The 57,671-nt window shown below is 41.3% G+C and carries 54 protein-coding genes and 1 other annotated feature (1 of these 55 only partly in view); of the genes, 38 read left to right on the top strand and 16 right to left on the bottom strand.

All coding sequences use genetic code 11. The annotated features are described in order from the left end of the window. A protein-coding gene (locus ACP69X_RS02130; protein WP_426052376.1) for a M3 family oligoendopeptidase crosses the window boundary here: on the top strand, nucleotides 1-366 show its 3' portion. The gene continues 1,428 nt to the left of window position 1, outside the view; 366 of the gene's 1,794 nt are visible here — the last part of the coding sequence; its start codon lies beyond the left edge, outside the window; it ends in the stop codon at nucleotides 364-366. Nucleotides 367-382: 16 nt separating this feature from the next. Here the strand turns inward: ACP69X_RS02130 and ACP69X_RS02125 are convergent, their stop codons facing one another. Next, nucleotides 383-1,117, bottom strand: coding sequence for an alpha/beta family hydrolase (locus ACP69X_RS02125; protein ID WP_041088066.1), 735 nt, complete (start codon nucleotides 1,115-1,117; stop codon nucleotides 383-385). 188 nt (nucleotides 1,118-1,305) lie between these two features. Between ACP69X_RS02125 and ACP69X_RS02120 the strand changes: the two genes are divergently transcribed. The 5 genes from ACP69X_RS02120 (at nucleotide 1,306) to ACP69X_RS02100 (ending at nucleotide 5,856) form a co-directional block, all read left to right on the top strand. Beyond that, nucleotides 1,306-2,154, top strand: a complete 849-nt coding sequence (locus ACP69X_RS02120) for a YitT family protein (RefSeq protein WP_024426245.1) — start codon at nucleotides 1,306-1,308, stop codon at nucleotides 2,152-2,154. 48 nt (nucleotides 2,155-2,202) lie between these two features. Then, on the top strand, nucleotides 2,203-2,529 hold the full coding sequence (gene cccB, locus ACP69X_RS02115) for a cytochrome c551 (RefSeq protein ID WP_041088068.1): 327 nt from the start codon (nucleotides 2,203-2,205) through the stop codon (nucleotides 2,527-2,529). A 384-nt stretch (nucleotides 2,530-2,913) separates the two neighbouring features. Next, entirely contained in the window at nucleotides 2,914-3,600 is a 687-nt protein-coding gene (gene ftsE, locus ACP69X_RS02110; RefSeq protein ID WP_024423601.1) for a cell division ATP-binding protein FtsE, read from the top strand. Beyond that, nucleotides 3,593-4,483 carry a permease-like cell division protein FtsX gene (gene ftsX / locus ACP69X_RS02105; RefSeq protein ID WP_039181755.1) on the top strand — a complete coding sequence of 297 codons (891 nt, stop codon included), beginning with the start codon at nucleotides 3,593-3,595 and terminating at the stop codon, nucleotides 4,481-4,483. The genes ftsE and ftsX overlap by 8 nt, the downstream gene beginning before the upstream one ends. Before the next feature lie 110 nt (nucleotides 4,484-4,593). Continuing rightward, on the top strand, nucleotides 4,594-5,856 hold the full coding sequence (locus ACP69X_RS02100; RefSeq protein WP_305960486.1) for a murein hydrolase activator EnvC family protein: 1,263 nt from the start codon (nucleotides 4,594-4,596) through the stop codon (nucleotides 5,854-5,856). A 49-nt stretch (nucleotides 5,857-5,905) separates the two neighbouring features. Here the strand turns inward: ACP69X_RS02100 and ACP69X_RS02095 are convergent, their stop codons facing one another. Then, nucleotides 5,906-6,646 carry a sulfite exporter TauE/SafE family protein gene (locus ACP69X_RS02095; RefSeq protein ID WP_024423598.1) on the bottom strand — a complete coding sequence of 247 codons (741 nt, stop codon included), beginning with the start codon at nucleotides 6,644-6,646 and terminating at the stop codon, nucleotides 5,906-5,908. A gap of 153 nt (nucleotides 6,647-6,799) precedes the next feature. On the opposite strand from ACP69X_RS02095, the gene ACP69X_RS02090 reads away from it, so the two are divergent. From ACP69X_RS02090 to ACP69X_RS02080, 3 genes are all read left to right on the top strand, one after another. Beyond that, a complete protein-coding gene (locus ACP69X_RS02090) occupies nucleotides 6,800-8,248 on the top strand; it encodes a S41 family peptidase (protein WP_305960485.1) in 1,449 nt (482 codons plus the stop codon). Nucleotides 8,249-8,592: 344 nt separating this feature from the next. Next, nucleotides 8,593-8,946 (top strand): swarming motility protein SwrAA, encoded by a 354-nt coding sequence (locus ACP69X_RS02085; RefSeq protein WP_007500014.1) that lies wholly within the window; start codon nucleotides 8,593-8,595, stop codon nucleotides 8,944-8,946. 68 nt (nucleotides 8,947-9,014) lie between these two features. Beyond that, nucleotides 9,015-10,202 (top strand): PDZ domain-containing protein, encoded by a 1,188-nt coding sequence (locus ACP69X_RS02080; RefSeq protein ID WP_426052375.1) that lies wholly within the window; start codon nucleotides 9,015-9,017, stop codon nucleotides 10,200-10,202. A gap of 10 nt (nucleotides 10,203-10,212) precedes the next feature. Here ACP69X_RS02080 and ACP69X_RS02075 read toward each other — a convergent pair whose 3' ends face one another. Beyond that, nucleotides 10,213-10,578, bottom strand: coding sequence for a winged helix-turn-helix transcriptional regulator (locus tag ACP69X_RS02075; RefSeq protein WP_024423595.1), 366 nt, complete (start codon nucleotides 10,576-10,578; stop codon nucleotides 10,213-10,215). A gap of 228 nt (nucleotides 10,579-10,806) precedes the next feature. On the opposite strand from ACP69X_RS02075, the gene ACP69X_RS02070 reads away from it, so the two are divergent. Continuing rightward, entirely contained in the window at nucleotides 10,807-11,481 is a 675-nt protein-coding gene (locus ACP69X_RS02070; RefSeq protein WP_426052374.1) for an NAD(P)H-dependent oxidoreductase, read from the top strand. An 89-nt stretch (nucleotides 11,482-11,570) separates the two neighbouring features. Next, nucleotides 11,571-11,795, top strand: a binding site (T-box leader). A gap of 75 nt (nucleotides 11,796-11,870) precedes the next feature. Then, complete coding sequence (locus ACP69X_RS02065) at nucleotides 11,871-13,220, top strand: amino acid permease (RefSeq protein ID WP_041088073.1); 1,350 nt, start codon at nucleotides 11,871-11,873, stop codon at nucleotides 13,218-13,220. Between the two features lie 44 nt (nucleotides 13,221-13,264). Here the strand turns inward: ACP69X_RS02065 and ACP69X_RS02060 are convergent, their stop codons facing one another. The 8 genes from ACP69X_RS02060 to ACP69X_RS02025 all read right to left on the bottom strand — a co-directional run bounded on the left by ACP69X_RS02060 (nucleotide 13,265) and on the right by ACP69X_RS02025 (nucleotide 24,513). Then, complete coding sequence (locus tag ACP69X_RS02060) at nucleotides 13,265-14,257, bottom strand: glycosyltransferase family 2 protein (protein WP_039181735.1); 993 nt, start codon at nucleotides 14,255-14,257, stop codon at nucleotides 13,265-13,267. Between the two features lie 31 nt (nucleotides 14,258-14,288). Further along, a complete protein-coding gene (locus ACP69X_RS02055) occupies nucleotides 14,289-16,403 on the bottom strand; it encodes a glycosyltransferase family 39 protein (protein WP_426052373.1) in 2,115 nt (704 codons plus the stop codon). Nucleotides 16,404-16,607: 204 nt separating this feature from the next. Continuing rightward, the gene (locus ACP69X_RS02050; protein WP_426052372.1) at nucleotides 16,608-18,023 is read right to left on the bottom strand and encodes a HAMP domain-containing sensor histidine kinase; all 1,416 of its coding nucleotides are present in this window, start codon (nucleotides 18,021-18,023) and stop codon (nucleotides 16,608-16,610) included. Then, nucleotides 18,020-18,706: a response regulator transcription factor gene (locus ACP69X_RS02045; protein ID WP_073978930.1), complete on the bottom strand. Its 687-nt coding sequence runs from the start codon at nucleotides 18,704-18,706 to the stop codon at nucleotides 18,020-18,022. The genes ACP69X_RS02050 and ACP69X_RS02045 overlap by 4 nt, the downstream gene beginning before the upstream one ends. Further along, nucleotides 18,703-19,686, bottom strand: a complete 984-nt coding sequence (locus ACP69X_RS02040; protein WP_426052371.1) for a YncE family protein — start codon at nucleotides 19,684-19,686, stop codon at nucleotides 18,703-18,705. Before ACP69X_RS02040 ends, ACP69X_RS02045 begins: the two co-directional genes overlap by 4 nt. A 267-nt stretch (nucleotides 19,687-19,953) precedes the next feature. Continuing rightward, nucleotides 19,954-21,288, bottom strand: a complete 1,335-nt coding sequence (locus ACP69X_RS02035; protein WP_411242567.1) for an MFS transporter — start codon at nucleotides 21,286-21,288, stop codon at nucleotides 19,954-19,956. A 40-nt stretch (nucleotides 21,289-21,328) separates the two neighbouring features. Further along, nucleotides 21,329-21,901, bottom strand: a complete 573-nt coding sequence (locus ACP69X_RS02030) for a TetR/AcrR family transcriptional regulator (protein WP_305960587.1) — start codon at nucleotides 21,899-21,901, stop codon at nucleotides 21,329-21,331. A gap of 80 nt (nucleotides 21,902-21,981) precedes the next feature. Further along, nucleotides 21,982-24,513: a PEP/pyruvate-binding domain-containing protein gene (locus ACP69X_RS02025; RefSeq protein ID WP_426052370.1), complete on the bottom strand. Its 2,532-nt coding sequence runs from the start codon at nucleotides 24,511-24,513 to the stop codon at nucleotides 21,982-21,984. Nucleotides 24,514-24,794: 281 nt separating this feature from the next. Here ACP69X_RS02025 and ACP69X_RS02020 point away from each other — a divergent pair, with 281 nt between their 5' ends. The 3 genes from ACP69X_RS02020 (at nucleotide 24,795) to uvrA (ending at nucleotide 30,189) form a co-directional block, all read left to right on the top strand. After that, a complete protein-coding gene (locus ACP69X_RS02020; protein ID WP_025093987.1) occupies nucleotides 24,795-25,040 on the top strand; it encodes a CsbA family protein in 246 nt (81 codons plus the stop codon). Nucleotides 25,041-25,319: 279 nt separating this feature from the next. Next, the gene (gene uvrB, locus ACP69X_RS02015; RefSeq protein ID WP_039181713.1) at nucleotides 25,320-27,305 is read left to right on the top strand and encodes an excinuclease ABC subunit UvrB; all 1,986 of its coding nucleotides are present in this window, start codon (nucleotides 25,320-25,322) and stop codon (nucleotides 27,303-27,305) included. A gap of 7 nt (nucleotides 27,306-27,312) precedes the next feature. Further along, the gene (gene uvrA / locus ACP69X_RS02010; RefSeq protein WP_426052369.1) at nucleotides 27,313-30,189 is read left to right on the top strand and encodes an excinuclease ABC subunit UvrA; all 2,877 of its coding nucleotides are present in this window, start codon (nucleotides 27,313-27,315) and stop codon (nucleotides 30,187-30,189) included. A gap of 31 nt (nucleotides 30,190-30,220) precedes the next feature. Here the strand turns inward: uvrA and ACP69X_RS02005 are convergent, their stop codons facing one another. Further along, a complete protein-coding gene (locus ACP69X_RS02005) occupies nucleotides 30,221-30,451 on the bottom strand; it encodes a hypothetical protein (protein WP_073978935.1) in 231 nt (76 codons plus the stop codon). Between the two features lie 197 nt (nucleotides 30,452-30,648). On the opposite strand from ACP69X_RS02005, the gene ACP69X_RS02000 reads away from it, so the two are divergent. From ACP69X_RS02000 to ACP69X_RS01980, 5 genes are all read left to right on the top strand, one after another. After that, nucleotides 30,649-30,984 carry a hypothetical protein gene (locus tag ACP69X_RS02000; protein ID WP_024427655.1) on the top strand — a complete coding sequence of 112 codons (336 nt, stop codon included), beginning with the start codon at nucleotides 30,649-30,651 and terminating at the stop codon, nucleotides 30,982-30,984. Nucleotides 30,985-30,995: 11 nt separating this feature from the next. Beyond that, nucleotides 30,996-32,087, top strand: a complete 1,092-nt coding sequence (locus ACP69X_RS01995; protein WP_073978936.1) for a DUF4097 family beta strand repeat-containing protein — start codon at nucleotides 30,996-30,998, stop codon at nucleotides 32,085-32,087. Between the two features lie 6 nt (nucleotides 32,088-32,093). Then, nucleotides 32,094-32,288: a PspC domain-containing protein gene (locus ACP69X_RS01990; protein ID WP_024423578.1), complete on the top strand. Its 195-nt coding sequence runs from the start codon at nucleotides 32,094-32,096 to the stop codon at nucleotides 32,286-32,288. Then, entirely contained in the window at nucleotides 32,289-32,675 is a 387-nt protein-coding gene (locus ACP69X_RS01985; RefSeq protein ID WP_024423577.1) for a phage holin family protein, read from the top strand. Nucleotides 32,676-32,769: 94 nt separating this feature from the next. Further along, nucleotides 32,770-36,624 (top strand): metallophosphoesterase, encoded by a 3,855-nt coding sequence (locus ACP69X_RS01980; protein ID WP_426052368.1) that lies wholly within the window; start codon nucleotides 32,770-32,772, stop codon nucleotides 36,622-36,624. 30 nt (nucleotides 36,625-36,654) lie between these two features. On the opposite strand, the gene ACP69X_RS01975 is transcribed toward ACP69X_RS01980, so the two are convergent. Genes ACP69X_RS01975 through nagA form a run of 3 tightly spaced genes read right to left on the bottom strand, consistent with a single transcriptional unit; the run spans nucleotide 36,655 to nucleotide 39,314 of the window. Beyond that, nucleotides 36,655-37,380, bottom strand: coding sequence for a GntR family transcriptional regulator (locus ACP69X_RS01975; protein WP_041088100.1), 726 nt, complete (start codon nucleotides 37,378-37,380; stop codon nucleotides 36,655-36,657). 18 nt (nucleotides 37,381-37,398) lie between these two features. Next, nucleotides 37,399-38,124, bottom strand: a complete 726-nt coding sequence (nagB, locus tag ACP69X_RS01970) for a glucosamine-6-phosphate deaminase (protein ID WP_041088102.1) — start codon at nucleotides 38,122-38,124, stop codon at nucleotides 37,399-37,401. After that, nucleotides 38,124-39,314, bottom strand: coding sequence for an N-acetylglucosamine-6-phosphate deacetylase (gene nagA, locus ACP69X_RS01965; protein ID WP_426052367.1), 1,191 nt, complete (start codon nucleotides 39,312-39,314; stop codon nucleotides 38,124-38,126). Before nagA ends, nagB begins: the two co-directional genes overlap by 1 nt. 177 nt (nucleotides 39,315-39,491) lie before the next feature. Between nagA and hprK the strand changes: the two genes are divergently transcribed. The 8 genes from hprK (at nucleotide 39,492) to ACP69X_RS01925 (ending at nucleotide 45,296) form a co-directional block, all read left to right on the top strand. Next, nucleotides 39,492-40,424 (top strand): HPr(Ser) kinase/phosphatase, encoded by a 933-nt coding sequence (gene hprK, locus ACP69X_RS01960; protein ID WP_024423572.1) that lies wholly within the window; start codon nucleotides 39,492-39,494, stop codon nucleotides 40,422-40,424. Nucleotides 40,425-40,435: 11 nt separating this feature from the next. After that, nucleotides 40,436-41,260 carry a prolipoprotein diacylglyceryl transferase gene (gene lgt, locus ACP69X_RS01955; protein ID WP_039181691.1) on the top strand — a complete coding sequence of 275 codons (825 nt, stop codon included), beginning with the start codon at nucleotides 40,436-40,438 and terminating at the stop codon, nucleotides 41,258-41,260. Between the two features lie 19 nt (nucleotides 41,261-41,279). Then, the gene (locus tag ACP69X_RS01950) at nucleotides 41,280-42,224 is read left to right on the top strand and encodes a nucleoside recognition domain-containing protein (protein ID WP_327842125.1); all 945 of its coding nucleotides are present in this window, start codon (nucleotides 41,280-41,282) and stop codon (nucleotides 42,222-42,224) included. After that, complete coding sequence (ppaX, locus tag ACP69X_RS01945; RefSeq protein ID WP_039181686.1) at nucleotides 42,221-42,871, top strand: pyrophosphatase PpaX; 651 nt, start codon at nucleotides 42,221-42,223, stop codon at nucleotides 42,869-42,871. Before ACP69X_RS01950 ends, ppaX begins: the two co-directional genes overlap by 4 nt. A gap of 1 nt (nucleotide 42,872) precedes the next feature. Next, the gene (locus tag ACP69X_RS01940) at nucleotides 42,873-43,391 is read left to right on the top strand and encodes an acyltransferase (RefSeq protein ID WP_039181684.1); all 519 of its coding nucleotides are present in this window, start codon (nucleotides 42,873-42,875) and stop codon (nucleotides 43,389-43,391) included. 69 nt (nucleotides 43,392-43,460) lie between these two features. Further along, nucleotides 43,461-43,889, top strand: coding sequence for an Rrf2 family transcriptional regulator (locus ACP69X_RS01935; protein WP_024423567.1), 429 nt, complete (start codon nucleotides 43,461-43,463; stop codon nucleotides 43,887-43,889). A gap of 87 nt (nucleotides 43,890-43,976) precedes the next feature. Beyond that, nucleotides 43,977-44,618: an NAD(P)-dependent oxidoreductase gene (locus ACP69X_RS01930; protein WP_426052366.1), complete on the top strand. Its 642-nt coding sequence runs from the start codon at nucleotides 43,977-43,979 to the stop codon at nucleotides 44,616-44,618. 45 nt (nucleotides 44,619-44,663) lie between these two features. Then, nucleotides 44,664-45,296, top strand: a complete 633-nt coding sequence (locus tag ACP69X_RS01925) for a DsbA family protein (protein WP_426052365.1) — start codon at nucleotides 44,664-44,666, stop codon at nucleotides 45,294-45,296. A 40-nt stretch (nucleotides 45,297-45,336) separates the two neighbouring features. Here ACP69X_RS01925 and ACP69X_RS01920 read toward each other — a convergent pair whose 3' ends face one another. Continuing rightward, a complete protein-coding gene (locus ACP69X_RS01920; protein ID WP_197202589.1) occupies nucleotides 45,337-46,128 on the bottom strand; it encodes a C39 family peptidase in 792 nt (263 codons plus the stop codon). 233 nt (nucleotides 46,129-46,361) lie between these two features. On the opposite strand from ACP69X_RS01920, the gene ACP69X_RS01915 reads away from it, so the two are divergent. The 11 genes from ACP69X_RS01915 (at nucleotide 46,362) to trxB (ending at nucleotide 57,332) form a co-directional block, all read left to right on the top strand. After that, nucleotides 46,362-47,537, top strand: coding sequence for an ATP phosphoribosyltransferase regulatory subunit (locus tag ACP69X_RS01915; protein WP_058837568.1), 1,176 nt, complete (start codon nucleotides 46,362-46,364; stop codon nucleotides 47,535-47,537). Beyond that, nucleotides 47,530-48,177 (top strand): ATP phosphoribosyltransferase, encoded by a 648-nt coding sequence (hisG, locus tag ACP69X_RS01910; protein WP_058837569.1) that lies wholly within the window; start codon nucleotides 47,530-47,532, stop codon nucleotides 48,175-48,177. Before ACP69X_RS01915 ends, hisG begins: the two co-directional genes overlap by 8 nt. Continuing rightward, complete coding sequence (gene hisD, locus ACP69X_RS01905) at nucleotides 48,174-49,460, top strand: histidinol dehydrogenase (protein ID WP_426052364.1); 1,287 nt, start codon at nucleotides 48,174-48,176, stop codon at nucleotides 49,458-49,460. The genes hisG and hisD overlap by 4 nt, the downstream gene beginning before the upstream one ends. Next, on the top strand, nucleotides 49,460-50,044 hold the full coding sequence (gene hisB, locus ACP69X_RS01900) for an imidazoleglycerol-phosphate dehydratase HisB (protein WP_024423560.1): 585 nt from the start codon (nucleotides 49,460-49,462) through the stop codon (nucleotides 50,042-50,044). The genes hisD and hisB overlap by 1 nt, the downstream gene beginning before the upstream one ends. Then, the gene (hisH, locus tag ACP69X_RS01895; protein ID WP_064498000.1) at nucleotides 50,044-50,682 is read left to right on the top strand and encodes an imidazole glycerol phosphate synthase subunit HisH; all 639 of its coding nucleotides are present in this window, start codon (nucleotides 50,044-50,046) and stop codon (nucleotides 50,680-50,682) included. The genes hisB and hisH overlap by 1 nt, the downstream gene beginning before the upstream one ends. After that, nucleotides 50,679-51,416, top strand: a complete 738-nt coding sequence (gene hisA, locus ACP69X_RS01890; RefSeq protein WP_059376610.1) for a 1-(5-phosphoribosyl)-5-[(5-phosphoribosylamino)methylideneamino]imidazole-4-carboxamide isomerase — start codon at nucleotides 50,679-50,681, stop codon at nucleotides 51,414-51,416. Before hisH ends, hisA begins: the two co-directional genes overlap by 4 nt. Continuing rightward, nucleotides 51,413-52,171: an imidazole glycerol phosphate synthase subunit HisF gene (gene hisF, locus ACP69X_RS01885; RefSeq protein WP_047201833.1), complete on the top strand. Its 759-nt coding sequence runs from the start codon at nucleotides 51,413-51,415 to the stop codon at nucleotides 52,169-52,171. Before hisA ends, hisF begins: the two co-directional genes overlap by 4 nt. Beyond that, nucleotides 52,168-52,797, top strand: coding sequence for a bifunctional phosphoribosyl-AMP cyclohydrolase/phosphoribosyl-ATP diphosphatase HisIE (gene hisIE / locus ACP69X_RS01880; protein ID WP_058837573.1), 630 nt, complete (start codon nucleotides 52,168-52,170; stop codon nucleotides 52,795-52,797). Before hisF ends, hisIE begins: the two co-directional genes overlap by 4 nt. Before the next feature lie 131 nt (nucleotides 52,798-52,928). Further along, nucleotides 52,929-54,389 carry a tetratricopeptide repeat protein gene (locus tag ACP69X_RS01875; RefSeq protein WP_058837574.1) on the top strand — a complete coding sequence of 487 codons (1,461 nt, stop codon included), beginning with the start codon at nucleotides 52,929-52,931 and terminating at the stop codon, nucleotides 54,387-54,389. A gap of 363 nt (nucleotides 54,390-54,752) precedes the next feature. Next, nucleotides 54,753-56,147, top strand: a complete 1,395-nt coding sequence (locus tag ACP69X_RS01870) for a PcsB-like coiled-coil domain-containing protein (RefSeq protein WP_426052363.1) — start codon at nucleotides 54,753-54,755, stop codon at nucleotides 56,145-56,147. A gap of 234 nt (nucleotides 56,148-56,381) precedes the next feature. Next, nucleotides 56,382-57,332: a thioredoxin-disulfide reductase gene (gene trxB, locus ACP69X_RS01865; protein ID WP_039183330.1), complete on the top strand. Its 951-nt coding sequence runs from the start codon at nucleotides 56,382-56,384 to the stop codon at nucleotides 57,330-57,332. Nucleotides 57,333-57,671: the final 339 nt, after the last annotated feature.

Genomic DNA, 57,671 nt, shown 5'->3' with positions numbered 1-57,671 from the left:
GCTGACCGATTGAATGAATTGATGGTCGAAGCGCAGAAGGAAGCGTTTGGTGACTCATTAGATGAATACCATCCTCATTTCTGGGCGTCTAAGTTGCATTTCCATATCACGAATGTTCCATTTTATAATTTCCCATACACCTTTGGATACATGTTCTCCTTAGGAATTTATGCAAAAGCATTGCAGGCTGGTACATCATTTGAAGAGAAATATATTGCATTATTAAAAGATACTGCTTCAATGACAGTAGAAGATTTAGCCAAAAAGCATCTAGGCGTTGATCTTACCCAAAAAGCATTTTGGGAAGAAGCCATTCGTTTGGCTGTAGCAGATGCTGAAGAATTTTTAGAAGTGACGAAAAAATAAAAATGAAAAGCTCCCGTTATGGGAGCTTTTTTGCTGGCTTCAGCCAATCAAGCATTGCCTGAATGAGATCATTTTGCTGCGATAGGGCTGGAATGTCCGCCGGTTGATCCCCTTTTTGTTTGCCATACATGCCAAATTGCGCATGATTCCCGCCTTTTATTTCATGATAAACGGTTTGAGACGGCAGATTTGCTTTCGATTTCTTGATTTTCTCTTGTGTTGCCAGCCCATCCTTTTCACCTGAAATAGAAAGGATTTTCAATGAAGATTGTTTCAGGTCATCTGATGCTGGATAAGATGCTAGGAAAAAGAGTCCTTCGAGCTTGCTCTGATTTTTTTCTGCAAACATAGCGGCAGCTGCCCCGCCAAGTGAATGTCCGCCAATATACCAGTGTTTGATCGTTTGATGATCTGTGATGATGTCCTGTGCTTTGTTTGGATTGAAGATCGCAAAGGAAAATGGCATGTCAGGGATAAAGACAGAGTAGCCTTTTTTCATGAGCGTATCCCCAATATAGGCATACGCAAGTGGTTCCACCTTTGCCCCAGGATAGAGAATGATGCCAGTATCACTTTTTGGTACTTTAAATGTATAAACATTGTTTTTATGTTCCACTTGCTCCATGTTCAACTGTTTTTTTAATGCTTCTGTTGGTCCATATGTAAAGCGGCTCCATGTATAGAAAGCACCAAAAACTAAGATGATCAGTGCAAGTAATGTCATACCTGTTATCTTCAGTATTTTCTTCATCGCATGCCCTTCTTTCTCATGTACATATTAAATATACCATCATTTAATCCTATGCCAACCGGCAAGTACGCTGATCCGTCTGTGTGATAAAGTATTAATCCATTAGCACTGCATTTGGCTGTTATTTACAATCGTTTTAAGAGGGCTTAAAATAGGTGTGCATTCAGAAGTAACGGAGGAAGAAAGACATGAAGCAGGGACATTCACAATTTTGGATCGAAGTGAAAAATTATTTGTTCATTTTAATCGGATCTGCCATTGTGGCGATTGGATTTAATACGTTATTATTGCCGAATCAGATTGCAGCAGGCGGTGTGAGCGGAATTAGTACCATTATGCAGTCATTCGGCTTTGAAGCAGCGTATGTGCAATGGGGGCTCAATATTCCGCTGTTTATCGCTGGCTTTTATTTATTAGGCGGTACATTTGGAGTGAAAACACTCGTTGGCTCGATTTTTTTACCTTTCATGGTGTTTGTCACAAGACATATTGCACCTGTCACACATGAAGCGCTGCTGGCAGCTATTTTTGGCGGTGTGGTCATTGGGATCGGTATAGGGCTCGTGTTCCTTGGGAATGGGTCAACAGGTGGAACGGCACTCGCTGCCAAAATCATCAATAAGTACACAGGACTGACGCTAGGCACATGCTTAGCGATGATGGATGGCTTAATTGTTCTGGCTGCGATGACGGTCTTTGGAATCGAAGAGGGGCTGTACGCAGTCATTGGTGTGTTTATTTCGAGTAAAACGATTGATGTGGTACAGGCTGGCTTCAGTCATTCGAAAATGGCGATGATCATTACAGGGCATGAAGATGAGGTCAGACAGGCGGTTTTTGATCAAATAGACCGCGGTGTGACAAAGATCTCAGCAGTCGGAGGATATACCGATCATGACCGCCCAATTTTGATGTGTGTCGTTGGGCAGTCACAATTCACAAAGTTGAAACAAGTGGTGAAAGCAATCGATGCATCAGCATTTGTCATTGTAATGGATGCAAAAGAGGTGCTTGGTGAGGGTTTTAAAAGGGCATAAACAAGGATATAATAGCGTTGACCAAATGATTGTAAGGGAGGGAAATAGATGAAAAAAAGCGGATTAACGATGCTATTTGCAGCAATGCTTCTTGTTCTCGCGGCATGTGGAGGAAATTCAAGCAGCGAAAAAGAAGGAAGCAAAAGTGCTTCATCTGTGAGCAGTGGTGAGGAGATCTATCAGCAAAACTGTATTGGCTGTCATGGGAAAGACCTATCTGGCGGAGGCGGACCAAGCCTGAAAGAAGTAGGGAAGAAATATAATGAAAGCCAAATCGCAGATATTGCGCAAAACGGTAAAGGCTCTATGCCAAGCGGAATGGTAGATGAGAAGCAAGCAAAAGAAGTAGCAAAATGGCTTGCAGAGAAAAAATAAAACCTTTGTCTAATCGACAAGGTTTTTTTGTTTTTTTATATGTAGAAAAAGACTTTTGGATAGTATGAAAACGTATTATATTAAATTTCATTTAAAAAAATAAGGGTATAAAGGCACGTTTCTCAGTTTTGGTTGTTCTATTTACCTTTTATTTATAAGTTTTGAAATATAAATGTAATACCATTGCGTCGATTCATGACGTATAATTGGAGTTGTTGAAAATGAGACGATTCAATTTTTTCATCTTTTTGGATGAAAAGGACATAAATTGCTAGTAAGTATCGAAGGGTATGTGCGTAACCATACATAACGTTTTTTGACGAGAAGTGTCAAAACATCATGATAAGCTGTTAGTCAGCGAATAAGAAAAGATTAGGTGATTACATGATTCAAATGAAGGAAGTCTACAAGATCTATCCTAATGGCGTAAAGGCGATCAATGGAATCAATGTCTCTATCCATCCAGGAGAGTTTGTGTATGTTGTTGGCCCCAGTGGTGCTGGTAAATCCACTTTCATCAAAATGATGTATCGTGAAGAGAAGCCAACCAAAGGGCAAATCTTAATTAATAACAAAGATTTAGGTTCAATGAAGGAAAAAGAAATTCCTTACGTAAGAAGAGAAATTGGCGTAGTATTCCAAGATTTCAAGCTACTTCCAACTCTTACTGTGTTTGAGAACGTTGCATTTGCTCTTGAAGTGATTGGTGAACAGCCTCATATCATTAAGAAAAAAGTGCTTGATGTTCTCGATCTGGTCCAGCTAAAGCACAGAGCGCGCCAATTTCCTGACCAGCTGTCCGGCGGTGAACAGCAGCGTGTATCTATCGCTCGGTCGATCGTCAATAGCCCTGAGGTCGTCATTGCAGATGAGCCGACAGGAAACCTTGATCCAGACACTTCATGGGAAATCATGAAGACGCTCGAAGAGATTAATAACCGCGGAACAACAGTGGTTATGGCGACACACAACAAAGAAATTGTAAACACCATGAAGAAACGCGTCATCGCAATCGAAGATGGAATGATTGTGCGTGATGAAGCAAGAGGGGAGTACGGAATTTATGATTAAAACTCTCTCGCGGCATTTACGTGAGAGCTTCCGTTCACTAGGAAGAAACACGTGGATGACTTTTGCATCAATTAGTGCGGTTACTGTCACATTGATTTTAGTTGGGGTTTTCCTTGTGATTATGCTCAACTTGAATAACATGGCATCGAACGCTGAAAAAGAAGTAGAAGTAAAAGTATTAATCGAATTAACGGCGAATCAAAAGCAGCAGGATGAATTAAAAGCAGAAATTGAAAAGATTCCTGAAATCAGTAATGTGAAGTACTCATCTAAGGATGACGAACTGAAAGCTCTGATTAAAAGCTTTGGAGAAAATGGACAATCCATGGGACTTGTTGATCAAGAAAATCCATTAAACGATGCGTTCATTGTGAAAACAACAGATCCTCACGATACACCAAAAGTAGCGAAGAAATTAGAAAACCTAAAGGGTACATATAAAGTAACCTATGGGAAAGAAGAGGTCAGCCGACTCTTTAATGTAGTCGGAGTAGCGCGTAATGTCGGCATTGTGCTCATTATTGGACTGTTATTTACAGCTATGTTCTTAATCTCCAATACGATCAAAATTACGATCTTTGCTAGACGTAAAGAAATTGAGATTATGAAGCTGGTAGGTGCAACGAACTGGTTTATCCGCTGGCCATTCTTCATTGAAGGATTATTGCTTGGTGTATTTGGTTCCATTATACCTATTGCTCTATTGCTCGGCACGTATCAATATGCAGTGGGCTGGGTCGCACCGAGAGTACAAGGCTCATTTATTTCAATGCTTCCATACAACCCGTTTGTCTATCAAGTATCACTGATCCTGCTAGTGATCGGTGCAATCATTGGGGTATGGGGAAGCTTAACGTCTATCCGTAAATTCTTAAAAGTATAAATATATTTTGATGGCAGCATTCGAGGTTTCTATAGAAGATGTGACCGGTTGATCCGATTCATCCGGTCGGCTCTTCATGTCGACAGTTGTCATGGGAGGGGAATATCGTTTTGAAAAGAAAGCTGATGATGGCTGGAATGGCAGCGTTTATTGGAACAACGTGGCTATACATTCCAGGGAACGAGAATCGTGCATTCGCATACGAAGACCTAGATCAAAAGCGTCAACAAATCGAAGAGAAAACATCGAAGACTGAATCAAACTTGAAGAAGAAAAAGTCAGAGCTGGCAAAGCTTGAAAAGAAAGAATCAAAGCTCAAGAAAGAAATTGAACAAATTGACCAAAAGGTAAGTACTGCAACTGAAAAAGTCGCTGAAAAAGAGAAAGAAGTTAAAAAAACGAAGCAAGAGATCAAGAAGCTAAAAAAAGACATTCAAGTTATCAATGAGCGAATTGAAAAAAGAAAAGCCATTTTCAAAGACCGAATTCGTTCTATGCAAAAAAGCGGCGGTACGATCAACTATTTAGATGTGCTGCTAGGTGCTCGCAGCTTTAGTGATTTTGTCGGTCGTGTTGGGGCTGTCACAACGATTGTCGAAGCCGACAAAGACATGATTACAGAACATGAAAATGATTTAAAGCTGGTGGAGCAAAAAGAAGCAGAGCTAAATAATCAGCTAAGTGGACTTGAAACATCTCTGAAAGAGCTAGAGGCACTGAAAAAAGATTTATCTAAGAAGCATAAAGAAAAAGAACATATTTTAGGTGATGTGACAGATAAAAAAAATCATGCACATGATGAACTAGGCAAGCTTGAGAATGAACAAGAAATTCTTGCGAACCAAAAAGCGGCTGTGAAGTCTGAGGAAGCACACCGTCAAAAGGAAGAAGAGGCGAAAGCAAAACAAGCAGCTGAAAAAAATGAACCTGCACCTCGTAGCGGCGGCTCAGATCAAGTATCTGATACACCAGCAAGCAGCTCAGGCTTTATTAAACCAGCTGCAGGGCGTTTCTCATCTGGCTTTGGCGGACGTTCTGGCGGAAACCACTTCGGATTAGATATTGCAGCAAAAGGCACAGTTCCTGTCTATGCAGCAGCATCTGGAACCGTTACAAACTCAAGCTACTCATCGAGCTACGGAAATGTTGTGTTCATTACGCACAATATCAATGGACAGACATATCAAACTGTATACGCTCACCTGTCTACAAGAAGTGTGTCAACAGGACAGAGAGTTGAACAAGGACAATTCCTTGGCTATATGGGAAATACCGGCCAATCACATGGTCAGCATCTTCATTTTGAAATTCATAAAGGATTATGGAATGGCGCGAAATCAAATGCAGTCAATCCAGCGCAATATATCCGCTAATCAAAAAGCCGATAACATGTCGTTATCGGCTTTTTTGGTCTAGATAGAATTAAAATAATAGCAGTAATCCGGCAATAATAGGTGTTAACAGAACAGCTGATTTCAATAAGAGCTTCGGTGCAAGGCGTGTGAATTTCGCGCCGATAAATGCGCCTAAGACGGTTCCAATTAATATTTGGATCAGCAAGATAAAATCAACATAGCCCTCTGAAATATATCCAATTCCACCGCCGATGGAAATCGGAATAATGACAAGCATTGTCGTGCCAACGGCTTGCCTTATCGACAGCTTCAGTAAAATCAAAAGTCCTACTTGAATAAATGGTGCAGACCCGATACCAAACATGCCTGACAGCATTCCAGACACAAGGCCTAAAATAATGCCTCTTGTCATCAGCTGACGTGAAGAAAGCGGCTGCTGCTCAGCCTCTTCATTAAGAACAAATAGTTTGATCATCATAAAAACAGCGGATAAAAAAAGCATCCCTGCTGTTAAATAGTGCAGACTCTCTTCTGGAATAAAAGGAGCGACCTTAGCCCCAGCAAAAGAAGCAATACAAGCCAGAGCCCCGACAATCAAACCAGATTTCAGCTGAATGTTTCCTTCCCGGTAGTGGCTGTATGCACCTGATAGTGTCGTAAATGCCATAGCGGCTAATGACGTCCCGAGTGCTGTATGGATAGGGATATCAAAAATTAATGTAAGCAATGCGATGACAAATCCGGCCCCGCCTGCTCCTACAAAACCTAATAAAATTCCTAATAAAAGCATCGTCAAGATAATATACATAGCGAAGACTCCTTCTCAATCATAACAAAATAAAAATTACACCTAATAAAATGATTCGTCAAGCCTTCACGGGAGAATGTCTTTACATGAAATCCCTTCTTCTGGCATATAATAACTCAGGTCATCAGGAAGAGTTGAAGAAGGAGGCCAAATATGAAAAAACAAATCGCATCTATTATGGCAAGTGTCGTTCTCTTAATAAGTGCAGGTGTGATGACGCATAAAGAGGGAACTCATGCGGAGTCACCGCAAGCAGCTGCTGCAATGGCTGGACAAGCTCAATCAAGTGATAAGGCGAAAGAGAATGGGATGGAAAAGATCGAGAAAGCCTATGACCTTATTTCGAATGAATATGTAGAGGAAGTGGATCGTCAAAAGCTGCTTGAAGGCGCGATCCAAGGAATGCTTTCAACGTTAAACGATCCATATTCAGTATACATGGACAAGCAAACCGCAAAGCAATTTTCTGATTCGCTTGATTCTTCCTTTGAGGGAATTGGGGCAGAAGTGGGGATGGATGAAGGAAAGATCATTATCGTCTCCGCCTTTAAAAAATCCCCTGCGGCAAAAGCGGGTCTAAAGCCGAAAGATGAAGTCATCAGCATTGACGGTGAGCCGATGAAAGAAAAAAGCTTAAACGATGCTGTACTGAAAATAAGAGGAAAAAAAGGAACGTCTGTCGCCTTAACAATCAAACGAAACGGGATTGAAAAAGAGCTAACGTTCCATATCAAACGAGAAGAAATCCCGCTTGAAACAGTGACTTCTTCTGTAAAAGAGGTCAATGGTCATAAAACAGGCTATATTGCGATCTCCAGCTTCTCTGAAGATACGGCGAAGGATTTCACGTCAAGCCTGAAACAACTCGAGAAAAAGGGCATAGAAGGCCTTGTACTGGATGTGAGAGGAAACCCTGGCGGCTATCTGCAAAGTGTGGAAGATATTTTGAAGCATTTTATTACGAAGGATCAGCCCTATATTCAAATCGCAGAACGGAATGGCGACCGGAAACGATATTTTTCAAAGCTGAAAGAACAAAAGCCTTACCCAGTCAATGTCTTAATTGATAAAGGAAGTGCTTCCGCTTCGGAAATACTTGCTGGAGCCATGAAAGAAGCTGGAAAATATGAAGTCGTCGGTGATGTCTCCTTTGGAAAAGGAACTGTGCAGCAGGCGGTTCCGATGGGAGATGGAAGTAATATTAAATTAACGCTTTATAAATGGCTCACGCCAAAAGGCAATTGGATTCACAAAAAAGGCGTTGTACCGACAATTGCGATTCATCAGCCTGATTACTTTACCGTAGGTCCGCTTCAGCTAAAAGAACCGCTTCAGCTTGATATGAACAATGAAGAAGTGAGACAAGCCCAGACACTGTTAAAGGGATTGTCGTTTGACCCTGGCAGGGTAGATGGATACTTTGATGAAGAAACGAAAAAGGCCGTACTTGCCTTCCAAAGCACATACAATCTTGATAAATCAGGTGTCATTGATTTGAAAACAGCGGAAATGATGAACAAAATGGTGGATGAAGTGAAATCATACGAAAAAAATGACCTTCAATTGCAGACTGCACTAAAAGCACTATATCTTAAAAAATAAAGAGGCGAATAATTGCCTCTTTTTTTTGGTTCATAAGTGTCACGAACATGTAATAATTTATTTATAAAAATAAATTATATCGAGAAATATATTCATTTATTTTACAAAAAACATAACATTCCTTCAATTTTACCCGATAACATATGTATATAAGAGACTTTCTGTTGATTTAAACATGTCATGAAAATGAAACTTTTGAAAGTTGTATGTTACATAAATAATTCTTACAATAAAAAGTAGCACTCATTTTAAATATTTTATTTTTTGCGGATATTCAGCTTGAGCATTAAGCTGTACCGAGGTTTGCGCTTTTCTTAAAAGAACTAGTAAATGGGGGTACACAATTGAAAAGGGCAAGTATTGTGAGAGAGAAAAAATATTACGAGTTGGTAGAGGAACTTAAGAGTCGTACGAAAGATGTGACGTTTTCCGCTACAAAGGCATTAAGTCTGCTCATGCTGTTAAGCAGGTACTTGGTCAATTACACAACGGTAGAATCAGTCGACGAAATCGATGAAGACTGTGCTGAGATATACTTCAATTATTTAATGGATAATCATAAGAGACTTGGTATAAACTTAACCGACATCAAGAGGTCGATGCAGCTGCTCGGCGGCATACTAGATGTAGATGTCAATCATTACTTAAAAGATTTTTCACTGTCGAATGTCACACTTTGGATGAATCAGGAGAAATAAACCTGATGTCAAGCATCGATTTATTTGATAGAATAAGAGAAAATGCTTGACTTGGGCGGTGAACGATAATGAGCTCGGAGTGGATGGGAGCCGGATTAAAAGCGGTCGGTCTGTTTTTAATCCATCCTCTTTTTTATTTCATGATATTAATCAGCCTATTGCATGGCTACATCCGCGTAAAGCGGGAGAGAAAAGCGTTTCAAACAAGAATAGAAGATGTATACGATGAACTTAAATTTACATATTCAAAGGGATGGATTCTAGGGATTTGCCTATCCGTCATTTCAGTAGGCTTAGGGATTGCCCTCCCTCCTGGATTCATCGTGCTGATTGCAGCGATGACCATCGTTTTCTCTTTATTCTTTAAGGCGAGTGCGCTTTCGTCTGCATACACACTCGGTTTCAGTTTTATTGCGGCACTTGGATTGATGCATTTCCAAGTGAGTCATTCTTGGCTGCCGCAGCTCTCAATGATGAATGCATCAGCCGTTGTCATTCTGCTAGGACTTTTATTAATGACCGAGGGGATTCTAGCCTATCGAACGGCGCATTTACGTACATCGCCTGCTATGGTGATGAGTGCGAGAGGACTTTTAATTGGTCAGCAGCGGGCAAACCGTCTGTGGCTTTTACCGCTTGTTTTGCTGATGCCGACAGGTGAATTCACTTCTTCTCTGCCATGGTGGCCGGTACTTCAAGTACATGATCAAAGCTTTTCATTTATTTTGATTCCATATATCATCGGATTCGGTCAGAGAATTCAAGGCTCACTGCCAATTGTTAGTATTCAAATTACGGCACGGCGTATTCTCATGCTCGGACTCGCTGTCGCCTTATTAGGTGCTGCAAGTATTTGGTTTGAACCGATTGCTTGGGGAGCTGTATTGATTGCGGTGATAGGAAGAGCCTTTCTCTCATGGAAGCAGAGGGTCAATGACAATGCCGCCCCGTTCTACTTCTCTAAGCGTAATCAAGGGCTGATGGTCTTGGGGATTATTCCAAATACACCAGCGGCTGATTTAAAGCTTGAGATCGGAGAAGTCATTACAAAAGTGAATGGAATTGAGGTCAAAACCGTTTCGGAATTTTATGAAGCCCTTCAAACCAATCGTGCATTGACAAAGCTCGAGATCATTGGCTTAAATGGTCAGACAAGATTTGAGAAACGTGCTTCTTACGAAGGGGAGCATCATCAGCTTGGCATCCTGTTTGTGAAGGATGATCCACAGCAAGAGCCAACGGCAATTTCATCTTAAAAAAAAGCTGCTAGAGATGGCAGCTTTTTTCTTTTGGGCGCGCTTCTTTCCCATAGGATTCGCCCCATTCACGCATGGCGAAGATGATAGGCTTTAATGTATTTCCGAGAGAAGTGAGTGAATATTCGACACGAGGGGGGACCTCCTCATAGACTTCTCTATGAACAACGCCGTCTTGTTCAAGCTCACGCAATTGCAGTGTGAGGACACGCTGAGAAATTCTTGGCAGCAGCCGGCGCAATTCATTGTAGCGTTTTGGTCCGCAGGTCAAATGATAAAGGATCACTCCTTTCCATTTCCCTCCGATGACACTTGTCGTCACTGAAACGGGACAGCCATGATTGACAATACTGACTGGATTGGATGGTGCACTCATCTTAAGACTCCTTTCTAAGGCAAATTTGGTGATATACGAACAAGATGGTAACTAACGAACAAAAATGTGCGTACTTGAATCGCTCGAAGCTTTTCTTATACCATATAGATATCACATCACACATTCGGGCTGTTTGTTTTCTTATCATAACAATTTCTATATGGGAATGGAAAGAAATTGGATTGACGAAACACACACCCTAATTGGTTAATAGAAAGGATGAATACAATGCGAAACAAAGAACAATTAAAAAAAGAAATCATTGAGGCGTATGAGTTCCGCCATGCAACAAAAGAGTTTGATCCAGCGAAAAAAATATCAGAGGATGATTTTGCGTTTATTTTAGAAACAGGAAGACTTTCCCCAAGCTCTGTAGGGTTTGAGCCTTGGAAGTTCCTCGTTGTTCAAAATGAAGCATTGAGAGAAAAATTAAAAGAATATACATGGGGAGCGCAAAAGCAGCTTCCGACTGCCAGCCATTTTGTGATCATCTTGGCAAGAACAGACGCCCGTTATGATTCAGCATATGCAGAATACATCAACAAGCAAATCAAAGGAATGACAGACGAAACGTTCGAGATGGTGAAGGGACGCTACCAAGAATTCCAAGAGAATGATCTTCATTTGTTAGAAAATGAACGTACGCTCTTTGATTGGGCTTCAAAACAAACGTATATTGCCCTTGGAAACATGATGACAGCCGCTGCACAAATTGGCTTTGATTCATGCCCAGTCGAGGGATTCAGCTACGATGAGATTCATCGCATTTTAGATGAAGAAGGGCTTCTTGAAGATGGTCAGTATGATATTTCTGTCATGGCAGCCTTTGGTTATCGTGTGATCGAGCCGAAGCGCGGCAAAACGCGCCGTCCGATGGATGAAGTAGCTGTTTGGATTCGTTAAAAGAGAATGTCTGAAAAAGGATGTTGACAATTGCGTGGTTAGTCAGTATATTTAAAAAATAAAATCTTTGATGAATATACAAATTGACTATAAACGCTTTGACTTGAGAATAGTAGATGAACATCCGTTTTTTAAGAGAGCTGCGGGTTGGTGCAACGCAGTAAAACGAATCATTGAACTCGCTCAAAGAGCGGTAAGACTGAATGAATAGTAAGTCTTTACGTGTGACCTCCGTTAATGGGTTTTAAGTTGGATTCAGCAATGGCTGAATCAATTAGAGTGGTAACGCGGTTGCAAGGTCAGTCGTCTCTTCAATGAGATGACTGGCCTTTTTATATGCTTTTATCTTATATTTGTCTGAAGATTCAAATTTAAAGGAGCTATAGAAAATGGAAAAGGAACATGTGCAGTTAAAACGAACAATGACGTCAAGGCATATTATGATGCTCGCACTTGGCGGTGCAATTGGTGCTGGTCTGTTTAAAGGAAGCAGCTCTGCTATTGATATCGCAGGTCCTGCTGTCATTTTGGCATATATGATTGGTGGTCTTATTTTATTATTTATTATGCAAGGACTTGCCGAAATGACGGTTGCACGACCTGGCGCAAGAACGTTTCGTGATTTAATTGAACCTGTGTTAGGTAAATATCCAGCTTATTTCTTAGATTGGATATATTGGAAAATGTGGGTGCTGAACATTGCAGCAGAAGCGATCGTATCTGCGATCTTTATTCAGTACTGGTTCCCACAGGTGCCGATTTGGATACTTGTGTTAATCATTTCGCTTGTTGTGACATTGATCAATGTTTGTTCCGTTAAAATGTTTGCTGAGACGGAGTACTGGTTAGCTTCTATTAAAATTGCTGTCATTATTTTATTTATTATCATTGGGTTAACCATGCTTTTTGTCTCATTTGGTCAGCATGCAGCACCGGGATTATCCAACTTAACCGGCCACGGAGGATTTTTCCCGAATGGAACGGGCGGCTTAATTGCGGCCATGCTTGTTGTGGTGTATTCATATGGAGGGACTGAAATGATTGGGGTCACATTAGCAGAAACAAAAAACCCTGAAAAAGTCATCCCAAAGGCCATTCAAAGTACATTTGTACGAATCATCGGTTTCTATGTACTGCCGTTTTTCATCATCGTCAGCTTGATTCCTTGGAATCAAGTAAACAATGAGCAAGTGAGTCCATTCGTCACCGTGTTTGCAACAATTGGCGTGCCATACGCAAGTGATATCATGAACGGTATCATTTTACTAGCGATCTTGTCTTCTATGAACTCTGGACTGTACGCATCCTCAAGGGTACTTTATACGCAAGCGATGGATGGACGTGTATGGAAGGGCTTCTCAAAGCTATCAAAACAGCAGGTGCCTGTTAGAGCAATCCTAGTGTGTACATCTACATTGTATGCCGCTGTATTGATTTCTCTTTTTGTAGGAAGTCAAACCTTTAATTATTTAATGGGATCTTTAAGCTATACGGTCTTATTCATCTGGTTTATTATTGCTGTCGGGCATTTAAAATCTCGAAGTGTAGCAGAACCAGGAGGATATCGCGTGAAGCTGTATCCTTTTACAACATGGTTTTCTGTGATTGCGATCATTGCCATTTTCATCGGCGTTGTGTCAACAACTCCAATTGTCCAAACAATGGTCACAATGGGCATTTATCTGATTATTACTCTTTCTTTCTTCATTAACAGAAAGCGGTTTGAAACACCTGCTTAATACAAAAAGCGTGCGGGACCTTTAAAGAGGTCTCACACGCTTTTTTAATGCTGTTTGTATTGCTTGAAATGAACAGGGGGTTGAACAGGATGTGGCTTTGACTGAAGCCCGTAACTCTCTCTTACGATGTAAAGAGGTCGATCTTTTGCCTCGTCGTAGATTCGGCCGATGTATTCCCCGATCATTCCCAGCATAAAGAGGATAATGCCGCTAAAGAACAGCTGTATGACAATTAATGAACTCCATCCTGTAATGGTGCTGTTTGTAAAAAGCTTTAAGTAAAGTACAAGAAACATTGAAATGAATCCGATAGCGGAAAGGGCAATTCCTGCTATACTCGCTAGCTTCAAAGGTTTATAGGAAAAGGAAGTGATTCCATCCATCGAGAGCTTAAGCATCTTTTTGAGCGGATATTTTGTTTCTCCTGCTAGACGTTCATCTCGAACGTACTCTACTGCAATTTGTTTGAAACCTACCCAACTGACTAGGCCGCGAACAAATGGATTTTTTTCTCGTATTTTTCTCATTTCATGGCACACTCTACGATCCATTAACCTGAAGTCGCCGGTGTCGATTGGGATATCTACTTCGGTGATTTGACGTAAAACGCGATAGAAAAGAGAAGCGGTTTGCTTTTTGAAAAAAGTTTCGCCTTTTCGTTTGGTGCGCACGGCGTATACGACTTCATAGCCTTCTTTCCATTTTGCGATCATCTCTAATATCAATTCAGGCGGATCTTGTAGGTCTGCATCTATCACGATGACAGCTTCTCCCTTTGCATAATCCATCCCAGCTGTAATTGCAATTTGGTGTCCGAAGTTACGTGAGAAATCAATGAGTCTTACCTTCGGATCGTTTTGGGAATACCCTTTAATTAGTTCAGCTGTTCGATCCATACTACCGTCATTGACGAAGAGAAGCTCGTATGCTTCTCCCGTCGAATCCATGACTGTTTTCAGTCGCTGATAGGATTCATGGATCACAAGCTCTTCATTATAGACTGGGACTACAATAGAATATTGTATATTCTTTTCCATCAGTCATCGTTCCTCCCTTTTAATAGATGAATTAATCAATGGATAGTTCATAAAGAGTGCCGCTCTCCATTCCGCCCATTCGTCCATTTGACTGATCATTTTGTTCTGATTGTTGGCTGTCTGTTTGCTGGTTCGTTTTGGATGTAGAGCTGTACTGCCATTTAGAAGCAGATACTTCTTTGCCATTTTTTTGAATCCAAGTTAGAATGTCAGAGCTGCCGCCTCTCATACCAGAAAGATAGAAGTATTTGATTTTGCCGTCTTTGACGAGCTGTTTGAATTCACTAAGCGTGAGAATGTTATCAGATCCACTAAATCCACCTAATGCCATAACAGCTTTTCCTGTTTTAATAATGTAAGGTGAAGCAGTGGTTGCATCTGTTGTTCCGAATAGGAATTCTTCTCCCGTATTGTTTTTCTCAAGATAGCTGATCAACTTTTCATTGACTTGTGAACTCATGCTGCCACTTGAAGTGGCAAGCTGAGGACCAGCCTCTGGAAGCATACTATTTCCTCCATAAAGAAGAGGTGTGCTTGCCCAGTATAGTGGTGCAACCAGCATGCCAAGGATGGCGATGAGAGACACGAATTGTTTTCGTTTTTCTTTTCCTTTTATGAAAAGCAGAGAAAGGATTGTTCCAACACCAATGATACCGACTGAAATGCTTATTCCAAGACCGATCGTGCTTGTAAAAGTGGATAGGATAAAGATTTCAAATGCTGTTGTAACGAATATCGCAATTGGAAGCAGCCATTTTTTAAACCCAGCTCCTGTTTGAAATAAGTGTGTCATCGAAACCCATCCGGCTCCTGCTAATACAGCAATTGGTGGTGCCAGCATGATCAAATAATAATGATGGAAAAATCCTGCTACACTGAAAAATGCAGCAACAGGTATAAGCCAAGCTAACCAAAATAGAGTTTCTTTTTGTTTTGTATTGAGACGTCTTCTTTCAAAGGCAGTCGAGAAGAAGATACCAATCGCACCGAAGATTGCAAATGGAAGCAGCCAGCTGATTTGATCGGATAGTTCAGATTGGAATAAACGTAGCGGTCCCTTGGTTCCTGTACCAAACATGCCGGACCCATTTCCCATTTTTCCGCCCACGCCATTTGGCGGTCCATCACCATTACCGCCAAATGGCATATCAGGTGGTGTTGTGCCGTTTGCACTGCTTGGGGGTCCTTGCATTGAAGACTGTTCCTGACTGGATGATTGGTTTGAATTGTCTGAGTTGTTTTGATTTCCACTAGATGGCGGCTGAGGCATGGTGGGTGAATCATTGTCATTTTGCTGATCACCCTGCTGTGAAGGTGGCTGTCCCTCACCCTGATTTGTGCCGCCTCCCCCGCCAGACTGTTGACCAGTCAGCCGCTGGAGACCGTTGTAACCAAAGGCTAATTCTAATGCAGAATTCGATTGACTTGAACCGATATAAGGTCGATTGTCTTTGGCAGTGAGATCAATCGCTATTGACCATGAAGCAGATACACCTAAAAGGACAATCATTGAAACGATCAGCGAGAGTAATTTTTGCTTCCATGTCGTTCGGTAAGCAATGATGAAAAAAAGAATGAGTGCTGGTACGATCATATAGGCTTGTAGCATTTTTGTATTAAAGCCGACGCCAATCATCGCAAATGAAACAATCGCCCAAAGAACCTTTTGCTGTTTTACAGCCTTGAACATCATTCCTGTTGCTAGTAAAAGTATAAAGACAAGTAAGCTGTCAATATTATTTGTTCGAGATACAGCAGCCGCAATAGGTGTACACGCCATGATAAGTGCCGCTAATCTTGCCGCTGCTTGACCAAAAGTTGGTTTGACAAGACGATAGATCAGATAAACAGATCCAATGCCTGCTAAAGCTTGAGGCAAGATGACGCTCCATCCATGGAGACCAAAAATTTTGGCACTGATCGTTTGCAGCCAGAAGGTGAGCGGGGGTTTATCCACCGTGACATATCCTGCTGGATCAAATGAAGCAAAGAAGAAATTATGCCAGCTTTGCATCATACTTGTGACAGCCGCAGTATAATACGCATTCACCGTATCATCTTCCCAAATGTTATAAATGTTTAAGATGGCAGATAAGATCAATATGAAAAATAAATAAATATCAAATTTCTGAAAACGTCTGATCAAAAGCATGTCACTCCTTTTTCTTCACTTGAAAAAAGTGTAACAAGCAAATATGAATAAAATGTTAATAAAAAAAGTCCATTTTTTTATTTTTTAGAAATAAAAACAGCTCTTGATGAAAAGAGCTGTTCAAGTTGTAGAAAGTTCTATGGATACTGAATTTATCAGATAAAGTAGTGATTCCAATGAGAGTAAATATGTGAGTAGCTATAGAGTAGGTGAGCTCTCATTGAATGGAGCATTGGGAAGGTGAATGTTGGCTGTCGTACCAAAGCCAGGCTCAGATTGAATGTCGAATGTTCCATGATGTTTTTTGATGATTTGATAGACAATGGCTAGTCCAAGCCCAGAGCCGCCATCCTTTCTTGTTCGTGCTTTATTTACACGATAAAATCGCTCAGAAACATGTGGGAGATCTTCTTTTGGAATACCGTTGCCTTCGTCGGTCACTTTCAATTGAGCAACACCTTGGTGAATTTTTAATTCAATCGATATTGATTTCCCAGATGGCGTGTAATGAATAGCATTGTCCAGTAAATTACGTATCACTTGTTGGAGACGGTCGCTATCACCATAAACAATACAATCTTCTTCAAGCGATCGTTTGAAAGTAATGCTTTTTTTGTCAGCGATGAATGCCATTTGATCAAGAACATCATGGATGAGCTGTGCAAAGACGATTGGCTCCATCGTAAGTGGATAAGAGTCACCTTCTAACTGTGCAAGATCTAAAAGATCGTGCACAAGACGGCTTAAACGTATGGCCTCATCTTGGATGATTTGCATGCCTTTTTTTTGATCAATGATCCCTTCTTCAATTCCTTCTGCATAGCCTTTCATATAACTTAAAGGAGTTCTAAGTTCGTGAGAGACATTCGCAAGAAATTCTCTACGGTGCTGTTCAACTTTTTCGAGGGTTGAAGACAGTTTATTAAAGGAGCGGCTAAGCTGGTTTAACTCATCTCCTTTTTTTGTTACGGCCATTCGTTTTGAGAAATCACCAGATTCCATTTCCATTGCAATTTCTTTCATTTTATTAACTGTCTGCACAATGTGATTGGAGCTCTTATAACCGATCAAGAATATCAGGAGCAAAATCAATAAGATGGATATACCAAGCGTCAATCTAATTTGGACAAAGGGCTCATATACATCTGATAATGGCATAGAGAGGAAAATAGTTCCCGATAGATCATCATTGCTTGAGAAAACAGGAATGGCGATGCCAAGAATATCTTGGTGAAACTGTGGGTGTTCTCTAATTAATACGACGGTTTCACCTTGCAGGAGCTTTTGGCGTTCCTTGAACGTAATGAGATTATCATTTGTGTTCGTATCAAAAGGAAGACCACTTGAAAGCTCCATTGGATCATCTGTAAAAATAACGTTCGCCTGACTTGAGTCATTTGCCCATTTCATTCTGTCGGTAAAATACTTGTCTTTCCCGTGTGTGTGATAGATTTCTGCCAGCTTCTTACCTTGCAAACTTAAGGAATCGATCTGTTTATCAATATATAAGTGCTGGTATAAGTAAAAGGTAAGGGCAAGCGCTGATGCTGCAACGATTCCGATCACTGCAAGAATTAAGAAGAGTACTTTCTTTTTAATCGATAATGGCTTCATTCTTCCTCCTCAAACTTATAGCCGACACCCCAAACGGTTTTAATATATCGTTCTGCTCCCTTTAACTTCAGTCGCAGCGTTTTGATATGTGTATCGACTGTTCTTAAAGAGCCGCTCGATGAATGTGATTCCCACAATTTTTGATAAAGTTGTTCTCGTGAAAACACTTGTCCTTGGTTGAGCAAAAGAAACATGAGTAAATCAAATTCTCTTCTTGTTAAATTAACGGGCTGTTGATGGAGGTAAACTTGTCTGCCATCTTGATCGATCTCCATGTCACCAATCTGTATTCGGCTGCGCTTTAGCGAAAGACCTCTAATTCGCCTCAGGGTTGTTTCAATTCTTGCTGCAAGCTCACGCAGACTGAAAGGCTTCATGATGTAGTCATCCGCTCCAATTTCAAGTCCTCTAATCCGGTCCTCCTCATAACTCCTCGCTGTTAAAAATAAAATCGGTATTTGAGAGGTTTGTCGAATACGCTGACAGACTTCAAATCCATCTAAGTCAGGCATCATGATATCTAATACAACAAGGTCAACGGATTCCTTTTCAAACTGATGCAAGGCATCCTTTCCATTATTCGCAGTGATAATGTGAAAGCCATGTCTCTTTAAAAAAGACCCGATTAACTCAAGCATATCAAGCTCATCATCTACGATTAAAATACGCATTTGTTCCTTCATTTCTTTTCCTCCAACACGATAGCATAAGGTCCTGATGGGACATTCAGTTGATTTTTCATGATAAGTGAGTGTTTATCAATGATGGATACTGAGTTGTCATCCAAGTTACTCACATAAATTGATGTCGTATCAGCGGTGATATAATTTGGATTTTGACCAGTTTCAACAGAAGCAAGCTGCTTATTTGTTTTGGTATCTACTTTGTATAGCGTATGATCTCCATGACATAGTACATATAAAGTAGAAGAATTTTTCTCTGAAAAAAATGCAACAGGCATAACGCCTAGTTTTATTTCTCGCTGTTTTTTTCCTGTTTTAGGGTCATAAGCAAAAATACTCTTATTTAAGGTGCCTTGTTTACCATGGCCGCCGATCCAAATGGACTGTCCATCAAAATGAATTCCAGAAGGCCGTTCAAGTACAGAAAACGTACGTATATTTTTCCCCTTTTTTATATCTATGACGGAGACAGTATGACTTTCGACATTTAAAACAAATAAAATACCTGATGAAGAAAGAGTCATAGAAGAAGGTGATTTTTCGGTTTTCACAGTCGATTTTATTTTTTTACGCTCCGTATCAATAAAATAAACGACATTTTTCTGTGAGTTGGCAGCAATTAATGTATGAGAAGCTTTATCATATGTAAGGGAAGTCAGTCCTTTATCCACGTCCATATAATCTGTTGCTGTCCCGTTTTTTAAATTAATTTCGATAAGGGATTCTTCCTCTTTACTTGTAGCGATGATGACGTCTTTATTGATTTGAATAAGATCAGTGAGTGGGTGTTTCAAATCCACAGAAGAGAGCATTTTATTTTTTTGTATATCAACTATTGAAAAGGAGGCTTTTTTTAATTGCGAGATGACAGCGATGGTTTGAGAGCTGCCTGGCGGCGTAAATTGCTGTTCTTTTCCACAGCCTGTCAGGAATAAAAGTAGAGCTGATAAACAGATTAAAACATATTTCACACGTTCCATTATTCCGCTCCTTTGCGTTCTCTCTTTTCAAAATCATACCACAAAAATTGTGAAAAAAAATTGAAGTTATCTATGCTGAAAAGAATGAAAAAAAGCTTTTAGGTGAGTGAGGGAGACCATTTGCACCTGAAGTTCTTTTTTTGTCTGGAATTATGCCATTTTCTCTTCTTTAAAAGATGATTTTCAGGATTTGATAGCTGCACTCGCTATAGTTTACAGTGATACAAATAACTCCCCGCTCTAAATAGACATAGAGCAAGGGAGTCATTAGGCGGAATGTTCAGATGATGGAGAGGTTGATTTGGTTTTTACACGTTGAGATAAAAAGAAACCAAGAATGCCTGCACCCATTAATACAATAAATAAAGATTGAAAACCACTCATGATCCCAATCAATGTAGACGAAATGATACTGCCAAAATATCGAAAGGTAGAGAAAATACCAGATGCTGAACCAGATAAGCTTTGATCAACAGATGTTAAAGAAGCCATCTGCATACTGGTCATCCCAATCCCTGATGAAATTCCACCTGCGACAAGTGTTACGATAAGCAGAGGTAAGGTAGGGTACTGACTGAGTGTGATTAACATGATGCCTGATAAAGTGAGACAGAGAAATGAAAAGCCAATCATTTTTTTCGCGCCTTTTTTCGGATGGAGTCTTGCCCCTAACAAGCCGCTAATAGACATGCAAAGAGAAAATACTGATAGAATAATACCGCTTTGTGTATGAGAAAGTGCAAGTTGTTGCTCCATAAACAGCGGCATAATTAGAAGGATGGCATACATCACAAAATTACTTAACATGATCGACAGGTTTGCATTTGTAAATGAACTGTTTTTAAAAAGCGACAAATCAATGATCGGATTCTTTACTTTCCGTACGTGTTTAAAGAATAAAGGAATCACGATCAACGCTAGAATTCCATAGATCAAGTATTCATTGAGCAATTGGCTTTTTGTGCATAGAATGAGTGTGGCAATCCCGATGGTTAAGTACAATGAACCAATGATGTCGACATTTATTTGTAAGCGTGTATGGTTTATTTTTGGAATGAGTAATACGCCTGTAACAAGTGTAAGGAACAAGAATGGGATATTTACAAAGAATATAGAGTGCCAATCAAAACTCTGAATAAGAATCGAACCAATAAAAGGTCCAAGTGCGGCACCAATACCGGCTCCAAACCCAAAGTATCCCATTGTTTTAGACAGTTTTTCGGGGGATACTGTTGCACGAATCAATGCAATGCTATTCGGTGTTAAAATAGCACCACCAGCTGCTTGAATGGAACGAAAAATGATGAGAAAAGCTAGATTAGGTGCTAAAGCACATCCAATCGAGCCAATTAAAAAGAGCATGACCCCAATTAAATACATTCGCCGGTGTCCGTATATATCTCCTAACTTACCAGCAATAGGCTGAGTGACTGCCATGACAATAAGATAAATTGTGACAACCCAAGTGATGTTTGAAAGGGATTGATCATAATACGTTGATATGGATGATAGAGCAACTGCGATCATCGTTGAGTTGACTGGAACTAGTATAGCCCCAAGCAACAAAGAATAGATGACCAAACTCTCTTTTTTTAACCTCAATGTGTATACCACCTTTTGTAAAAAAGAAGAATTTCACCCTTTAAGCGGGAGAAATTCCTCTCATGAAAATGTGTGTGCATGTCTCAATAAAATCTTCTTTTTGTGTGAGCACGAGTTGGAAATCTTGCTCTAGCTGCTGAATGAAAAATCCGTAATACGTACTAATGAAGATGTCTGCATAAATGTCTTCTTTTCCTTTTAATACATGATGCTTGGCACCCATCTTTTTGAAATATTGTATCAGCATTTCTCTCAGTTCTTGAGGATATATCTTTTCATGATTCGTTAAATCCTTAAACATATCCGGTTCTCGCATGCTGATATAAATAAATTCTTTTTTGGAAGCCAAATTTTCAAGGAAATAGTTACCGAGAAACTTTAAATCGGTGTATAAATCGCCTTTAAATTCTGCTTCTAGGGTTTTTGTCGGTAATGATTTCATCTTCATAATGGCAGCAATGACGCCGCGTTTGTTTTTAAAGTTGCGGAAAATAGTTGCTTCACTCACATTCGCTTTTGTCGCTATTTCTTTGGTTGTTGTTTTTTGATAGCCCTTTTCAGTTAATAAATCCATTGTTGCGCGAATGATTCGTTGATTTGTAGATTTTAACAAGCATACTCACCTCAGGTTATGAATGTGTTTGCAACAAAGTAAGTATACCGATAAAATCTATGACCGCCAATATGATAAGTTTATGAACGTGAATGCTGCTTTAATATCTGAACGCGTCCATTGCTGCCATCTACTGTCACAAGGTCACCGGATTGGAGTGTTTCAGTCGCTCTTCTAGTCCCTAAGACAGCTGGCATCATATACTCTCTAGCAATAATAGCTGAATGAGATAAAATGCCTCCAGCATCTGTGATGACTGCTTTTGCATCTCTAAATAAGCTCGTCCATAAGGGTGTAGTCGATTTGCAAACTAAAATATCATCCTTTTGAAATTGTGAGAATTCTTCAGCGCATGTAATGACTTTTACTCTTCCAGAAACAATACCGCTGGATGCGCCAATACCATGGATCACATCGTTTGTGTTGTTTTCGTTTTCTCTTAACGAACCAAGCATTCTTTCCACTTGCTGCAATTCAGCTTCAGTTGGTGTGCCGGTGTAAGCTGGGAGTTGAATGTCTTCATTTTCTTTCATTTCTATTTTTCTTTGCTGGACAACCGATTCGAATGAGGTAGACGTTGTGAGCGCTTTGTGTACCTCTTCATCATAGAGATTCCATATATCATCTTGATGAGGAATGGCTCCTTTTTGTGTAAGAAGTTCACCAATTTTTAATAGATATACCCGGGCTTTAGCATCTAACATGGCATCAATGTAGAAATGGTGGTCATCTCGGATATTCGCTGCTTGAAGGGCAAATTGATATAGCGTCTCAAATTTTGTTTTAAACGACTCATCCTTCACTTGACTCATAAAATGTTTATACGTCTCTTGTCTTTTGATAACTGCTTTTGCAAATTCTTCATCAAAATCACATTGGGACTGAATGTTATTTCTAATGATATCTAATATATACTCAGGGTTCTCTATCCATGTTTCTTCCGTAAAGTCATGACTTTTAACAGATCGCCAGCCGTAAACCTGGAGAAATTCCTCTAATTTGGAAATGAAGTGTTTTCCTTTTTTCGAGTGATTGAGTGCATACAAAAGCTCTGAGTTCTTTTCATGCTGAATAAATGTTTGATGAAGTTCTGGATCTTGAAGGACTTCCTTTGCTATATCCGATAGCATCTTATCTATTTCAAGAGATTTGTTCATTACGCCTATCATCATTTCGTGCAGCAAGACGACTTGTGTTTGATCACCGGTATACGTCACAAGCATGTCTTCGATTATGGATGATAGAATGACTTGTGGCATGATGATATCAAAATGATCATCATATGCTTGTATATAAAAATCCTTTAATTCTTCAAAGCCAATAATGGCTTTTTCAATGGTCATAGGTTCATTTATTTGTCGATCGAGTTTTTCGTAAAATGGAAAGAAATTTTTTTCTAGAATCTCATACATCCGTTCACTTAAATGCGGAAATAACTCAAATATACTTTCATCAAAAACAGGTGCAGCTCCATCTTCCGTTTGTGGTAGGTCCGGTGCTGAGTATAGGTGGCCTCTGTAAAGCTTTATATCTTTGATGTTCATATCAGGTACTCGATACTTTTCTCCGTTTTTCTTCATCCCGCTTTTTAAGGCTGGTATGATCAGGCTTGAGAAAAGAGGGCTCGTTGGACCAGGCATATGATCATCCATTGAAATCCAGAAATCATGCAGCTCTTCTGGCTGCATTTGAAAAGAAGCACCCGCTGTTTCATTTACTGCTTTTGGGAGAGCTGTGGTAATCGGTCTTGCTTGAAGTAAATAAAACGCCCCATCTGCAATTCCAAATTCGATATCGACTCCATGTCCGTAAAGCGCTTCTACTTGTTTCGTGATTTGTGTGATTTCCTTCAATTGATCATCATTTAGGCAAAACTGGCCAGCCATTTTCTCCGCTACTGGCTGTTCGATGACACCCTCTTGAAAAGGAACAATTTGCAGCTCTTTCGCTCCAAGTGTTTTTTCAATCAAAAAATTCTCTTTATCTACAATATATGTGTCTGGTGTCACAAGACCGGAGACAATTGCTTCTCCCAATCCGTAGCTTGCGGTCAGCATCATTTCATTTGTTTTCCCCGATACTGGATTCTCACTAAAGATGACACCGGAGACGTCAGAATGGACCAATCCTTGAACGACAACAGCCATAAGCGGCATGTCTTCTTCGTTTTCAGCCATCTCTTCTTTATATTGTGCGACTCTCGTTGCAAAATAAGAAGACCAGCATTCTTTGACCGCCTGTAAAAATTCTTCATTTGTTTTGATATTTAAATAGGTCTCATACTGTCCTGCAAATGAGGCGCCTTCGAGATCTTCAGCAACAGCAGAGGAGCGGACTGCAACTGAGGGATAAGTCTTCAGCAATGATTGAAAGGACGAAAGCAGCTCTGTTTCCATTTGTGAAGGAAACGGTGCTTCTTTGATTTGTTGTTCAAGTTTTTGTTCTGATAGCTGCAGATTGTGATATGAAAGAAAGCTTGCAAAACTTTTGGTTTTGATAATAAATCCATCTGGGACTGGCAGGCCGTGATTGTTTAATTTGATTAAATTTAGGCCTTTTGCCCCTGCGAGTGATGCGGATTCTTCAGCCGCATGAAATAAAACTGAATACATGGGAATGCCCCCTTATCCAAATAGCCAATGTTTGTATGTCTCTCTATATTTTTAAAATGATAGTGCGCACTATCATTTTAATCATAGAATTTATTGGATGTTATTGTCAAAGACGTAAAGACCTATCTTTATAAAGGGGACGATCTCACTAATTTCCTTCTATTTCTATAACAAAAGTCTCCGAACATGAAGAAAAAAGGAGAAATTGAAAACTGTGAATTGTTCATTATGCCAATCTTTACTATAATCAAGGAAGTAGACCATGAAGAGGGAGGGTTTTTGTGATTACAAAAGCCATATTTGCACTAGTTTTTCCTTTCCTGCTCGTTATTTTATTTTCAAAGGTTACTTATAATCATTACGTGGGCATTGCGTTAACAGCAGCGCTTTTATTTGCTTCGTACATGAAAGGCTATACAGAAACCTACTTTATTGTGGGATTAGATATTATTTCTTTAGTAGCTGGGGCTTTGTTTATGGCTAAAAAAGAAATCGAAAAGAGAGAAAAAGCTGAAAAACATCAATGATGTTATCTCAATGCTGAAAGCTGACATGTTTTAAACAAGAGCTGTGCTTACGATTTCTAGTAAGTACAGCTTTCTTTTTCTGTTCATCGAATATCTCACCCCAGAATGTTCCATACTGAAAGGAAGGCTTTCTTAAGAGGGTTATTTGCCATGGGAGAGAGGGTATGACTGTATTGGAAATAAAAATCAAGTAAGAGCCGAACTTTAGTTCGTATTTTTGTGTTCTTTTATGATAATATATTCATTAGATAGATTTCGTAACGAAACGGAGGCTTTGATGTGAGTGACCGCTTTGAATTAGTTTCTAACTATCAGCCCCAAGGAGATCAGCCAAAGGCGATTGAAAAGCTTGTTGAGGGGATCCATCAGGGGAAACAGCATCAAACGCTGTTAGGTGCAACAGGTACGGGAAAGACCTTTACTGTCTCCAACCTGATCAAAGAAGTGAACAAACCGACACTTGTCATTGCGCATAATAAGACACTTGCCGGTCAGTTATACAGCGAATTCAAGGAATTTTTCCCGAATAATGCTGTTGAATATTTTGTGAGTTACTATGATTATTATCAGCCAGAGGCATATGTACCTCAGACCGATACATTTATTGAGAAGGATGCCAGCATCAATGATGAGATTGATAAGCTGAGACACTCGGCTACGTCCTCGTTATTTGAGAGAAGAGATGTCATCATTATTGCCAGTGTGTCCTGTATTTATGGCTTAGGTTCGCCAGAGGAATACAGAGAGCTTGTGCTGTCTTTGCGCACTGAAATGGAGATTGAACGCAATCAGCTCCTTCGTAAGCTGGTGGATATTCAGTATTCTCGTAATGATATAGATTTTCAGCGCGGAACCTTCCGAGTCAGAGGAGACGTCGTTGAGATTTTTCCTGCTTCACGAGATGAGCATTGTATCAGAGTGGAGTTTTTCGGTGATGAAATTGAACGTATTCGTGAAGTGGATGCGCTGACTGGAGAAATACTTGGTGATCGTGATCATGTGGCTATTTTCCCAGCATCTCACTTCGTCACAAGAGAAGAAAAAATGGAAAAGGCAATTATTAATATTGAACAAGAGCTTGAAGAACAGCTTGAAAAGCTTCGTGAAAATGGAAAATTGCTTGAAGCGCAGCGCCTTGAGCAGCGGACAAGATATGACCTTGAGATGATGAGAGAGATGGGCTTTTGTTCAGGAATCGAGAACTATTCAAGACATCTGACCTTGCGTCCTCCTGGTTCAACACCGTACACACTGCTTGATTATTTCCCAGATGATTTTATGATTGTTGTCGATGAGTCGCATGTGACGATTCCGCAAATCCGCGCCATGTACAATGGGGACCAAGCGAGAAAGCAAGTGTTGGTTGATCACGGATTCCGCCTGCCATCAGCACTTGATAATAGACCGCTCACCTTTGATGAGTTTGAAAAGCATATCAATCATATTGTGCATGTATCAGCAACGCCTGGTCCATACGAGCTTGAGAAAACGCCAGAGGTTGTGGAACAAATTATCCGCCCAACAGGATTACTTGATCCAATTATTGAAGTCCGTCCGATTGAAGGACAAATTGATGATTTAATTGGAGAAATTCATGCGCGAATTGAGAAAAATGAGCGTGTGCTCGTGACCACATTGACGAAGAAAATGTCTGAGGATCTTACTGATTACTTAAAAGAAATCGGAATCAAGGTGAATTACCTGCATTCAGAAATTAAGACCCTTGAGCGGATTGAGATAATCCGTGATTTGCGTCTCGGTAAATATGATGTGCTTGTTGGAATCAACCTTCTTCGTGAAGGATTGGATATTCCAGAAGTGTCACTCGTGGCGATTTTAGATGCGGATAAAGAGGGCTTTTTGCGCTCTGAAAGATCCCTCATCCAGACGATTGGCCGTGCAGCGAGAAATGCAGAAGGCCGGGTCATTATGTACGCAGACAATATGACGAAATCGATGGACATTGCGATTCAAGAAACGAAGCGAAGACGAGAACAGCAAGAAGCATATAACGAGAAATTTGGGATTACCCCGCAAACGATCCATAAGAAAATTCGAGATGTTATTAAGGCAACAAAGATACATGAGGATTCGGAAGAATACGAAACAAAAGCAGCACCAAAGCTTTCGAAAATGAGCAAAAAAGAAAGAGAAAAAGTGATCGAAAAAGTCGAGATGGAAATGAAAGATGCAGCAAAAGCGCTTGATTTTGAAAAAGCAGCAGAATTAAGAGATCTATTGCTAGAGCTAAAAGCGGAAGGATGATTGCCTGATGGCTATGGAACGAATAGAGGTGAAAGGTGCTAGAGCCCACAACCTTAAAAATATTGATGTGAATATCCCGCGTGACCAGCTAGTGGTCATTACGGGATTATCTGGTTCAGGAAAATCGTCGCTTGCCTTTGATACCATTTATGCAGAAGGTCAGCGCAGGTACGTTGAATCTCTTTCAGCGTATGCACGCCAATTTCTTGGGCAAATGGATAAACCGGATGTAGATGCCATTGAAGGTCTTTCTCCAGCGATTAGTATTGACCAGAAAACGACGAGCCGAAACCCTAGATCAACAGTTGGTACTGTCACTGAAATTTATGATTATTTGCGTCTCTTGTATGCTCGAGTCGGAAAGCCGATTTGTCCTATACATGGGATTGAAATTACGTCACAAACGATTGAGCAGATGACAGATCGTATTTTAGAGTATCCTGAAAGAACGAAATTACAAGTGCTTGCCCCAGTTGTATCCGGCCGCAAAGGAACACATGTGAAAGTACTTGATCAAATTCGGAAGCAGGGCTATGTGCGAGTGAGAGTCGATGGAGAGATGGAAGACCTTTCAGAAGATATCGAGCTTGAAAAGAACAAGAAGCATTCCATTGAAGTGGTGATTGATCGTATCGTGGTGAAGGAAGGCGTGGCTGCTCGTCTGTCTGACTCACTTGAAACCGCGCTGCGGCTGGGCGAAGGCCGAGTGATGATTGATGTGAGTGGACAAGAAGAGCTGTTATTCAGCGAACATCATGCTTGTCCGCATTGCGGGTTCTCTATTGGTGAGCTTGAGCCGAGAATGTTCTCATTTAATAGTCCTTTTGGTGCCTGCCCGAGCTGTGATGGGCTCGGTTCCAAACTAGAAGTCGACCCTGAGCTTGTCATTCCTAATAAGGATCTGACTTTACGTCAACATGCCATTGCACCATGGGAGCCGCAAAGCTCGCAATACTATCCTCAGCTTCTTGAGGCCGTATGTACACATTATGGCATCGACATGGACATCCCTGTGAAAGATATCCCATCGCATTTATTCGATAAAATTTTATATGGAAGCGGATCTGAACGGATTTATTTTAAATATGAAAATGATTTTGGTCAGGTACGTGAAAATGAAATTGAGTTTGAAGGCGTTCTTCGGAATATTGAACGGCGTTATAAGGAAACCAGCTCTGATTATATTCGTGAGCAAATGGAAAAATATATGGCGAATCAGCCATGTCCGACATGTAAAGGATATCGTCTGAAAAAAGAAACGCTGGCGGTTCTCATCAATGGCAAGCATATCGGAGAAATCACCGATTTGTCTGTCTCTGATGCCCTTGATTTCTATGAAAAAATCGAGTTGTCTGAGAAAGATTTGCAGATTGCCCAGCTCATTTTGCGTGAAATCAAAGAGCGCTTGTCTTTCTTAAATAATGTGGGATTAGATTATCTGAATTTGAGCCGGTCAGCTGGCACACTATCAGGTGGAGAGGCGCAGCGGATTCGCCTGGCGACTCAAATCGGGTCAAGGCTGACAGGTGTTCTTTATATATTAGATGAACCATCCATTGGTCTGCATCAGCGCGATAATGACCGGTTGATCGGGACGTTGAAAAACATGCGTGACATCGGGAACACACTAATTGTCGTCGAGCATGATGAAGATACCATGCTAGCCGCTGATTATTTAATAGATATTGGACCTGGAGCAGGAGTTCATGGGGGAGAAGTGATTTCAGCTGGAACGCCAGAAGAAGTCATGAAGGACCCGAAATCATTAACAGGACAATATTTATCTGGTGAGAAATTTATCCCGCTGCCAATTGAGAGAAGAAAGCCTGACGGCCGCTATATTGAGATAAAAGGTGCAAAAGAAAACAACCTAAAAAACGTGAATGCGAAGTTTCCTCTGGGCGTCTTTACAGCTGTGACCGGAGTATCCGGCTCAGGGAAAAGTACGCTTGTGAATGAAATTCTATTAAAATCACTTTCGCAAAAATTGCACAGAGCGAAGGCGAAGCCAGGGCAGCACAAAGAAATCAAAGGAATGGATCATTTAGATAAGGTCATTGATATTGATCAATCTCCAATTGGCCGTACACCTAGATCGAACCCTGCTACGTATACAGGTGTCTTTGATGATGTGCGGGATGTGTTTGCACAAACTAACGAAGCAAAGGTACGAGGCTATAAAAAAGGCAGATTCAGTTTTAACGTCAAAGGCGGGCGCTGTGAGGCGTGCCGCGGAGATGGCATCATTAAAATTGAAATGCACTTTTTGCCAGATGTGTATGTGCCTTGTGAAGTGTGTCACGGGAAACGGTATAACCGCGAAACTCTTGAGGTCACATATAAAGGGAAAAATATTGCTGATGTGCTTGAAATGACTGTGGAGGACGCACTCCAATTTTTCGAGAATATCCCGAAAATTAAGCGGAAGCTTCAAACGATTTATGATGTGGGGCTTGGATACATTACACTTGGACAGCCTGCAACGACATTGTCGGGAGGAGAGGCGCAGCGCGTGAAATTGGCATCTGAGCTTCACCGCCGTTCAAACGGAAGGTCTCTTTATATTTTGGACGAGCCGACAACAGGTCTGCATGTGGATGATATTGCCCGTTTATTAAAAGTGCTTCAGCGTTTGGTTGAGAACGGGGATACGGTACTGGTCATTGAGCACAACCTTGATATTATCAAGGCTGCTGATTACCTCGTTGATCTCGGACCAGAAGGCGGTGCAGGCGGCGGAACAATCATTGCCTCTGGCACTCCTGAGCACATTGCAAAAGAAGAAGCATCTTACACAGGTCAATACTTGAAGCCTATTTTAGAGCGTGACCGTAAGCGCATGAAACAGCTGGTTAAAGAAACGGAAAGTGTGACTTCTTCATAAAGAAAACCCCTCGATAAGAGGGGTTTTTCTTTTATTGCACATCTTCCTTCGGCATTAAATTACTGAGGTGCGTTAAATCCTTTAAAATATGGGTGCTGCTGCTGTCGAGCAGTACCTTTAAATAACGGATATCACCATACTTTGGATGAGACGGATGAATGGTCTCAAGCTCCTTGATCATATCGCTGTTCATGCTTTTCTGTTTCTGTATAAGGTCTAAAAGCGCTTGAGCCGTGTGGTTTGAATTATGATGATCTGTCAAAATAATTACCCCCTATAATGATAATCACCATCTTTTCAACATATTTTAAAGGGTAATCTGTGAAGAATCTACTCTTAGGTGCAAAAAGAAATAATTTGTGTCTAAGGTCATATGTAAATCGGATGATTTTGAAACTTTTTATACGCAATAAACGTATGAGTTAGAAAGGGATTTTCGTTATGAAGGAGCGAATATATATGAATAGAGATCAGTCGATTATTGCTTCTATTTGTTATTTTAGTGTATTATTTATGCCGTTTATCGTACCGATCGTGGCGTTTTTTGTAGTAGACCAAAAGGAAACGAAACGGCACGCATTGCGGGCATTATGGTCACATCTTTTGCCGGTCGCAGCGTGCATTCTGTTGATTTTTGGGTCTATCCCATTTTTATTGACGACACAGGCAGGCGACTCGCTTATTCCAGTCATGACGGTGTTCATCTTGTCTTTTTTAGTAGTCATTGGCTTTTTGATCTCTGTCATTTGGAATATCATTCAAGGTATTAAAGTACTTCAATCCATCAAATCTTAGGAGGGCTTTGTATGAATGAAAAAGAACGAATTTTAAAATTAGTAGAAGACGGAGTATTATCAGCAAAAGAAGCAATTACGCTGCTAGAAAAATTAGAAGAAGGTCAGTCCGTCTCATTAGAAAAGTCTACGGATAATCACACCTTTCATGAAGAAAAAGCTGGAGCAGAGAGTAAAGGAAACGGCACCGAAAATCTTGGGGCAAAGCTGTTTGGCTGGTTAGATACTGCGGTGAAAAAGGTAAAAGACGTGGATCTTGATTTGAACTTTGGACAGTCCGTTGATGTTGAGCATATTTTTCAGTTCAAAGACGCATCGCTCTCTCATTTAGATATTCAATTAGCGAACGGCAGCCTCAACGTGATGCCTTGGGACGATCGAGATATTCGAGCAGAGTGTCATGCGAAAATCTACCGTGCAGAGGATGGAGAGCAGGCAAGACAGCAATTTCTCAATCAATTGGACTGCGGGCTTGAAGGAGATAAATTTTTTATTCGAACCGAAAAGAAGACGATGAAAGTCAATGTTACTTTATACGTACCGCGTATCCAATACGATAAGATCAAGGTCAAGCTGTTTAATGGGCCGATTCGCGGGGAAAAGCTAAAGACAAAAGAACTTGCCGCGAAAACCACAAATGGTGTTGTCTCTTTTGCCTCGTTACAGGCAGAAAAAGTCGGAATTGAAACAGCAAACGGACAAATCAAACTGGCAGATCACGAGTGTGGTATGATTGAAGTAGAAACCATCAATGGGCTCATAGACCTGCGCGGGAAAAGTGAATCAATTGATGCCCAAAGCTTTAACGGAAATATTGCGGTTCAGCTGTCAGATGAAAAGTGCCGTTCCATCTATGCGAAAACGACAACAGGCAGTGTGGACGTTCAGATCCCGCGCGCATGTGCAGTGACCGCTGAGCTGAAAAGCAATCTCGGGTCTATCTCTCATGATTTACTTGATGCAGAGATGATTAAAGAAAAAAATGAAACATTACAAAAAGAGAAAATGATCAAAGCCAATCAACAAGCGGCGCACAGTATATCCATTTTTGCAGAAACAAAAACAGGCTCAATACAAGTAAAGCACCAATCAGACAAGGAGTGATTCTACATGAAGAAACTTTATCGTTCAGCAACAGATAAAAAAATAGCGGGTGTTGTTGGTGGACTTGCGGAATATTTAAGTGTGGATGCATCCCTGCTTCGCATTTTAACCGTCATCATCGGATTTTTGACAGCATTTATGCCGATCTTCCTGATCTACTTCATCTGGTATTTTGTTGTTCCGGAAGAAGGCACTAAATAAATGCTTAGATGGATCGTCAGTATTTTAGTAAATGCATTACTTTTAATCGTCATTGCTGGATATTTTGATTCGGGTATTCTGCCTGGACTCGGGAGCGTGTATATTGAAGGTTTTGGCGCAGCCATTGTGGCAAGTATCATTTTGTCCTTGCTCAACATTTTAGTGAAGCCGTTTTTGATCATTTTAACGCTTCCAGTGACCGTCCTTTCACTAGGATTGTTCTTATTTGTCATCAATGCCATTACACTCATGATGACATCGAGCTTTATGGGAGATAGCTTTAACATTGATGGATTCGGAACGGCCATTTGGATGGCTGTCATTTTGTCCATTTTCCATCTGTTGATACAAAAAGGAATTGTAGAGCCGTTAGCGAAAAAAAGCTAACGGTTTTTTTGTGCAATTTTGCATCGTTTCTTCATTCCATCTGACATAAAAACCACCTTCAGGAGACACAATATCCGAAGGGAGGCGGTGCAAGATGGTGAATGTGAGCAGACAAATCATGCTTTTCTGTTTTTTTATCATTCTTTTTTGTTTCAGTCAGCCTGCTTCAGCAGGGCCTTTTCTTCAAAAAGAAGTGAATGTACCGGACAAGCCTTTTTCTCCTTTTATCTTTGACCAATTTCATGTGGACGTCCGCCCGGTTCTAGGAAAAAGTCATGATCTACAGTTTCGTGCGTCCATTAGTGACCAAGAACAGATTTTGTCTGCGAACTTGTATTATAAACAAAGTGATGAACTGGGGTACCGCTTGATTCCAATGGAACGGCTGCCAGGGATGAAGCCAGAATTTACAGCGAAAATTCCGCCAGATCAATTATGGAATCCAACCGTTCGTTACTATACAGAGTTCCTTACGCAAAAATCGGTAATCAAAACGGCAGAGAAATCGGTTCATTTAAATGGATTTGAAGAAGATCTTTCACATATTCCGGACTTATTCATCACAGAAATTGTCGTCAATTCAAAAAATCGAAAAGGCAAAGATGCTTTCGAGTTTATCGAAGTGTATAACACGACACATACGCCTATCTCTCTTAAACATTATCAGCTCCGCTACCGCAATCCTGCACAGGGCATTGAAATGGATGATGTATATTCCTTTCACGCAAATCCAGTCACCATTTCACCTGGAAAACCTTATGTATTCTGGCTGAGAAAAAAAGGGCAGGAGCATTTAACTGCAGCGGACTTTAATGCCATGTACAAAAGCCAATTAAAAGAGGGCGAGCATCTATCCATTATCGAGAGCAAAGGGCTGTCCAACTCTAAATCACGTCTTGTTTCGATCACAACAAATATAGGTGAAGAGATTTCTTCTGCCGCATTTCGTTTGAAGCCATCATGGTTTAGCGAGCATAAATCCTTGCTGTTTAAGTATCCGATGGATGGTACGAAACAGATGAAGCTAATTTCGAAAATTGAGGAAGAACCCACTCCAGGTAAAGTGCTAAAAGCACAAATTCCATCCGAGAAGAAGGAAATTTCTCAAGATATCCATAAACCTGTGATTGAAGATATGACGATAAGGAAACCGGTGAAACCAACTGAAAGCGTAGAGATTAAAGCAGGTGTCCAAGATGATCAGGCCGTGAAAACCGTCAAGCTGCGCTATCGAACGAATCGAAAAGATGCGTTCAAGGAAATACTGCTGCAAAAAGACCATAATGACCGGTTATTTCATCATATTATTTATTCACCTGAGTTGATTGGGAAGGACCAATTGGAATATCAGCTTAAAGCGTCAGACGGCGAAAATGAAGCGAAGACGTTGAAAAGAACGATTGATGTGGAGCAGGTCAGCAAAGCCCACGGTCTCCGATTCAATGTAGAAGAGGGAGATACGGTTTCAGGGTTATTTTCATTAAAGGCAACGTCTGATCAGAAAAAAAGCATCGAATTACGGATAGATGGAAACCGGAATCAGCAAGTATCCTCTGCCCTTGAAGCAGATCCATATATCGCATTTGATGTCAAAGGAACAAATTTATATTTTAAAAATGGTGTATCTATAGGTAAGCGTTTACTTTCTATTTTTGATGATTCGACAAAAGTGTATCGTACCTATACAATGCCAATACCAGAAGAAGAGATAAAAAAGGTAGGTCTCCAAACGATTTCATTCCACGCTGGCACAAAGTCTTCTCCGATAGACCGGCTGCCTGGAGAGAATCATGATGATTTTGAATTGAAAAACGTCAGGATGATCTTATCGAATGGAACACAAATTCAGCCAATCAATGCGAAGCCGCAAAAAGAATGGAGGATGGGAGACAGCGGGAACGCAAAAAAGGTTAGAACATTTCAATTTGAGATTCCAAAAGAGGCTTATGTTTCAACCTATATGAAGTGGGACACAAGAAGGCTGAAAGAGGGGACGCACTTAATTGAGGCCAAAACCTCAGAAGAGCACGCTTCAGTACGTGTAAAAGTTGATAACACTGGGCCGAGAATTAAGACCAACGTACAAGCAAAGGATCAATATAAAGGCGCCTTTACATTAAAAGCAAAGGTAACAGATCGTTGGAGTGATATAGAGGAGTTGAAGGCATATGTAGATGGTAAACCAGTTTCTTTGCCATATCAGACGTCCTCTAGTGAATTAAAGCCTGGGAAGCACACGTTTACGATCAAAGCAAAAGACGCAGCTGGGAACATGTCGACGTTGAAAAAAGAGTTCAAGACGGTACATGAGCATCCTGAAACACCAGAACGGGTGGCAGATAAGACGAAAATGAAATCATCAAAACAAATTGTGCTAACCAAGGATCCAACGAATGATAAGTTAGATTACTCTTTTTATCGTGCCTATCAATATACATCGCTGCATCCTTCAATGAAGATTTTTAAGTATGCAGCAGAGACAGAGCCACCAAAGAGTTTTCTTCAAAAAGGAGAAATGATTTTTTCTGATCAAGAAAGGAACCGCATTGCATTTGTTGATGGGAAAGCAGTTGAAACGAAGGATTTACAGCGTTTTCCTTATCATCGTTTTCAAATTAAGGTTCATCATGATGTACGTGAAAAGGATGTCGTCGAAGCTGTATGGAAAGGGAGTTCATTGTCAGGGAGAAAGGTGACAATGTATGCATGGAATCACCAGCAGGAAAAGTGGGATAAAATCACTCATCACTTTGCCAAGGATCAAAAGGAATTTTACCTGAAAGGGCTGCTGTCAGTGAGACAGTACATGAAGAATCAAACGTTTGATTTGCTAGTACAGGATGAAATCAGCAAATCACAAAAGCCATATAAGATGGTATGGATGTCTGACACCCAATATTATGCAAAGAGCTATCCACATATCTTTAAACAAATGGTCGAATGGATCAGAGAACAGAGGGAAAAATTAAACATTCAGTATGTGTTCCATACAGGCGATATTGTGGATGATTCAAAGGATAAGCAATGGCACCGTGCTGATACATTTATGCGTATATTAGATGAGAATCAAATTCCATATGGTGTTTTAGCAGGAAATCATGATGTTAGACACAAGGACGGTTTATATGCGGAATACGGGAAATATTTCGGGGAAAAACGCTTTGCTGATAAGCCTTACTATGGTGAATCCTATCGAAACAATAAGGGTCATTATGATCTTATCTCTGCCGGCGGCAATGATTATATGATGGTGTACATGGGCTGGGGGATTAAGCAAGATGAAATTGATTGGCTAAACCGTGTTATTTCTGAGCATCCAGATCGTATTGTCATTTTAAATTTCCATGAGTATTTGTTAGTGAGCGGCAATCGAAGCCCGATTGGCGATCTCATCTTCCATCAAGTGGTGAAACGCCATCCTAATATTGTGGCAGTATTTAGCGGTCACTACCATGGAGCAAGCAGGAAAGTGGATGAGCTTGATGATGATCATGATGGAAAAGTAGACAGGAAAGTATATCAAATACTCGCCGATTATCAGTCAGGACCTGAAGGTGGTCAAGGGTTTATGAGGGTGATAACAGCCGATCAACAAAAAAATCAGCTTCATTTTACGACATATTCACCTTACTTGAATAAAGAGCATTTTTACGATCCTAAAACGTATGGAGATCAGGATGAATTTTCAATCGATGTAGATTTGACACCGAAAATGAAATCTGTCAAAACCAATTATTTTGAACTCAATGTGTATACGAATGTTCTTCTAGGAGAAGCGCGCGGCGTAAAAAGCGGCAAAAAAGCAAGCTTTGAGTGGAAAGGCTTAAAGCCAAATGAAGATTATTATTGGTACACTGTAGCAAAAGATCGTTTTCAAGGAAAAGCCATTTCACCAATATGGAAAATTCATACAAAAGATGATGGCGAAACAAAATTTCTTAGGAAATAAAAAAACAGTGCTCCGTGTCAGGGGCACTGTTTATCTTTCCATTGTATGAATAAGCTTGTAACGATCCCCTCTATAAACGGAAACAACATACTCAAATGGAATGTCTTGTTGAAAAAAAGTCGTTCTTGTTATGGACAGCACAGGGTCTCCTGCTAGAATAGACAGCAAGTGTGCTTCTTCTTTTGAGGCAACATTGGCTTCAAGCTCCTGTTTGGCATGAGCAATAACATGGCCAGTGTGAGTTTCTATATATTCATATAAAGAGCCAGTTAAATGTTCCTTTGTTAAATCTCCTGCAAATCTTTCAGGTATATAGCTCGTTTCAATCGCCATCGGTTCATCATTTGCAAGGCGTATCCGTTTTAGTTCAAATACAGCGTCACTATTAGACAGCTGTAAGACTGGCAGCAAGTGCTCTGGACATGAGGTTTTTTTGAAGTCAATCAGCTGGCTTGATGCTTTGAGCCCTCGCTGGTGCATATCCTCTGAAAAGCTTGTTAAGCCTTGAAGCGGCTGTTCAAATTTTTTCCGGCTAACAAAGGTGCCTTTTCCTTTTTGTCGATACAAATATCCTTCGTTCACAAGATTAGATAAGGCTTGTCTGACAGTCATTCGACTAATACCAAAGCGTTCGGCATATTCTCTTTCCGAAGGAATGAGTGTATCAGGTGCTAATGTTCCATCCTCAATCTGTTTTTTCAGGTTCTCCATAATCTGATGGTACATCGGAATAGGTGACTGCTTATCAATAAACATGTGAAAATCCTCTCGTTTTTAGCGTAGTGATCCAGCTTCTCGATCAATCAAAACCGTCACATCTTCATGAAGTTTCAGTGCAGATGCTGGGAAGTCTGGATGAATCTCTGCCTGTTCTAAGTATTGTATCACTTTCGCTTTTGATTTTCCCGAAGCAAGAAGGAGAATCTTTTTACTTGAAAGAATGCTCGCAATTCCCATTGTGATCGCATGTGTAGGTACCTCATCAATAGAAGAAAAGTATCTTGCGTTAGCCTGTCTCGTGTTTTCATCTAATTGCACGACATGAGTCTTTGAGTTGAAAGGGGTACCGGGTTCGTTAAAACCGATATGTCCATTTTGACCGATTCCAAGGAGCTGAAGATCGATGCCGCCTACATCCTCAATGAGCTGGTCATATCTTAAGCATTCCTTTTCTAAATGAGCTGCATTGCCATTAGGAAGAAAATACTGGCCCTGAGGGAGATCAATATGGTCAAATAAATGACGTTTCATGTAGGTCATATAACTATTTTCGTGTCCTGGATCAAGTCCTGCATATTCATCTAAATTGATTGTTGTTGTTTGCATGAAAGACAATTGATGCGCTTGATGAAGTTGAATTAACTCTTTGTAAGTTTCAATAGGTGTACCGCCCGTTGCTAGGCCAAGTACGGCATCGGGTTTAGCAGCTATTGCATGTGCAATAATGTCGGCTGCTTCTTTTCCTAATTGGTCCTTGCTTTCAAATTCGATGATGTTCATTAGTGGTTGACCTCCTTTTTTTCAAAGACGATTTGTCCACGGCAGATCGTCATCATCAGTTCACCAGATTCATCCCAAATCACCAAATCTGCTAGTTTTCCAACTTCGATGGAACCGAGCTGTTGATCAAGTCCCAGCTGGGCGGCTGCATTGGTTGAGGTCATCTTCGCAATCTCTGTCCACTCACAATTTGTGAGCTGTTTCATCCGTTTGACGCCATCTTTCATTTGCAAAATCGATCCTGCAAGTGTACCATCTTCCAGCAATGCTTTTTCGCCGCTGACTGTGACCGTCTGACCGCCAAATTCGTACGATCCATTACCGAGCCCTTTTGCACGCATCGAGTCTGTGATCATGATTAAACGATCACTTCCTTTTGCCAAATACGCAAGCTTAATGGAAAGAGGATGGGAGTGAATCCCATCTGTGATTAGCTCGGTAAAAAGGTTCTCATTCGTAAGAGCAGCACCTACAGCGTTCGGTTCACGATGCTGAAACGAACTCAGAGCATTATAAAGGTGCGTTACATGGCGTGCACCATGCTTAGCTGCTAAATTTATCATGTCATGATGGGCATTCGTATGTCCAATAGAAGGAATCATGTTCTTTTCCTGTAACAGGGACAGAAAAGCAAAATGTGTGTCTTCCTCAGGCGCAAACGTGACTATTCGAATTAGCTGTTCAGCTGCATCCAGCCATTTTTTAAAAAGCGGAATATCGGGCTGTTTAATCCATTGAACAGGCTGTGCCCCTGCCTTATCTTTAGAAATAAATGGACCTTCTAGGTGGATTCCTAGACATTGTGCCTGACTTCCTGCTTGTTCTTCATTACTTTGTTTCCACTGAGCGACATTTTTAAGTGCCTGCTCAATCTCATGATGGTTTTGTGTAATGGTTGTCGCTAAAAAACTTGTCGTTCCTTCTGATGGAAGGTTGTCAGCGAGTGTATTCATCGCTTCTGCTGTCGCATCCATCATGTCTGCACCATATCCACCATGGATGTGAATATCAATCATTCCAGGGAGTAAATAAAAGTTTTCCCGGGAAATATATACTTTTTCATAATTTCCTGTCGGTGGTGATGTTGAAATATAGTCAATCTTGCCATCGCGTAAACCGACAAAACCGTTTTCAATGATCTTTGTCTTAGTCACAATATGAATATTGGAGAGCAATAAAGAACCGCTCATGTTTGAGCCCCCTTATTCGTTATCTTTCATTTAAGTTTACTCTTTTTAAGTATAGTTGTCTATACCAGTGAGGGCGGTGAAACAGGAACAGGATAAAATACTGTTTTGGGTTCATCATTGAAAGTGATAAAATAGAGCTGTATTTCTGAATCGCCTGTGATAAAAGGAGGAAGAAGCGTGCCGAAAGTTCGTACGAAGGACATAATGGAACAATTTCATCTTGAACTGGTAAGTGGGGAAGAAGGGATTAATCGTCCCATTACAATCAGTGATCTTTCCAGACCAGGTATTGAAATGGCTGGTTATTTTACATATTACCCAAAAGAAAGAGTTCAACTTTTAGGGAAAACAGAGCTTTCTTTTTTTGAACAGCTCCCAGAACGCGAACGAAAGCAGAGAATGATGTCTCTTTGTACAGATATTACCCCTGCCATTATTTTGTCTCGAGATCGTGATGTGCCGAAGGAATTAATCGAAGCATCAAATGAAAATGGTGTGCCCGTTTTACGATCTAGTCTAAAAACGACAAGACTTTCGAGTCGATTGACCAACTTTTTAGAAAGTAAGCTGGCACCAACGACTGCCATTCATGGTGTGCTCGTCGATGTATATGGTGTAGGTGTATTATTAATTGGGAAAAGCGGAGTAGGAAAAAGTGAAACAGCCTTAGAATTAGTGAAGAGGGGACATCGCCTCGTTGCAGACGATTGCGTGGAAATCCGTCAAGAGGATCAGGATACGTTAGTCGGAAGTGCACCAGAGCTGATTGAACATCTTTTAGAAATCCGCGGGTTAGGCATTATTAATGTGATGACCTTATTTGGAGCAGGCGCTGTCAGAAGCTATAAGAGAATTACGATTGTGATGAATCTGGAGCTTTGGGAACAAGGCAAACAGTATGATCGTTTAGGACTTGAAGAAGAGAAAATGAGAATTATTGATACAGATGTGCCGAAGCTGACGATCCCTGTGCGGCCAGGTCGAAACTTAGCGGTTATCATTGAAGTGGCTGCGATGAACTTCAGGCTGAAACGTATGGGGCATAATGCAGCAGAACAATTTACAAGTAAGCTTGCCGATGTCATTGAAGACAATGGCCAAGATGAATAGGAGTTGACTATATGAACGAAGCAATTCAGCCAATTGATCCGATCGCTTTTCAGCTCGGACCTATTTCGGTTCATTGGTATGGTGTGATTATTGGGGTCGGAGCCTTGCTTGGACTCTGGCTCGCACTGAGAGAATGTGAAAAAAGAGGAATCAATAAAGATCTGTTTATTGACTTAATCTTATTTGCCATTCCAATCGCGATTATTTGTGCCCGAATTTATTATGTATCCTTCGAATGGGATTACTATCAGCAGCATCCAAACGAAATCATTAAAATCTGGAATGGTGGAATTGCGATTCACGGCGGGCTGATTGGTGCCGTGCTGACAGCCATCGTTTTTACAAAAGTGAGAAAGGTATCGTTTTGGAAAATAGCTGATGTCGCAGCACCAAGTATTTTACTAGGGCAGGCAATTGGACGCTGGGGGAACTTTATTAACCAAGAAGCGCATGGTGAGGCGGTTTCAAGAGCCTTTTTAGAAAATTTGCATCTGCCTGAGTTTATCATTAATCAAATGTATATTGATGGTACCTATTATCACCCGACGTTCTTATACGAATCATTATGGAATCTTGCCGGTGTTGTCATATTGATTTTATTACGGAGAACTTCGCTGCGCAGAGGCGAAATCTTCTTGTCTTATTTAATTTGGTATTCAATCGGCCGTTTCTTCATTGAAGGGATGAGAACAGACAGCTTAATGCTGACAGAACATCTTCGAATCGCACAGATGATTTCGATTGCGATATTCGCAGTGGCTGTTCTACTGATTTTCTTTAGAAGAATGAAAGGATACGCATCAATTCCGTATAAAGAGAACAATTCATCGAATTAAGCAGGGGGGATGAGAAGAGATGAGAGAGACATGGAAAAACGGCTTGAAAGCAGGGCTATCGACAACTTGGACTCTTGGCAAAGTTATCTTTCCAGTAACTATTCTCGTCAGTATCTTGCAGCATACGCCTGTCATGGATTGGATTATCCGATTCATTCAGCCATTTATGGGGCTGTTTGGTCTTTCGGGGGAAGCAGCGATTCCGCTTGTATTAGGAAACATGCTGAATTTGTATGCGGGAATTGCAGCCATTTTGACATTAGAGCTTCCTGTGAAGGAAGTGTTTATTTTGGCAGTGATGCTGTCCTTTTGCCATAACCTGATCATCGAATCGACAGTGGCGGCAAAGGTTGGACTGAGAGTATCTGTGATTTTGCTGGTTAGAATCAGTCTTGCTGTTATTTCTGCTATTGTCATTCATCTCGTTTGGCAGGGAGGCGAGGAGCCGGCGCAATATGGACTTTTGAGTGCAGCTCAGGCGGCTGATGTGCCTTCCAGTTGGTACATGATCGTTCTTCTTGCTATACAAAAAGCAGTACTCGGTGTGCTGCAGCTTGCCTTTATCGTTATCCCGCTCATGATCATCATTCAATTCATGAGAGATTTAGGCTGGCTTCATACACTGTCTAAGTGGCTGTCACCTTTTACTAGAATGCTTGGAATGAAAGAAAATACGTCTATGACAATGGTGGCTGGATTAACGATTGGTCTGGCGTATGGAGCCGGGGTGATGATGAAGGCAGTGGAAGAGGACGGTGTGAGTAAAAAGGACTTAACCCTTGCTTTTATTTTCCTCGTTGCCTGCCATGCGGTGGTCGAAGATACGCTGGTTTTTATTCCACTTGGTATTCCAGTATGGCCGCTTCTTGTGATCCGCCTGATTTCTGCAATTTTATTGACAGCTGCCATTAGCTATATTTGGCGGAAGCGGGAACATGCAGCTGTTAGAAAGGAAGCCATATGAACGAATCGACGATCAACACAGTGCTATTTGATTTAGATGGCACATTAATCAATACAAATGAATTAATTATTGCTTCATTTCAGCATACGCTGGACCATTATTACCCTGGTCAGTACAGCCGTGAGGATATTCTTCATTTCATTGGTCCGTCCTTGTTTGATACATTCTCTGCGATGGATCCTGAGTTGACGGATGATATGATCCAGATGTACCGCACGTTTAATCATGAGCAGCATGATCTGCTTGTGACTGAATATGAGACCGTTTTAGACACATTGAAAGTCCTGCAGGATCGAGGATTTAAGCTCGGTATTGTCACAACGAAGATACGGGATACGGTTTTAATGGGATTGAAGCTGACCGGTTTAGAGCCGTTCTTTGAGGTCATTGTGACGCTCGATGATGTACAAAATGAGAAGCCGCATCCGGAGCCTGTTCAGCTTGCATTATCAAAGCTTGGCAGTGATCCGCATGAAGCGGTGATGGTCGGTGATAATTATCATGACATTTTGTCTGGTCAAGCGGCAGGGACAAAAACGGCAGGTGTGGCTTGGTCTATTAAAGGAGAAGAGGCCCTTTTAAAGCATCGCCCTGACTTCATGCTGAAGAAAATGAGTGATCTCCTGGCGATTGTTGGAGCTGATTAAGTTGAGAAAAACAGATCGATATCCAGTAAAAGGGGTCAATTCGCTGCGGCAAGTCTATCGGACAGTTCCCTTTTTCAAAGTGGTGAAAAATTTCATTTTTATTCAAATGGCAAGGTACACGCCGTTTATGGGAATGAAAAATTGGATATACCGAACTTTTCTTCGTATGAAGGTCGGCGAGGATACGGCGTTTGCCTTAATGGTAATGGTTGATCTGATGTTTCCTGAGAAAATCACCGTCGGACGAAATAGTGTAATCGGTTATAACACGACCATCTTATCCCATGAGTATTTGATTAAAGAGTACAGACTTGGGGAAGTCTATATTGGTGATGAAGTCTTAATTGGAGCTAATTCCACTATTTTACCTGGTGTGACCATTGGGGATGGAGCGATCGTATCGGCTGGTACACTTGTTCATAAGGATGTGCCAGCAGGCTCATTTGTTGGAGGAAATCCAATGCGCATGATTTATACGAAGGAAGAAATGGAAGCACGTCAATCTAAGTCTGCTGAGTAGCTCGGCAGACTTTTTTGTTGACAATGTGACATGGTGTAACTATAATGATTACAACAGAGGTGAGAAAACATGAAAATCAGCAGCAGATTTACTGTCGCTGTCCATATTCTGGCCTTGCTATCACTTGAAAAAGGATCTTTACAGACATCGGAGGATATCGCAGGAAGTGTGAATACAAACCCAGTGGTCATCCGCCGCATTATGAGTAAATTAAAAAAAGCAGGCCTAATCTCAACGAGTCTTGGCAAAGGTGGTTCGCAGCTGAACCGCAGTGAAGACGACATCACATTGCTCGATGTGTATAAAGCGGTTGAAGTCGTAGATGAGGGTGAATTGTTTCAAATTCATGAAAGCCCAAATCCTGACTGTCCGATCGGTGCAAATATTCAAGCGGTGCTTGAATTAATTTTATGCCGCGCTCAAAGTGCGATGGAGCAAGTACTTGCTGAGATCAAATTAAGTGAACTAACGCATGTGCTAATCAAAAAAATTGGATGATCAATTCAATTTTTTTTACCTCTGTTGTAACCGAAATAGTTACACCTTTCTTTATCAACATAAAACCATATTGTAGGAGGAGTTAACATGAAAATTGGAATTATTGGCGCAACAGGAAAAGCAGGACAAGAAATTGTGAAAGAGGCTCAATCAAGAGGACATGAAGTAACGGCAATCGTCCGAGATGCACAAAAAATGACTGATTCATCACTAGCTGTTCTTGAGAAGGATGTGTTTCACTTGCAAGCAGATGACATCAAAGGTTTTGATGTGATTGTGAATGCATTTGGCGCACCTCCTGGACAGGAGCATCTTCACGTAGAAGCTGGGAAAAAGCTGATTGATATTTTAAAAGATGCACCTGAGACTCGTTTAATCGTTGTGGGCGGAGCAGGAAGTCTATTTGTAGATGAGGCGAAAACAACAAGACTTGTGGACACACCAGAATTTCCCAAGGAGTATGTGCCTACTGCTTCTCAGCAAGGAGAAAATCTAAAAGATCTTCAACAGTCAGAGGGATTAAAATGGACATTCCTCAGCCCTGCCGCATTCTTTAATCCAGCTGGCAAACGTACAGGTTCTTATGTGAAAGGGAAAGACAATCTAATTGTCAATTCTAAAGGTGACAGCTATGTAAGCTATGCTGACTACGCCATTGCACTGGTTGATGAAGTGGAGCAGGCAGCCCATGTTGGAGAACGTTTTACCGTTGTATCTGAAGCTGAATAAGCAGTTTCATGGCCGCCTAAAAATGATAAATGGGGAGTCTAACGTATGAACGAGCAAGAAATGTCTTTCATTTATGTATGGGATGCGTATTGTGGCTGGTGTTATGGATTTTCAAACAGTATCCGCACTTTGCATGAAAATCATCCGGAGATATCACTAACACTTGTGTCGGGTGGTTTATTTGTAGGGGAAAGGAGTCTACCGATAAAAGATTATCCACACATTCCAGAAGCAAATCAGCGTATTAGTCAGCTGACTGGTGTCGAGTTTGGTGAACGTTATCAGAAGCTGCTAGCAAACGGAACGTTTCTTTTAGACTCTGAGGCTGCGGCCATTGGTTTTTCTGCATTAAGATCCATCGCACCTGAGCGTTCATTGTACTTGGCTTCATCGATGCAAAAGGCTTTTTATCAAGACGGAAAAAGTCTGAGTGATGAGGAAACGTATCGGGAGATCGCTTTGGCGCATGATCTTGATCCTGACGCAGTCATTGAACGTATGAAAACAAAAGAAGTGTTCAATGATGCATATGCTGACTTTGCGAAGGTTCATCAACTTCATGTGAATGGCTATCCTACACTTTTATTAAAAAGAGGGGATGAATACTTCAGCTTGGGCGGAGGTGCAATGACGGCTGAAAAGCTTGAAGACCGCCTAAAGGAATTTCTAGAAAAATAAATCATTTAAAAACAACCTCTATGCGGATAGAGGTTGTTTTTTACGCTTTAATGATAATCGCCTGACTGCCCATCTGTTCCCAAGAATCTTCAAATTGATCACGGTCGACCTTTTGATTCTTTTCTCCATATGGGTTATTCAAGTAGACATGCTCCTTGTCATAGCCTGTGATGACTACGCTATGCACATTAAAGCTTACATCTATTTTGCCATTTGGTGTATTCCAAGTTTCGATGTTATCGGTTTTGTCGAAGGTGGATGTCGTAATCACCCAGACAGGATAGCCCTTTTCAAGTGACTGATATATGGCCTTTTTTACAGGCTTTCCAGTTAAGTCGACAACTTGATCGCCCGCATATTTTTTCGCAAGCTGATAAATCGGTTCGTGGTAAACCCCAAGACCCGGTCCATTCTCCATATCGCCTACAAACCCGTCATGAGGGTCACCTTTTAAGCCATTTTCATAATTGAGCGGAACACGTTTGATTTCATTTGCCAATGCGTTTTTCGTTACTTGCTCATAGCCGCTGTAATGAAGCAGCATCGCTAAGCTCGTGACTTCGCATCCGTTATAAAGCCTTGGTGCATCCATTTGATTGTAGAGAATGACGTCCATGGCTTTTTTGCTTCCTTTTAGTGAATGATGTGTGGTTTCTGCTTTTTTTGTTGAACGAGTTTCTTCAGCCGCGAGTGCCGTATCGTTTTCTTTTTTTGCTGCTTCTTGCGGCGAAGCTGTTTTCTTGACTTGGTCGATTTGTGAAACGTATATAAAGCCGAAATAAACAAGACATGCGCACAACAAAGTTAAGATTAATGTCTGGATGAACTTCACTGTTAATCTCCTGTGTTATTCAATATTTTTAAGTATTATAGCACGTTCCTTCACCGAACATGCAGAAAAGGCACAGGTGTCACTTGAATGTAATAATTCCAGAATATGTTGATGAAAATAGAGAGAAATAAAAATGATTGATTTAATCACTTTATTTTGTTAGCATATTATCATATTAGCGAACTAAAGGATTCGGAATTTTTTGTTTTAATGTGTTGGAGGTGCGGAAGAACATGTTTATGTTTGAGAAACCATATGGTATGCGGGATTCATTACCTGGATTGTATGAGACGAAGAAAAAAGTGAGACATTCTTTAACAGAGGTCATGAATGGTTGGGGTTTCCGTTTAATGGAGACACCAACGCTTGAATTTTACGATACAGTCGGTGTGCAATCGGCGATTACTGATACACAACTTTTTAAACTTCTTGATCAAAACGGGCAAACCCTTGTACTGAGACCTGATATGACAGGTCCGATTGCAAGGGTGGCGGCTTCTAAGCTTCATGAACAGGCGTATCCGCTTCGTGTCGGGTATGCAGCGAGTGTGTTTCGTGCGCAGGAAAGAGAAGGCGGAAGACCATCAGAATTTGAGCAGGTCGGAATTGAATTGATTGGTGATGGTTCGATTAGTGCAGATGCTGAAGTCATCGCACTTGCCGTATTTGCCTTAAAAAATGCCGGGCTAAGGTCCTTCAAAATCGCGATCGGGCATGTCGCTTTAGCAGAGACGTTATTTGTCGATGTACTCGGAAATACAGAGCGTGCAAACGTCCTTCGCCGCTTCTTATATGAAAAGAATTATGTAGGATACCGTCAGCATGTGAAACAATTACCGCTTTCCTCCATCGATAAAATGAGGCTGTTACAGCTTTTAGAGTTAAGAGGCGGCCAAGAAGTGATAGAGCGGGCAGAGGAAATCGTCGTTTCACAAGAAGGAAAAGAGGTGCTCGCACAGCTAAAGTCGCTATGGGAGACACTTGAAGATTACGGCTGTACAGAATATATCCGTTTAGATTTAAGCATGGTGAGTCATATGAGCTATTATACGGGTATTTTGTTTGAAGTATTTGCTGATCATGTTGGATCGGTCATCGGAAGTGGCGGTAGATATGATCAATTACTTGCTCATTTTAATGCACCCGCACCAGCTACAGGGTTCGGACTTCGACTAGACCGTCTTCTTGAAGCGCTCGATGCAAAAGAGATCAATGAGCCGCAGGAAGCTGTGATTTTTAGCAAAGAACAAAGACTTGAAGCTTTTGCTTTTGCAGAAAAGGAGCGGTCAAAAGGGAAAAAGATCGTCCTGCAAGACTTAGCGGGGATTGAAAATATTGACGCGATGACCAAGGCATTTGAACAGGTGACTTATTTTATCGGCGCTAGAAAGGAAGAGCGAAATGGGTAAAGTGTTGACGATGGCGATGCCAAAGGGCCGGATATTTGAAGAAGCAGCCGGGCTGTTAAGACAGGCGGGGTACCAGCTGCCAGAGGAATTCGAGGATTCAAGAAAATTAATCATAGATGTACCAGAAGAAAACCTCCGCTTTATTTTAGCTAAGCCAATGGATGTGACCACCTACGTAGAGCACGGTGTGGCGGATGTTGGCATTGCAGGGAAGGATGTCATGCTCGAAGAAGCTCGTGATGTGTACGAAGTGCTCGATTTAAACATCAGTAAATGTCATTTAGCTGTTGCTGGTTTGCCAGGAGCGAGCTGGGGTGGTGTCGCACCGCGTGTGGCAACAAAGTACCCAAATGTCGCATCGTCCTATTTTAGAGAGCAAGGGGAGCAGGTGGAGATCATTAAGCTGAATGGTTCCATTGAATTAGCACCGCTCATTGGGCTTGCCGATCGCATTGTTGACATTGTCTCTACAGGTCAAACACTAAAGGAAAATGGACTTGTGGAAACGGAGCATATTTGTGATATCACGTCACGTTTTATTGTCAATCCTGTGAGCTACAGGATGAAGGATACGGTGATCGATGAAATGGCACAGCGTCTTGCAAGAATTATTGAAGGAGAAGAGGAGGAATCATCATGAACATCACCTGCATACAAGAAGGTGAGACAGATACTCTCTCACTCAAACGGACTTTAGATACAGGAACAGAAGAGCAGCGTCAGGCTGTTCAGCGCATTATACAAGAAGTGAGAACAAATGGTGATGAAGCTGTACGGTCTTTTACAAAGCAATTCGATGGCGTGTTGATTGAACATCCGCTTGTCACAGAAGGTGAAATGGAAGAAGCTTACCAACGTTTGGATAAAGAGATGGTTCAGATTATCCAAACGGCTATCAAGCATATTCGCACATACCACGAGCGCCAGCTGACCTCTTCTTGGTTTTATCACCAAAAGGACGGCTCAATGCTTGGTCAAAAGGTGACACCGCTTGATGCGGTAGGTGTGTATGTCCCGGGTGGAACAGCTGCTTATCCATCATCCGTCTTAATGAATGTAATCCCTGCGCTAGTTGCTGGCGTTGAACGAATCGTTCTTGTGACACCCCCTGGGAAAGATGGACGTCTCTCTGACGCTGTCTTAGCTGCGGCGAAGGAGCTTGGTATTTCTGAGATGTATAAAATGGGCGGTGCACAGGCGATTGCGGCACTTGCCTATGGAACGGAAAGCATCAAGCCTGTTGATAAAATCACAGGTCCAGGGAACATTTATGTAGCGCTGGCAAAGAGGGAAGTATTTGGTCAGGTAGATATTGATATGATTGCAGGTCCAAGTGAAATTGCAGTTCTAGCAGACGAAACAGCAATCGCGCATGAGGTAGCGGCGGATTTACTTTCGCAGGCAGAGCATGATGCCCTTGCATCTAGTATTTTGGTAACACCGTCTAAGACACTTGCTGAAAGCGTGCAGGCTGAAGTCAGAAAGCAGCTTGATACTTTGCCGAGAAAATCAATCGCAGTACAATCCATTCAAGATCATGGCGTTATTTACGTGACAGAATCAATCGATCGTGCAGTAGACGTCGTCAATCAATTAGCACCAGAGCACTTAGAGGTGCTAACAGCATATCCAGAATCACTTCTTGGTCAAATCAAGCATGCGGGCGCGATTTTCTTAGGACGCTATAGTCCAGAGCCGGTGGGCGATTATTTTGCAGGACCGAATCATGTGCTGCCAACAAACGGAACAGCTCGATTCTCCAGCCCGCTTGGTGTGACTGATTTTCAAAAGAAAACGAGCATTATTTCATATAGTCAAGAGGCCTTTGAAACACACCGGGAAAGCATTGCCGCTTTTGCCAGATTAGAAGGGCTTGAAGCACATGCAAGGTCGATTGAAGCGAGAAAGCGGGAGGAATCTTAATGAGACAGGCGAAAACAGCGAGAAAAACAAATGAAACGAACATTTCATTAGCGCTAGAAATTGATGGAGAAGGAAAAGCAGATATTCAAACAGACGTCCCTTTTATGACGCACATGCTTGATTTATTTACGAAGCATGGACACTTTAATTTGACCGTCGATGCGAAAGGAGATACGGATGTTGATGATCACCACACAACAGAAGATATCGGCATTGTGCTTGGGCAAATGTTTAAGGAAGCGTTAGGCGATAAAAAGGGAATTAAGCGGTATGGTTCAAGCTTTGTTCCGATGGACGAAACTCTTGCCCAGGTCGTGGTCGATTTAAGCAATCGTCCTCATTTGGAAATGAGAGCGGCCTTTCCAAGTCAAAAGGTAGGTACCTTTGATACAGAGCTAGTACATGAGTTTCTGTGGAAATTTGCACTTGAAGCCCGGATCAACCTTCATGTCATTGTTCACTACGGAACCAATACACATCATATGATTGAAGCCATTTTTAAAGCGATGGCACGTGCCTTAGATGAAGCAACAACCATTGATCCACGTGTGAAAGGAATTCCTTCGACAAAGGGGATGCTCTAATGATCGGAGTCATTGATTACGGAATGGGAAATTTGTTCAGCGTATCAAAAGCATTGGAACGAGCAGGTGCCCGCTATATCGTTTCCTCTGATGTGGAGGAGCTGAAAAAAGCAGATGCTTATATTTTGCCCGGAGTTGGTTCGTTTCGTGATGCAATGCAGCTGTTAAAAGAGACTGGACTTGAGGCGTTTATTCATCAAGTTGTACAGGAAGGAAAGTTGTTATTCGGCATTTGCCTTGGCATGCAGCTGTTATTTGAAGAAAGCGAAGAGGCAGGCCGCACAAAAGGATTGGGGCTGTTAAAAGGGCGTGTCGTTCTTTTAAAAGATCGTGATCAGGACGGGCAAAGGCTGAAGGTACCTCATATGGGGTGGAATGAGCTCACATTTCATCAGCCCTCCCCATTGTTTGACGGTGTACCAGAAGGATTTGCATACTTTGTTCACTCTTATTATGTGAGTGATATGAACCCAGATGAGCAATTAGCAAGCGCGGACTATGGTGTTCAAGTACCAGCAATCGTTGGAAAGGGAAATGTGCTTGGTGCACAGTTTCACCCTGAAAAAAGCAGTACAACGGGAATGGCGCTGCTCAAACAATTTATTCAATTAGCAAACGAACAGAGGGTGAGCAAATGAGTGAGTTTACATTATATCCAGCGATTGATATGAGAAATGGCAAATGTGTACGTCTTGTACAAGGTGATTATGATCAAGAAACCATTTATGGAGATTCACCGCTCGACATGGCCGCGAAATTTGCGAAGGATGGAGCAGCGTGGATTCATCTTGTGGATCTAGATGGTGCAAAAGCAGGGAAACGTGTCAATCATGAGCATGTGCTGGCGATTGCATCTTCTTTAGATGTGAAGGTACAAATCGGCGGCGGTATTCGGACAGAAGAAGACGTTGCTTTTTATTTAAAGAGCGGCGTCGATAGAGTGATACTTGGCAGCTCAGCTGTATCTAACCCAGCCTTTGTGAAAAAAATGCTGGCGCAATATGGAGAGAAAATCGCAATTGGGATTGATGCGCGAAATGGCTTTGTATCGACTGAAGGGTGGCTTGAAACGTCTAAAGTGAAGGCAGAGGAGCTCGGCAGGGAATTGGCAAAGGAAGGCGCAGAGGTCTTTATTTTCACCGATATTCAAATGGATGGCATGCTGTCTGGTCCCAATGTGGAAAGCACGGTTCGCTTAGCAGAAGCAACCGGCAAACAAGTGATTGCTTCAGGCGGTGTCAGCGCGGTAGCTGATCTTCAAAAGCTGTCAGCGCAAAAAGAAACTGGTGTGTCTGGTGCGATCATTGGAAAAGCACTTTACACGAAGCAGTTTACTTTAGCGGAAGCATTTGAAGGGCTTGACCGCATATGATGACAAAACGAATCATCCCATGTCTTGATGTGAAGGAAGGGCGTGTTGTCAAAGGAGTGCAATTCCTAGGCTTAAAGGATGCTGGTGATCCGGTAGAATTAGCGCAGATCTATGATGAGGCAGGGGCGGATGAACTCGTCTTTCTTGATATTTCTGCGTCGCATGAAGGCCGGAAAACGATGGTGGATGTGGTCAAACAAGTCGCGTCCACTCTTGCCATACCATTTACGGTAGGAGGCGGGATTAACCACCTTGATGACATGAAGCGTATATTAAGAGCGGGTGCAGACAAAGTATCTGTCAATACAGCAGCTGTGTTAAGGCCAGAACTGATTTCAGAAGGCGCTGACTTTTTTGGCTCCCAGTGTATCGTTGTCGCAATTGATGCAAAATACGATGAAGAGAAAAAAGCATATATGGTCTATACACACGGAGGACGCCGTCAAACAGATTTAGAGGTTAGCGACTGGGCGAAGGAAGCTGTGCAAAGAGGTGCAGGAGAGATTTTGCTGACAAGTATGGATGCAGATGGTGAAAAGACAGGCTTTGATCATCGATTGACAAAGCTTGTATCAGAGGCAGTCACTGTGCCAGTTATCGCTTCTGGCGGCGCTGGCAATGCCCAGCATATGCTGGAGGCATTTACAAAAGGAGAAGCTGATGCAGCATTAGCAGCCTCCATTTTCCATTATAAAGAAACCTCTATTCACGAGGTGAAAACATATTTGAGAGAACACGGGGTGAAGGTCAGATGAAACAGGCAAATGAATTAACTTTTAATGAAGCAGGCCTGATTCCTGCGATTGTACAGGATGCTCAAAGTAAGGAAGTATTGACGCTGGCATATATGAATCAAGAGTCCTATGAAAAAACGCTGGAGACAGGCGAAACATGGTTTTATAGCCGGTCGAGAAACGAGCTTTGGCACAAAGGCGCCACCTCTGGACATACCCAGCAAGTGAGTTCTATTCGATATGACTGCGACAAGGACGCTCTGCTTGTCCTTGTCGCGCCAAGCGGCCCAGCCTGTCATACTGGCAGCTATAGCTGTTTTTCGGAAGAAGGCGTAAAGCGCCAAAGCGAAGAGCAGGATCGTTTTGCGATATTAAATGAACTTGAACAGGTCATTGCAAAGCGTCAGGCGGAAATGCCTGAAGGTGCTTATACTACCTATCTATTTGAAAAAGGGGTCGATAAAATCCTGAAAAAGGTAGGGGAAGAAGCGTCTGAGGTGATCATTGCAGCGAAAAACCGAGATCAAGAAGAATTGAAATGGGAAACAGCGGACCTCCTCTATCATCTTCTTGTGCTATTACGTGAACAGCAATTGCCGCTTGATGATGTATTAAAGGTATTAAAAAAGCGTCATCAAGGTGAATGAAAAGCCGGGGGATATCCCAGGCTTTTTATTTTTAAATGAAAAACAAATCCTTCCTTTCCTTTTGTTCTATGTGACGACTGGTGAAGTATGTTATACTACACACGGTACACTGTTCGAAATGGAGGGTATCGGTGAGTAAATACACTTCTCAAAATAATCACACACAAGTCGTCCAGCTTTTTCAAGATGGGCATTACTTTTTTCATAAAGGTCTTAAAGCATATAGAGAAAGAAATTTGTCTAGGGCAAGTAAGCTAATACAGCGGGCCATCGTACTTGAGCCTGAAAATGTAGAAATGCTGTCACAGCTTGCCATTATTTATACTGAAATGGGTCATTACCAACAATCAAATGAACTGCTTGATTTCATCCTTGAACACATCGATGAAAACATGTCTGAGTGTCACTACTTTAAAGCCAATAATTATGCCAATCTCGGACTATTTCAAGAGGCATATAAATCAGCTACTGCTTATGCCGCGCTGGAAGAGAACGGGGAATTTGCGGATGAAAATGACGACCTTCTTGACTTGCTCGATATGAGCGACGAAGAGGACGAAGATTTTCCTTATGATCAGGATGACCTGATTGTGAAGCAGGATCAAGCAAACCATTTGCTAGAAAGCGGCAGACTCGATGAAGCCATTGAGATGCTAGAACAGATGATTGTTGAGTATCCAGAATTTTGGTCAGCGTATAATAATCTCGCTTTGGCCTATTTTTATTCTGGTCGAATCCATCAGGCGAAAGAAATGTTGAACCGGGTCCTTCATGAAAATCCCGGTAATCTGCATGCCCTTTGCAATCAGCTAGTCTTCTACCATTATGAAAAAGAAGAAGAGAAGGTCAACAAGTTAGCGAAGCAATTAACGCACGTGTATCCAATACTAAGTGAACAGCGTTATAAGCTTGGTGCAACATTTGCCCTTGTAGGAGAATTTGAATGGGCCTTTAAATGGCTTTATTCTTTGTACAAAACAGGTTTTCAGGGAGATAGTACATTTTTATACTGGCTTGCAAGCGCAGCCTATCATACAGGCCACAAGACGCTCGCCCAAACCGTTTGGGATAAGATGGTCGAAGAAGACATCGACGCAGATGAAATCAAGCCGTGGCAGGATAAACCTGAGGTGACTGAGCCAATGGTCTCGATTGAGGAACGGCTGACTGCGTATTATGTCAGTAAACAAAAAGGGGAACGTGACGTTCTGCAGTCTGTCCTTGATGCACGCGCAGCGAAAACGGCCTTTGAACAGCAATTCATAGAACTGCTTTTGTATGAAGATGAAATGAAAGAAAAGTCTTTTTCAGAAGATGCAGTTTTTGCAAAACAGGCGGCATCTAGTTTGGAGGAAGCCGTTCAGCCTGACAGCCATATGCCTTATTTTTGGTTATTCCATATTATTCAGCAGGCACGTGCTTCTGGTATTGATAAGAAAAATGCGCCTGCCTGGGCAGCAGCATCTTATTATCTATGGATGAATGAACAAGAAGAATCAGCTGTCAGCAAAAAAGACATTGCGTCTGCTTTTCAAATCAGTGTTCAAACACTGTCAAAATACGAACGAGAAATCTGTACGTTAATTGATTAAATAGGTAAATAGATTCAGAACATCCCAGCATGGCCGAAAAGGTCATGCTTTTTTCTTGGATAAAAAGGTGGGATTTGCAAGGAATTGGCGAAGTATGACAATCACGACATGTTTTTGAAACATAAATGTAATAAAAATATTAGCTCATTTTGTCGATGTCTCATGTATAATGAAAATCGTGGATTAAAACAAAGATAGATATTTAAATATTTTACTATACATAATGAAACACCCAGTGATGAAACAATCTGGTCAACATCTGACTGAACAATCAGGAAGAAAGACATAGAGAGCACAGATTGGTCGCAGAGAATTTGCTGCTTTCTAATGTCGCTTGGGAAATTGTCAAAGGAGGAACTATTTGTGAAAAAGTTTATTACTTTCGGTTTAGCTTCGGTGATCGGAGCGAGCGGTTTATTTATTCCATTTACACATGAAGCAAACGCACAGAACTTTGAACAAAAGAAACAAGAACTAGACAGCAAGCAATCTGAGGTAAACAAGAATCTTCAAAAGAAAAAAGAAGAGCTTTCAAAGCTTGAAGCAAAACAAGAGGCACTTGCACAAAAGCTTAAAGATATTGATGAGAAAGCTTTAAAAACAAGTGATCAAATCGAAGAAAAACAAAAAGAAAATGAAAAAACAAAAAAAGAAATCAAAGCACTGAAAAAAGAAATTGCTGATACAGAAAAACGTATTGAAGAAAGAAACGAGTTCTTGAAAAAGCGTGTACGTGCCCTTCAAGAGAGCGGTGGTTCTACGAAATACATAGATGTATTACTAGGAGCAAAAAGCTTTAGCGATTTCATCAGCCGTGCAGGTGCAGTTTCTACATTGATCAACGCAGACAGTGAAATCATTAAAGAGCAGGAAAAAGACAAAGCAGAGCTTCAAAAGTCTGAAAACGAATTAAACACAAAGCTTGAAAATGTGCAAAGCACACTTGCAAAGCTTGAAACACTTCAATCAGACTTGAATAAACAGCTTGATGAAAAAGACAAGCTATTCAAGCAAGTGAAAAAGCAAAAAGGAAGTGCTTTTTCTGAAATCAGCGAGTTAAACAGTGAGGCTAACAGCATTGCATCTGAAAAGGATGCAACAGTAGCTGCCCAAAAACAAGCTGAAAAAGAAGCTAGAGAAGCAGCTCAAAAAGCAAAAGAAGAAAAAGCGCAAAGACAACAGCAGCAGCGTCAAGCTAGTGTTCAAGCGGAAGACAACAGCTCAAATAACGATAGCAGCCCGTCTTCAAGTAACAGCGGGTCATCTAATAACAACAATAACAATAATAACAGCAACAGCAGTTCACCAAGCAAGAAGCCATCTACTGGCGGTGGATCACCTGTCAGCAGTAACGTAGGCGGAATCGAAGGTGCGATCAGCACAGGTTCTACTATTGTTGGACAATCTCCATATAAATGGGGCGGCGGCAGATCACAAGCCGATATTGACGCTCGTCGTTTTGACTGTTCTTCATTCGTTCGCTGGGCATTTGCATCAGCAGGCATCAACCTTGGACCAGTTGGCGGTACAACAACAGATACGCTTGTAGGTAAAGGAAGAGCTGTAAGTGCATCTGACATGAAACGCGGAGACCTTGTGTTCTTTGATACGTATAAAGTAAATGGACACGTTGGTATTTACTTAGGAAATGGTACATTCTTGAACGATAACAGCTCTCGCGGTGTTTCAGTTGACTCAATGAGCAACGTATACTGGAAAAAAGCATTCAATGGCGTTGTAAGAAGAGTCGTTGAATAAATCATTACTTTTTATATAACCGTAAACAGGCTTCCTTAAACAGCAGTTTAAGGAAGCTTTTTCTTTTTTTGAAGATATGAGCAAATGATTCGCTTATTCCCCGCAGATTTAATAGGATATGGGTAAGGAATAAAAGCTAAGAGTGGAAATGATGCTCTCTGTCATGAATGGAAGCATCACCCAAGGGCATTCTAATAAGAAATGCGAGCAGCAATTGAAGAGGGAGTGACAGTTGTGTCAGAAGAAAAAATCTACGATACGATCATCATTGGAGCGGGTCCTGCCGGAATGACAGCCGCTGTTTATACATCACGGGGAAATCTTTCAACATTAATGATTGAAAGAGGAATTCCTGGCGGACAAATGGCGAATACGGAAGATGTCGAGAACTATCCTGGCTTTGAAAGTATTTTAGGGCCGGAACTTTCAAATAAAATGTTTGAGCATGCGAAGAAATTCGGCGCAGAATATGCATATGGCGATATCAAAGAAATCGTGAACGGTGAAGAGTACAAAATCGTCAAAGCCGGCTCAAAAGAATACAAAGGACGCTCTGTCATTATCGCGGCAGGGGCTGAATACAAAAAAATCGGTGCACCAGGTGAAAAAGAACTTGGCGGCCGCGGCGTATCATATTGTGCAGTATGTGACGGAGCATTCTTTAAAAACAAAGAGCTTGTCGTCATTGGCGGAGGAGATTCTGCTGTAGAAGAGGGTGTGTATCTCACACGCTTCGCTTCTAAAGTAACGATTATCCATAGACGCGATAAGCTTCGTGCACAAAGCATTTTACAAGCACGTGCCTTTGATAATGAAAAAATTGACTTCATGTGGAACAAAACCGTGAAACAGATCAATGAAGAAAACGGGAAAGTCGGCAGTGTGACATTGGTTGATACGGTGACTGGTGAAGAAGAAGAGTTTAAAACAGACGGTGCCTTTATCTATATCGGAATGCTGCCACTGTCTAAACCGTTTGAAAATCTCGGCATTACAAATAAAGAAGGCTACATCGAGACAAACGAAAGAATGGAAACGAGAGTGGAAGGTATTTTCGCAGCTGGTGACATTCGGGAAAAAACACTTCGTCAAATTGTCACAGCAACAGGTGACGGTAGTATTGCAGCACAAAGCGCACAGCATTATGTAGAAGAGCTTGCTGAAAAACTCAAAGCAACGAAATAATTGGCTGTCGTAAATCCTTAATATAGCGTCATGGGCTTTTAACTGGAATGTAACACGGGTGAAATAATTTTCCGTTATGATAAAACTAGTAATTGACCCCCTTTTATAAGGAATACATGTTTGGCACGGATGTGAATCCGTGTCCTTTTTTTTGCCTAAAATCAGAAATTCACGAGATGTTCACAAATGACGCATGGAGAGCCGTTAGATGCTGTAAAATAAAGAGTAGAGAAATGGCTCGTTACATCATTCAAACGAAAACCGGTCTGTTTTCGGGGAAGAACGGGCATGTTCATTGTGGGAGTCAGGTTGAACCTGTATAATAAGTTAAAGACATAA

The sequence above is a fragment of the Bacillus sp. DC4300-2b2 genome (genome assembly GCF_049895685.1).
Taxonomy (GTDB): domain Bacteria; phylum Bacillota; class Bacilli; order Bacillales; family Bacillaceae; genus Bacillus; species Bacillus safensis.
Note: the sequence above shows the minus strand (reverse complement) of the source record. Positions and strands in the feature narration are given on the sequence as shown.

Excerpts from the sequence above, each read along its gene's own strand:
- ACP69X_RS02095 (WP_024423598.1), bottom strand. The coding sequence starts at position 6,646 with ATGTATATTATCTTGACGATGCTTTTATTAGGAATTTTATTAGGTTTT.
- hisIE (WP_058837573.1), top strand. The coding sequence starts at position 52,168 with ATGAAACAGGCAAATGAATTAACTTTTAATGAAGCAGGCCTGATTCCT.
- ACP69X_RS02090 (WP_305960485.1), top strand. The coding sequence starts at position 6,800 with ATGAAAAAACAAATCGCATCTATTATGGCAAGTGTCGTTCTCTTAATA.
- nagA (WP_426052367.1), bottom strand. The coding sequence starts at position 39,314 with ATGAGCGGTTCTTTATTGCTCTCCAATATTCATATTGTGACTAAGACA.
- ACP69X_RS01930 (WP_426052366.1), top strand. The coding sequence starts at position 43,977 with ATGAAAATTGGAATTATTGGCGCAACAGGAAAAGCAGGACAAGAAATT.
- nagB (WP_041088102.1), bottom strand. The coding sequence starts at position 38,124 with ATGAACATCATCGAATTTGAAAGCAAGGACCAATTAGGAAAAGAAGCA.
- ACP69X_RS02120 (WP_024426245.1), top strand. The coding sequence starts at position 1,306 with ATGAAGCAGGGACATTCACAATTTTGGATCGAAGTGAAAAATTATTTG.
- ACP69X_RS02060 (WP_039181735.1), bottom strand. The coding sequence starts at position 14,257 with ATGGAAAAGAATATACAATATTCTATTGTAGTCCCAGTCTATAATGAA.
- ACP69X_RS01950 (WP_327842125.1), top strand. The coding sequence starts at position 41,280 with ATGAGAGAGACATGGAAAAACGGCTTGAAAGCAGGGCTATCGACAACT.
- hisB (WP_024423560.1), top strand. The coding sequence starts at position 49,460 with ATGAGACAGGCGAAAACAGCGAGAAAAACAAATGAAACGAACATTTCA.
- ACP69X_RS01925 (WP_426052365.1), top strand. The coding sequence starts at position 44,664 with ATGAACGAGCAAGAAATGTCTTTCATTTATGTATGGGATGCGTATTGT.
- ACP69X_RS01975 (WP_041088100.1), bottom strand. The coding sequence starts at position 37,380 with ATGTTTATTGATAAGCAGTCACCTATTCCGATGTACCATCAGATTATG.
- ACP69X_RS02040 (WP_426052371.1), bottom strand. The coding sequence starts at position 19,686 with ATGGAACGTGTGAAATATGTTTTAATCTGTTTATCAGCTCTACTTTTA.
- ACP69X_RS02065 (WP_041088073.1), top strand. The coding sequence starts at position 11,871 with ATGGAAAAGGAACATGTGCAGTTAAAACGAACAATGACGTCAAGGCAT.
- ACP69X_RS02075 (WP_024423595.1), bottom strand. The coding sequence starts at position 10,578 with ATGAGTGCACCATCCAATCCAGTCAGTATTGTCAATCATGGCTGTCCC.
- hisH (WP_064498000.1), top strand. The coding sequence starts at position 50,044 with ATGATCGGAGTCATTGATTACGGAATGGGAAATTTGTTCAGCGTATCA.
- ACP69X_RS02050 (WP_426052372.1), bottom strand. The coding sequence starts at position 18,023 with ATGAAGCCATTATCGATTAAAAAGAAAGTACTCTTCTTAATTCTTGCA.
- uvrA (WP_426052369.1), top strand. The coding sequence starts at position 27,313 with ATGGCTATGGAACGAATAGAGGTGAAAGGTGCTAGAGCCCACAACCTT.
- ACP69X_RS02070 (WP_426052374.1), top strand. The coding sequence starts at position 10,807 with ATGCGAAACAAAGAACAATTAAAAAAAGAAATCATTGAGGCGTATGAG.
- lgt (WP_039181691.1), top strand. The coding sequence starts at position 40,436 with ATGAACGAAGCAATTCAGCCAATTGATCCGATCGCTTTTCAGCTCGGA.
- hisA (WP_059376610.1), top strand. The coding sequence starts at position 50,679 with ATGAGTGAGTTTACATTATATCCAGCGATTGATATGAGAAATGGCAAA.
- hisD (WP_426052364.1), top strand. The coding sequence starts at position 48,174 with ATGAACATCACCTGCATACAAGAAGGTGAGACAGATACTCTCTCACTC.
- ACP69X_RS02045 (WP_073978930.1), bottom strand. The coding sequence starts at position 18,706 with ATGAAGGAACAAATGCGTATTTTAATCGTAGATGATGAGCTTGATATG.
- ACP69X_RS02000 (WP_024427655.1), top strand. The coding sequence starts at position 30,649 with ATGAATAGAGATCAGTCGATTATTGCTTCTATTTGTTATTTTAGTGTA.
- ACP69X_RS02080 (WP_426052375.1), top strand. The coding sequence starts at position 9,015 with ATGAGCTCGGAGTGGATGGGAGCCGGATTAAAAGCGGTCGGTCTGTTT.
- ACP69X_RS01935 (WP_024423567.1), top strand. The coding sequence starts at position 43,461 with ATGAAAATCAGCAGCAGATTTACTGTCGCTGTCCATATTCTGGCCTTG.
- ACP69X_RS01985 (WP_024423577.1), top strand. The coding sequence starts at position 32,289 with ATGCTTAGATGGATCGTCAGTATTTTAGTAAATGCATTACTTTTAATC.
- ACP69X_RS02125 (WP_041088066.1), bottom strand. The coding sequence starts at position 1,117 with ATGAAGAAAATACTGAAGATAACAGGTATGACATTACTTGCACTGATC.
- ACP69X_RS01915 (WP_058837568.1), top strand. The coding sequence starts at position 46,362 with ATGTTTATGTTTGAGAAACCATATGGTATGCGGGATTCATTACCTGGA.
- ACP69X_RS02025 (WP_426052370.1), bottom strand. The coding sequence starts at position 24,513 with ATGTATTCAGTTTTATTTCATGCGGCTGAAGAATCCGCATCACTCGCA.
- ACP69X_RS01990 (WP_024423578.1), top strand. The coding sequence starts at position 32,094 with ATGAAGAAACTTTATCGTTCAGCAACAGATAAAAAAATAGCGGGTGTT.
- ppaX (WP_039181686.1), top strand. The coding sequence starts at position 42,221 with ATGAACGAATCGACGATCAACACAGTGCTATTTGATTTAGATGGCACA.
- hisG (WP_058837569.1), top strand. The coding sequence starts at position 47,530 with ATGGGTAAAGTGTTGACGATGGCGATGCCAAAGGGCCGGATATTTGAA.
- ftsX (WP_039181755.1), top strand. The coding sequence starts at position 3,593 with ATGATTAAAACTCTCTCGCGGCATTTACGTGAGAGCTTCCGTTCACTA.
- ftsE (WP_024423601.1), top strand. The coding sequence starts at position 2,914 with ATGATTCAAATGAAGGAAGTCTACAAGATCTATCCTAATGGCGTAAAG.
- ACP69X_RS01995 (WP_073978936.1), top strand. The coding sequence starts at position 30,996 with ATGAATGAAAAAGAACGAATTTTAAAATTAGTAGAAGACGGAGTATTA.
- hisF (WP_047201833.1), top strand. The coding sequence starts at position 51,413 with ATGATGACAAAACGAATCATCCCATGTCTTGATGTGAAGGAAGGGCGT.
- ACP69X_RS01980 (WP_426052368.1), top strand. The coding sequence starts at position 32,770 with ATGGTGAATGTGAGCAGACAAATCATGCTTTTCTGTTTTTTTATCATT.
- cccB (WP_041088068.1), top strand. The coding sequence starts at position 2,203 with ATGAAAAAAAGCGGATTAACGATGCTATTTGCAGCAATGCTTCTTGTT.